At 62.3% G+C, this 48,557-nt stretch carries 52 protein-coding genes and 2 pseudogenes; 37 read left to right on the forward strand and 17 right to left on the reverse strand.

Annotation, left to right across the window (positions count from 1 at the left end; translation table 11 throughout):
- Window positions 1-23: 23 nt before the first annotated feature.
- From AKL29_RS34620 to AKL29_RS34640, 5 genes are all read right to left on the reverse strand, one after another.
- Complete coding sequence (locus AKL29_RS34620) at window positions 24-581, reverse strand: DUF924 family protein (protein WP_050387245.1); 558 nt, start codon at window positions 579-581, stop codon at window positions 24-26.
- A 22-nt stretch (window positions 582-603) separates the two neighbouring features.
- The gene (locus tag AKL29_RS34625; RefSeq protein WP_028334769.1) at window positions 604-2,286 is read right to left on the reverse strand and encodes a long-chain fatty acid--CoA ligase; all 1,683 of its coding nucleotides are present in this window, start codon (window positions 2,284-2,286) and stop codon (window positions 604-606) included.
- Between the two features lie 163 nt (window positions 2,287-2,449).
- Entirely contained in the window at window positions 2,450-3,895 is a 1,446-nt protein-coding gene (locus AKL29_RS34630; protein ID WP_430648905.1) for a D-alanyl-D-alanine carboxypeptidase family protein, read from the reverse strand.
- 203 nt (window positions 3,896-4,098) lie between these two features.
- Complete coding sequence (locus AKL29_RS34635) at window positions 4,099-5,877, reverse strand: glucan ABC transporter ATP-binding protein/ permease (RefSeq protein WP_050387297.1); 1,779 nt, start codon at window positions 5,875-5,877, stop codon at window positions 4,099-4,101.
- Window positions 5,878-6,163: 286 nt separating this feature from the next.
- A complete protein-coding gene (locus AKL29_RS34640) occupies window positions 6,164-7,219 on the reverse strand; it encodes an ABC transporter substrate-binding protein (RefSeq protein WP_050387298.1) in 1,056 nt (351 codons plus the stop codon).
- 265 nt (window positions 7,220-7,484) lie between these two features.
- Between AKL29_RS34640 and AKL29_RS34645 the strand changes: the two genes are divergently transcribed.
- The 7 genes from AKL29_RS34645 to AKL29_RS34675 all read left to right on the forward strand — a co-directional run bounded on the left by AKL29_RS34645 (window position 7,485) and on the right by AKL29_RS34675 (window position 14,204).
- Entirely contained in the window at window positions 7,485-7,919 is a 435-nt protein-coding gene (locus AKL29_RS34645) for a hypothetical protein (protein WP_028334773.1), read from the forward strand.
- Between the two features lie 118 nt (window positions 7,920-8,037).
- A complete protein-coding gene (gene hisE, locus AKL29_RS34650) occupies window positions 8,038-8,433 on the forward strand; it encodes a phosphoribosyl-ATP diphosphatase (protein WP_028334774.1) in 396 nt (131 codons plus the stop codon).
- A gap of 69 nt (window positions 8,434-8,502) precedes the next feature.
- Window positions 8,503-9,084, forward strand: coding sequence for a YqaA family protein (locus AKL29_RS34655; protein ID WP_050387247.1), 582 nt, complete (start codon window positions 8,503-8,505; stop codon window positions 9,082-9,084).
- Window positions 9,085-9,485: 401 nt separating this feature from the next.
- Complete coding sequence (locus AKL29_RS46020) at window positions 9,486-9,683, forward strand: hypothetical protein (RefSeq protein WP_244482585.1); 198 nt, start codon at window positions 9,486-9,488, stop codon at window positions 9,681-9,683.
- 181 nt (window positions 9,684-9,864) lie between these two features.
- Window positions 9,865-10,836, forward strand: a complete 972-nt coding sequence (locus tag AKL29_RS34665) for an NAD(P)H-dependent flavin oxidoreductase (protein ID WP_050387248.1) — start codon at window positions 9,865-9,867, stop codon at window positions 10,834-10,836.
- 100 nt (window positions 10,837-10,936) lie between these two features.
- Window positions 10,937-11,710 (forward strand): thioesterase family protein, encoded by a 774-nt coding sequence (locus tag AKL29_RS34670; protein WP_050387249.1) that lies wholly within the window; start codon window positions 10,937-10,939, stop codon window positions 11,708-11,710.
- Window positions 11,711-12,083: 373 nt separating this feature from the next.
- Window positions 12,084-14,204, forward strand: a complete 2,121-nt coding sequence (locus AKL29_RS34675) for an ATP-binding protein (RefSeq protein ID WP_050387250.1) — start codon at window positions 12,084-12,086, stop codon at window positions 14,202-14,204.
- Window positions 14,205-14,378: 174 nt separating this feature from the next.
- Here AKL29_RS34675 and AKL29_RS34680 read toward each other — a convergent pair whose 3' ends face one another.
- Entirely contained in the window at window positions 14,379-15,941 is a 1,563-nt protein-coding gene (locus tag AKL29_RS34680) for an AMP-binding protein (RefSeq protein ID WP_050387251.1), read from the reverse strand.
- Window positions 15,942-16,027: 86 nt separating this feature from the next.
- Between AKL29_RS34680 and AKL29_RS34685 the strand changes: the two genes are divergently transcribed.
- The 3 genes from AKL29_RS34685 to AKL29_RS34695 all read left to right on the forward strand — a co-directional run bounded on the left by AKL29_RS34685 (window position 16,028) and on the right by AKL29_RS34695 (window position 18,411).
- Window positions 16,028-16,996, forward strand: coding sequence for an NAD(P)H-dependent flavin oxidoreductase (locus AKL29_RS34685; protein WP_050387252.1), 969 nt, complete (start codon window positions 16,028-16,030; stop codon window positions 16,994-16,996).
- Between the two features lie 338 nt (window positions 16,997-17,334).
- Entirely contained in the window at window positions 17,335-17,577 is a 243-nt protein-coding gene (locus tag AKL29_RS34690; protein ID WP_028337105.1) for a hypothetical protein, read from the forward strand.
- Between the two features lie 108 nt (window positions 17,578-17,685).
- A complete protein-coding gene (locus tag AKL29_RS34695; protein ID WP_050387253.1) occupies window positions 17,686-18,411 on the forward strand; it encodes a hypothetical protein in 726 nt (241 codons plus the stop codon).
- Window positions 18,412-18,455: 44 nt separating this feature from the next.
- Here the strand turns inward: AKL29_RS34695 and AKL29_RS34700 are convergent, their stop codons facing one another.
- The gene (locus AKL29_RS34700) at window positions 18,456-19,121 is read right to left on the reverse strand and encodes an O-methyltransferase (protein ID WP_050387254.1); all 666 of its coding nucleotides are present in this window, start codon (window positions 19,119-19,121) and stop codon (window positions 18,456-18,458) included.
- A gap of 92 nt (window positions 19,122-19,213) precedes the next feature.
- Between AKL29_RS34700 and AKL29_RS34705 the strand changes: the two genes are divergently transcribed.
- Complete coding sequence (locus AKL29_RS34705) at window positions 19,214-19,846, forward strand: TetR/AcrR family transcriptional regulator (RefSeq protein ID WP_050387299.1); 633 nt, start codon at window positions 19,214-19,216, stop codon at window positions 19,844-19,846.
- Window positions 19,847-19,849: 3 nt separating this feature from the next.
- Here the strand turns inward: AKL29_RS34705 and AKL29_RS43070 are convergent, their stop codons facing one another.
- Together AKL29_RS43070 and AKL29_RS34715 are read right to left on the reverse strand one after the other, a co-directional pair.
- Window positions 19,850-19,999, reverse strand: a complete 150-nt coding sequence (locus AKL29_RS43070; RefSeq protein ID WP_157345851.1) for a hypothetical protein — start codon at window positions 19,997-19,999, stop codon at window positions 19,850-19,852.
- A 266-nt stretch (window positions 20,000-20,265) separates the two neighbouring features.
- Window positions 20,266-20,517 carry a C40 family peptidase gene (locus AKL29_RS34715; protein WP_028337101.1) on the reverse strand — a complete coding sequence of 84 codons (252 nt, stop codon included), beginning with the start codon at window positions 20,515-20,517 and terminating at the stop codon, window positions 20,266-20,268.
- A gap of 914 nt (window positions 20,518-21,431) precedes the next feature.
- On the opposite strand from AKL29_RS34715, the gene AKL29_RS42420 reads away from it, so the two are divergent.
- On the forward strand, window positions 21,432-21,770 hold the full coding sequence (locus AKL29_RS42420; protein WP_152977880.1) for a hypothetical protein: 339 nt from the start codon (window positions 21,432-21,434) through the stop codon (window positions 21,768-21,770).
- 675 nt (window positions 21,771-22,445) lie between these two features.
- On the opposite strand, the gene AKL29_RS34720 is transcribed toward AKL29_RS42420, so the two are convergent.
- A complete protein-coding gene (locus AKL29_RS34720; RefSeq protein ID WP_038377885.1) occupies window positions 22,446-22,856 on the reverse strand; it encodes a DUF2721 domain-containing protein in 411 nt (136 codons plus the stop codon).
- Window positions 22,857-23,200: 344 nt separating this feature from the next.
- Between AKL29_RS34720 and AKL29_RS41340 the strand changes: the two genes are divergently transcribed.
- The 6 genes from AKL29_RS41340 to AKL29_RS34745 all read left to right on the forward strand — a co-directional run bounded on the left by AKL29_RS41340 (window position 23,201) and on the right by AKL29_RS34745 (window position 28,068).
- The gene (locus tag AKL29_RS41340; RefSeq protein WP_050387256.1) at window positions 23,201-23,773 is read left to right on the forward strand and encodes a DUF992 domain-containing protein; all 573 of its coding nucleotides are present in this window, start codon (window positions 23,201-23,203) and stop codon (window positions 23,771-23,773) included.
- Window positions 23,774-24,247: 474 nt separating this feature from the next.
- On the forward strand, window positions 24,248-25,192 hold the full coding sequence (locus AKL29_RS34730) for a hypothetical protein (protein ID WP_244482586.1): 945 nt from the start codon (window positions 24,248-24,250) through the stop codon (window positions 25,190-25,192).
- Window positions 25,193-25,485: 293 nt separating this feature from the next.
- The gene (locus AKL29_RS34735) at window positions 25,486-26,205 is read left to right on the forward strand and encodes an outer membrane protein (RefSeq protein WP_152977881.1); all 720 of its coding nucleotides are present in this window, start codon (window positions 25,486-25,488) and stop codon (window positions 26,203-26,205) included.
- A 247-nt stretch (window positions 26,206-26,452) separates the two neighbouring features.
- Window positions 26,453-26,806: an HdeA/HdeB family chaperone gene (locus tag AKL29_RS34740; RefSeq protein WP_038377883.1), complete on the forward strand. Its 354-nt coding sequence runs from the start codon at window positions 26,453-26,455 to the stop codon at window positions 26,804-26,806.
- A 103-nt stretch (window positions 26,807-26,909) separates the two neighbouring features.
- Window positions 26,910-27,332 carry a hypothetical protein gene (locus AKL29_RS42425; RefSeq protein ID WP_152977882.1) on the forward strand — a complete coding sequence of 141 codons (423 nt, stop codon included), beginning with the start codon at window positions 26,910-26,912 and terminating at the stop codon, window positions 27,330-27,332.
- Window positions 27,319-28,068 carry an outer membrane protein gene (locus tag AKL29_RS34745; RefSeq protein WP_050387259.1) on the forward strand — a complete coding sequence of 250 codons (750 nt, stop codon included), beginning with the start codon at window positions 27,319-27,321 and terminating at the stop codon, window positions 28,066-28,068. Before AKL29_RS42425 ends, AKL29_RS34745 begins: the two co-directional genes overlap by 14 nt.
- On the opposite strand, the gene AKL29_RS43525 is transcribed toward AKL29_RS34745, so the two are convergent.
- Window positions 28,062-28,430 carry a hypothetical protein gene (locus tag AKL29_RS43525; RefSeq protein ID WP_167350452.1) on the reverse strand — a complete coding sequence of 123 codons (369 nt, stop codon included), beginning with the start codon at window positions 28,428-28,430 and terminating at the stop codon, window positions 28,062-28,064. The genes AKL29_RS34745 and AKL29_RS43525 overlap by 7 nt on opposite strands.
- On the opposite strand from AKL29_RS43525, the gene AKL29_RS34755 reads away from it, so the two are divergent.
- The 3 genes from AKL29_RS34755 to AKL29_RS42430 all read left to right on the forward strand — a co-directional run bounded on the left by AKL29_RS34755 (window position 28,394) and on the right by AKL29_RS42430 (window position 31,496).
- Window positions 28,394-29,833, forward strand: coding sequence for a DUF1254 domain-containing protein (locus AKL29_RS34755; RefSeq protein WP_028337095.1), 1,440 nt, complete (start codon window positions 28,394-28,396; stop codon window positions 29,831-29,833). The two genes, AKL29_RS43525 and AKL29_RS34755, sit on opposite strands and share 37 nt — an antisense overlap.
- A 77-nt stretch (window positions 29,834-29,910) precedes the next feature.
- The gene (locus AKL29_RS34760; RefSeq protein WP_028337094.1) at window positions 29,911-31,020 is read left to right on the forward strand and encodes an HlyD family secretion protein; all 1,110 of its coding nucleotides are present in this window, start codon (window positions 29,911-29,913) and stop codon (window positions 31,018-31,020) included.
- A 62-nt stretch (window positions 31,021-31,082) separates the two neighbouring features.
- Window positions 31,083-31,496: a phospholipase D-like domain-containing protein gene (locus AKL29_RS42430; RefSeq protein ID WP_152977883.1), complete on the forward strand. Its 414-nt coding sequence runs from the start codon at window positions 31,083-31,085 to the stop codon at window positions 31,494-31,496.
- 216 nt (window positions 31,497-31,712) lie between these two features.
- Here AKL29_RS42430 and AKL29_RS34770 read toward each other — a convergent pair whose 3' ends face one another.
- Window positions 31,713-32,729, reverse strand: a complete 1,017-nt coding sequence (locus AKL29_RS34770; protein ID WP_050387262.1) for an AraC family transcriptional regulator — start codon at window positions 32,727-32,729, stop codon at window positions 31,713-31,715.
- 275 nt (window positions 32,730-33,004) lie between these two features.
- On the opposite strand from AKL29_RS34770, the gene AKL29_RS34775 reads away from it, so the two are divergent.
- The 7 genes from AKL29_RS34775 to AKL29_RS41365 all read left to right on the forward strand — a co-directional run bounded on the left by AKL29_RS34775 (window position 33,005) and on the right by AKL29_RS41365 (window position 37,526).
- Window positions 33,005-33,397, forward strand: coding sequence for a helix-turn-helix domain-containing protein (locus tag AKL29_RS34775; protein WP_244482587.1), 393 nt, complete (start codon window positions 33,005-33,007; stop codon window positions 33,395-33,397).
- Between the two features lie 140 nt (window positions 33,398-33,537).
- On the forward strand, window positions 33,538-34,224 hold the full coding sequence (locus AKL29_RS34780) for a hypothetical protein (RefSeq protein ID WP_244482597.1): 687 nt from the start codon (window positions 33,538-33,540) through the stop codon (window positions 34,222-34,224).
- Between the two features lie 248 nt (window positions 34,225-34,472).
- On the forward strand, window positions 34,473-34,913 hold the full coding sequence (locus AKL29_RS41350; protein WP_080667247.1) for a helix-turn-helix domain-containing protein: 441 nt from the start codon (window positions 34,473-34,475) through the stop codon (window positions 34,911-34,913).
- A 514-nt stretch (window positions 34,914-35,427) separates the two neighbouring features.
- Window positions 35,428-35,943: a hypothetical protein gene (locus AKL29_RS42435; RefSeq protein WP_152977884.1), complete on the forward strand. Its 516-nt coding sequence runs from the start codon at window positions 35,428-35,430 to the stop codon at window positions 35,941-35,943.
- Between the two features lie 63 nt (window positions 35,944-36,006).
- Window positions 36,007-36,237, forward strand: coding sequence for a hypothetical protein (locus AKL29_RS34790; protein WP_050387264.1), 231 nt, complete (start codon window positions 36,007-36,009; stop codon window positions 36,235-36,237).
- A gap of 428 nt (window positions 36,238-36,665) precedes the next feature.
- Window positions 36,666-36,860: a hypothetical protein gene (locus tag AKL29_RS43075; RefSeq protein ID WP_050387265.1), complete on the forward strand. Its 195-nt coding sequence runs from the start codon at window positions 36,666-36,668 to the stop codon at window positions 36,858-36,860.
- A gap of 537 nt (window positions 36,861-37,397) precedes the next feature.
- Window positions 37,398-37,526 (forward strand): DUF2934 domain-containing protein, encoded by a 129-nt coding sequence (locus AKL29_RS41365; protein ID WP_152977891.1) that lies wholly within the window; start codon window positions 37,398-37,400, stop codon window positions 37,524-37,526.
- Between the two features lie 338 nt (window positions 37,527-37,864).
- On the opposite strand, the gene AKL29_RS43080 is transcribed toward AKL29_RS41365, so the two are convergent.
- From AKL29_RS43080 to AKL29_RS34805, 3 genes and pseudogenes are all read right to left on the reverse strand, one after another.
- Window positions 37,865-38,014 (reverse strand): hypothetical protein, encoded by a 150-nt coding sequence (locus tag AKL29_RS43080; protein WP_157345859.1) that lies wholly within the window; start codon window positions 38,012-38,014, stop codon window positions 37,865-37,867.
- A gap of 190 nt (window positions 38,015-38,204) precedes the next feature.
- A complete protein-coding gene (locus tag AKL29_RS34800; RefSeq protein ID WP_050387266.1) occupies window positions 38,205-39,191 on the reverse strand; it encodes a c-type cytochrome in 987 nt (328 codons plus the stop codon).
- A 495-nt stretch (window positions 39,192-39,686) separates the two neighbouring features.
- A pseudogene (locus AKL29_RS34805) lies at window positions 39,687-39,905 on the reverse strand (DUF6894 family protein); the annotation flags it as partial.
- Window positions 39,906-40,757: 852 nt separating this feature from the next.
- Here AKL29_RS34805 and AKL29_RS34810 point away from each other — a divergent pair.
- From AKL29_RS34810 to AKL29_RS34825, 4 genes and pseudogenes are all read left to right on the forward strand, one after another.
- Window positions 40,758-40,958, forward strand: a complete 201-nt coding sequence (locus AKL29_RS34810; protein ID WP_038377878.1) for a hypothetical protein — start codon at window positions 40,758-40,760, stop codon at window positions 40,956-40,958.
- Between the two features lie 32 nt (window positions 40,959-40,990).
- Complete coding sequence (locus AKL29_RS34815; RefSeq protein WP_028337087.1) at window positions 40,991-41,200, forward strand: hypothetical protein; 210 nt, start codon at window positions 40,991-40,993, stop codon at window positions 41,198-41,200.
- A 539-nt stretch (window positions 41,201-41,739) separates the two neighbouring features.
- The gene (locus AKL29_RS34820) at window positions 41,740-41,922 is read left to right on the forward strand and encodes a hypothetical protein (protein WP_050387268.1); all 183 of its coding nucleotides are present in this window, start codon (window positions 41,740-41,742) and stop codon (window positions 41,920-41,922) included.
- 69 nt (window positions 41,923-41,991) lie between these two features.
- Window positions 41,992-42,234, forward strand: a pseudogene (locus tag AKL29_RS34825) (Crp/Fnr family transcriptional regulator); the annotation flags it as partial.
- A 309-nt stretch (window positions 42,235-42,543) separates the two neighbouring features.
- On the opposite strand, the gene AKL29_RS34830 reads toward AKL29_RS34825, so the two are convergent.
- Window positions 42,544-42,948 (reverse strand): host attachment family protein, encoded by a 405-nt coding sequence (locus AKL29_RS34830; protein WP_050387301.1) that lies wholly within the window; start codon window positions 42,946-42,948, stop codon window positions 42,544-42,546.
- Between the two features lie 187 nt (window positions 42,949-43,135).
- Window positions 43,136-44,203, reverse strand: a complete 1,068-nt coding sequence (locus tag AKL29_RS34835; protein WP_050387270.1) for an ATP-binding protein — start codon at window positions 44,201-44,203, stop codon at window positions 43,136-43,138.
- Window positions 44,204-44,606: 403 nt separating this feature from the next.
- Here AKL29_RS34835 and AKL29_RS34840 point away from each other — a divergent pair, with 403 nt between their 5' ends.
- The 5 genes from AKL29_RS34840 to AKL29_RS34860 all read left to right on the forward strand — a co-directional run.
- Window positions 44,607-45,020 carry a cupin domain-containing protein gene (locus AKL29_RS34840; RefSeq protein ID WP_050387271.1) on the forward strand — a complete coding sequence of 138 codons (414 nt, stop codon included), beginning with the start codon at window positions 44,607-44,609 and terminating at the stop codon, window positions 45,018-45,020.
- Between the two features lie 196 nt (window positions 45,021-45,216).
- Window positions 45,217-45,822, forward strand: coding sequence for a sulfite oxidase-like oxidoreductase (locus AKL29_RS34845; RefSeq protein WP_050387272.1), 606 nt, complete (start codon window positions 45,217-45,219; stop codon window positions 45,820-45,822).
- Window positions 45,815-46,561, forward strand: coding sequence for an FAD-binding oxidoreductase (locus AKL29_RS34850; RefSeq protein WP_050387273.1), 747 nt, complete (start codon window positions 45,815-45,817; stop codon window positions 46,559-46,561). The genes AKL29_RS34845 and AKL29_RS34850 overlap by 8 nt, the downstream gene beginning before the upstream one ends.
- Before the next feature lie 156 nt (window positions 46,562-46,717).
- Window positions 46,718-47,476: an antibiotic biosynthesis monooxygenase family protein gene (locus tag AKL29_RS34855; RefSeq protein ID WP_244482590.1), complete on the forward strand. Its 759-nt coding sequence runs from the start codon at window positions 46,718-46,720 to the stop codon at window positions 47,474-47,476.
- 274 nt (window positions 47,477-47,750) lie between these two features.
- Window positions 47,751-48,557: LysR family transcriptional regulator (locus AKL29_RS34860; RefSeq protein ID WP_244482591.1), on the forward strand; the 807-nt coding region annotated here is incomplete at its 3' end.

The raw sequence follows: 48,557 nt of genomic DNA on the forward strand, positions 1-48,557 counted from the left end.
AGACTCTGGTCACCGTTCCGTCATCAGCCGGAAAAACCGCCGGCGTCGAGAAAGTCCTGCTCCTCGGCCGTGGTCTGCCGGCCCAGCACGCGATTCCGGTGCGGGAAGCGGCCGAACCGGCGGATGATGTCGGCGTGGTCCTCGGCGTATTTCAGGTTGTCGGGATGGCAGTCATATTGCCCGAACAGCGTCACGCAGCGCTGCTGGTCGTCGAGGTCCTCCGAATGCTCGAACGGCAGATAGAGGAATTCGCGCAGCACGGGGTCGGTCCGCGCATCGACGCCGCGGTCGATGGCGCGCCTTGCCACTTCACGCGCCAGCGCATCGCTTGAAAAGGTCCTGGCGTCGCCTCGAAACAGGTTTCGCGGAAACTGGTCGAGCACGATGGTCAGCGCCAGCGCGCCCTCATCGCTCGCCTCCCATGACGACAATTCGCCGGCAGCCGCCTTCTGCCAGGTGGCGAGGAAGCGGCTGCGGATTTCGGCATCGAAGGCGTCGTCGTGCTTGTACCAGCGGTCGCGGCCGGCATTCCGCCAGAAGCCAAGCACGTCAGCCGGCGTCGCGAGGCTTGCGTCAGACATCGAACGTCAGTCCACTCACGCCTTAAGCCGCGGCCTTCTTCTCGTCGCGCAGCTCGCGGCGCAGGATCTTGCCGACATTGGTCTTCGGCAGGTCGGTCCTGAACTCGATCTGCTTCGGCACCTTGTAGGCGGTGAGCTGGGTGGCGCTGAACTTGATGATGTCCTCGGCGGTGACGTTCGGGTCCTTCTTGACCACGAAGGCCTTCACCGCTTCGCCGGACTTCGCATCGGGCACGCCGATCACGGCGCATTCGAGTACGCCCGGGTGGCTTGCGATCACTTCCTCGATCTCGTTCGGATAGACGTTGAAGCCGGAGACCAGGATCATGTCCTTCTTGCGATCGACGATCTTGGTGTAGCCCTTCTCGTCCATCACGCCGATGTCGCCGGTGCGGAAATAACCGTCCGCGGTCATCACGCGCGCGGTCTCGTCCGGCCGGTTCCAGTAGCCTGCCATCACCTGCGGGCCCTTGGCGCAGATTTCGCCGGCCTCGCCGATCGGCAATTCATTGCCGTCATCGTCGCGGATCGAGAGCCAGGTCGAGGGGACCGGAAGGCCGATCGTCCCGGAGAACTCCTCGATCGTGGCAGGATTGCATGTCAAGGTCGGCGACGTCTCCGACAGGCCATAGCCTTCCGACAACGAGATGCCCGTGACCTTCAACCATTTCTCGGCGACCGGCCTTTGCGTCGCCATGCCGCCGCCGTTGGCGATCTTCAGCTTGGAGAAGTCGAGCTTGTCGAATCCGGGCGTGTTCAGCAGGCCATTGTAGAGGGTGTTGACCGCCGGGAAGAAGCTGACCTGGTACTTCGACAGCTCCTTGACGAAGCCCGCCATGTCGCGCGGATTCGGAATCAGCAGATTGGTGCCGCCGGCCCGCATGCCCAGCAGATAGCAGGCGGTGAGCGCGAAGACGTGATAGAGCGGCAGCGCGCAGACGATGACCATCTGTTCGACGATCGGCGGCTTCGCCAGCGCCGGCTGCAGCCAGGCATCGTTCTGCAACACGTTGGCCAGGATGTTGCGGTGGAGCAGGGTCGCGCCCTTGGAGACGCCGGTGGTGCCGCCGGTATATTGCAGGAAGGCGACGTCATCGAGCGTCAGCGTCGGTTTGTTGAGCTTGGCGGCGCGGCCGGCCGACAGCGCCTCGTTGAAGCCGACGGCGCCGGGGATCGACCAGGCCGGCACCATCTTCTTCACCCGGCGCACCACCAGATTGACGATCACGCCCTTGAAGCCGAGCAGGTCGCCCATGCTGCCGACGATCACGTGCTTGACCGCGGTATTGGGAAGTACCTTCTGTACGGTGGTGGCAAAGTTCTCCAGCACGATGATCGCCTCCGCGCCGGAATCCTTGAGCTGGTGCTCGAGCTCGCGCGGGGTGTAGAGCGGGTTGACGTTGACCACGGCATAGCCGGCGCGCAGCACGGCGGCGGTCGCGACCGGATATTGCAGCACGTTCGGCATCATCAGCGCGACCCGCGCGCCCTTCTGCAGGCCCTTGCTCTGCAGGTAGGCGCCGAGCGCCGTCGACATCTCGTCGAGCTCGCGATAGGTGATCGCCTTGTCCATGCAGATGAACGCCTTGCGATCGGCGAATTTCTTGAAGCTCTCTTCCAGCAATTCGACCAGCGACGAATATTGCGTGACGTCGATATCCGCGGGCACGCCGGCCGGATAATGCTTGAGCCAGATGCGCTCCATGATGGTCAATCCCCTCTCTCAAATTTGGCTGATGTCCCGGATTGCTTCCGGGTTTTCCGACCTTTGGCCGCGTTATTTCAGGCAGTATTGAGCGATGCCGCGGCCAATGGCAAGCCGCTGCGCGTTATCGACGCATTGGAGGAAATGACGGGCGGGCGCTGTGCTAGCCGGCCGGCTTGGCGTCGGCTTTCGGCTTGTCGGCAGCCTTGGGTTTGTCGGCCGCGGTCTTGGGCTTGGCAGCCGGCTTTGCCGCCGCCGGCTTGCCGGCGGGCTTTGCGGCGGCGGGCTTGTCCGCGGCGGTCTTCGCAGCTGCGGCATCCGGCTTGGCGTTGGCGTGACGGACGGGCTTGGCCGCCGGCTTGCTGTCCGACTTGGAGGCGCCCTTGGCGTCGGCCTTCGCGTCATCGGCCGCATCGGGCTTCTTGCCCGCGACGCGGCTGTGCTTGCCCTTGGCACGCTTGACCGGCTGCATCTTCTCGGTGTCGGCCTCGACCGCGGCGATCAACGCAGCACCGGTCTTGGTCGGCCCCGTATAAACCACGACCGGCTCGGAGGCCGCGGCCGGCTGCGCCAGCATGTCGGCCGGCTTGGTCGGCATCGCAGCCTGCAGGCCCGAGGCGAAGAAGCTGACGCCGCCGTCGCCATTGGTGCTGGAGCTTCCGGCGCTGGCGACGGTGTCTTCTGCGTCCTCGTCGCTGGCGGGCCGCTTGTGCTTGGGGCCGCACATCTCCTCGCGCAGGTTCGGCGGCGTGGAATCGATCGGCACCAGATTGTCGACGGTGCCGAGCGAGGGCCGCAGCCACGCCAGCCCGTTATTGGCAAAGCCGCGGTCCAGGAGCTGCGCGGCGCGGATCGCGCGCATGCGGCCCGAGGAGGCGCCGAGCACCACGGCGATCAGCCGCTTGCCGTCACGCGTCGCCGACGCCACGAGATTGTAGCCGGAGGCGCAGATGAAGCCGGTCTTGAAGCCGTCGGCGCCGGGATAGCGGCCGATCAGCTTGTTGAAGTTCTGGGTGATGCGGCGGCCGAAGCGGATCGACGGGATGTGGACGAAATACTCGTATTCCGGCAGGTCGCGGATGATGGCGCGGGCGAGGATCGCCATGTCGCGCGCCGAGGTGATCTGGCCGTCGGCGGGCAGGCCGTTCGGATTGACGTAGCTCGTTTGCGTCATGCCGAGCTTTTGCGCGGTCTGGTTCATCATCCCGGCAAAGCCGTCGATCGAACCGCCGATGCCCTCGGCCAGCACCACGGCCATGTCGTTGGCCGACTTCACCAGCATCATCTTCAGCGCGTTGTCGACGGTGACCTGGGTGCCGGGCCGGAAGCCCATCTTCGAGGGCGACTGCGAAGCTGCGGTCGGCGACACCGTGAGCAGCGTGTCGAGCGAGACGCGGCCGTCCTTGACCGCCTTCAGCGTCACATAGGCCGTCATCATCTTGCTGAGCGACGCCGGATACCACGGCATCGTCGCATTATCGGCCTGCAGCACCTTTCCGGAATCGGCTTCGACAACCAGCAGCGCCTCGGCTTGCGCCATTTGCGGCGTGGCGATGGCGAGCATCGCGACGGCCAGAATCCATTTCAATGACGGGCGAGGAAGGTGCACGAATCCGGTTCCGGTCCTTTGAGACCCGCCTTGAAATAAGGAGGTCTTGCGATTGTGACGTACGGGTTTCAAGCGTGTCCGGCGCCGCATTGCGGCGATGCAAACCCTATACCGGCTTGCCAGCAGAGAACAGAGGCCGGGGAATTATATCGTGGACGAAATCGGCTGAATTTCGGCAGCCGCCTCAATTGGAAAGGCGGGAATTATGGTGTCTCGATGCCGGCGCGCGCCTGTTCCTGGACCATGAACTGGGCCCGCGCCAGCTCGGCAAAACGCCCGCCTTTCGCCACCAGTTCATCGAAAGTTCCGCTTTCGATCACCCGCCCCTGGTCGAACAGCAGGATGCGGGTGGCGTGGCGGATGGTGGACAGGCGGTGCGCGATCACGAAGGTGGTACGGCCCTTCATCACTTCGTCGAGAGCGGCATTCACCTTGGCCTCGGTGACGGCGTCGAGGGCGCTGGTGGCCTCGTCGAGGATCAGGATCGGCGGATCCTTCAGCAGCGCACGCGCAATCGACAGCCGCTGGCGTTCGCCGCCAGACAGCATGCGGCCGCGTTCGCCGGCATGGGTATCGAACTTCTTGTCGCTGCGCTCGATGAATTCAAGCGCCTGCGCGCGCGCCGCGGCGGTGCGCAGCTCCTCGTCGGTCGCGTCGGGCTTGCCGACGCGCAGATTGTCGGCGAGCGAGCGGTTGAACAGCAGCGCCTCCTGGAATACCACGCCGATGTTTCGCCGCAGCGCCGTCAGCTTCAGCGCGCGTATGTCCATACCGTCGATCCTGATGATGCCCGATTGCGGATCGAACGCGCGATGCAGCAGCGCGATCGCGGTGGATTTGCCGGCGCCGGTCGAGCCGACCAGCGCGATGGTCTGGCCCGGCAAGGCGGTGAAGCTGAGATCCTCGATCGCCGGCCGCTTGCCGTCATAGGAGAACGAGACGTCGTCGAACTCGACGAGGCCGGACAGCCGTCCGGGATCGACCGCGCCGGGCCGGTCGCGCACCGCCGGCACCGCATCGAGCACGTCGAAGAACTCCTGCAGGCGCGGCGCTTCCATGAACACGTTGTTGATGAAGCTGACCACCTGCTCGAGCTTCTGGATCAGCATGGTGGCGAACGAGACGAACATCACGATCTCGCCGACCGTGGTGAGGTCCTGGTTATGCAGCGCGATGCCGACGGTGAAGATCGCGAGCACCGTGATCGTGGTCGAGGCGCGTGTGATCACGGTGACCAGCGCCCACCATGACAGCACCGGCATCTGCACCGCGAGCAGCTTGTCGGCGACGTAGCGCAGGCCCTGCACCTCGGAATCGATCCGCACGAAGCTCTGCACCAGCGCGACATTGCCGAGCGCGTCCGAGGCGCGCGCCGAGAGATCGCTGTAATAGGCCTCGACCTCGCTCTGCATGCCGTAGGTCTTGCGCACCACCAGCGTGGTCAGCACGGTGAACACGACGCAGAGCCCGAACAGCAGAACCGCCAGCCGCCAGTTGATGTAGAGCGAAAGCGGCAGCAGCACGATCAGCGACATGATCGCGGCGAAGTGCTCGCGAAAGAAGCCGAGCCAGAGCCGCCACAGCGCGTCGGTGCCGTTCAGCATCACCTTCATCAGCCGCCCGGAATGGGTGCCGGAATGGAAGGTCAGCGGCAGCTGCAGGATGTGCTCGAAATAATCGGTCAGCACCGCCTGGCGCTGGCGGTGCGCCAGCCGGTCGGCCTGCAGCGCCACGATCGCGCTGCAGCCGATCGTGAACAGGCCGAACGCCGCCCAGGCGACGAGCAGCGGCCATGCCGAGGAGGTCGCGAACAGCCCGGTGACCGGCCGGCCCGACAGCACGTCGACGATCTTGCCGAACAGCACGGGCTCGGCGAATTGCGCGCCGGCGAGCAGCACGTTGGCGATGGCCAGGATCCAGCCGAGCCGCGCCTCCTTGCCGAGCAGTTCGAGGACGCGGGTATAGAGGCGAAGCATGGACATGCCGGCGGCACTCGTCAGCGGTGGGCGCCCGATCAGGCGGGAATGCAATTTAATCAGGGTTCGCGATGCAGGGCCAGCGGTGACAGCGCGTCATGCTCAGGGTGACGGTGATTGTGGCGACCGGCTCCCTACGCCGTCGTCCTGGCGAAAGCCAGGACCCATAGCCAACGAATTTGATTGGGAGCGGGATAGTGGCCCCAGCGTCGCGCAACAACAAACGGCTGGGGTAATGGGTCCTGGCTTTCGCCAGGACGACGCTGAACATTTGGTGCCGCTTCGCATGCTCTCAATTCACCAGGCGGCCGTCGATCGGCGGCAGAAAAGCCTCGTCGAAGATGTCGGCGGCGTGCGGCCGCTTCTGGAATTTGAAGTCCTCCGCGAGCTGGTCGACCGAGCGCTCGAAGCGCTCCGCTTCGATGCCGCCGATGCCGTCGCGCTTCACCTCGCTGGTCAGGATGTTGTCGCGGATGATGGCGTTCAGCCGCTCCAGCTCCAGATCACGCGAGCCGCCATCCATCCGGCTCGCGACCTCGCCGGCGGCGCGGGCCGGATCCTTGACCGCGAGGTTGGTGCCGCCGATCGCCGCGCGCACGAATCCCTTCACCGCATCCGGCTTCGCGGCGGCAAGGCGCGGGCTGACGATCACGGCAAAGCCGTAGGCCTCGCAGCCATAGTCGGCGAAGCGCAGCACCGCGAGATCGTCGGCGGGCACGCCGCGATCGCGCAAATTGATCGCCGAGAGATACGAGAAGCCGGTGACGGCATCGACCTGGCCGGCGGAGAGCATCGGCTCGCGCACCGCGGCGCTGATCGTGCTCTGCTTGACGCTCGACAGCTTGATGCCGTTCTGCTTCGCGACCGCGGGCCACAGCCGGATCGAGAGGTCGCCCTCGGCGACGCCGAGGCTCTTGTCCTGCATGTCGGTCAGCGTCCTGATGCCGCGGCTCTTGCGCGCGATGATCGCATAAGGCGCCTGGTTGAACAGCACGAACACCGCCTTGACGGGCGCAGCACCAGGCTTGTCGCGAAAGCGGATCAGCGAGTTGATGTCGACGAGGGCGAAATCGCTCGAGCCGTCGGCGACGCGCGCGATGGCATCCGCCGAGCTGGTCGCGACGTTGGTGCCGACGCTGAGGCCCTCGGCGCTGAACAGGCCGCCGGTCGACGCCATCACGAATGGCGCCGCGGCGGCATCAAGCGGACGGTCGAGCGTGAACTGGATGGTGAGCGGCGGTGGCAGATCGCTGGCGCGCAGCGGCGTCAACGCCGGCCACACGCCCCCCGCGAGGCCGATCATGCCGGCCAGTATCAAGCGGAGAACGGTGGTCCGACTTACCTGCATCATGACATCCGGGAGGCGAGACAAAGTGCCGCGCCGGCGCGCCTGCTTCATGACATCGAATGCGCCAGAGCAAGCGTCAATTTCAAGCGTTATTTGCAGGCATTTTGCCCCAGGCAAGGTGAACGGTCGATGACTGCCAGGCTTCGGCTTGCCATGTTTTCACCTCAGGTCGTTCAGCTTGCATTCGGTTTGGGGAACCTAATCTGGAGGCAGTGGGTTAGCTAACCAAGGCCCGTCGGGCCGGCTTCCACAAAGGATGACCGCAATGTTTGCGCGAAAAGGTGTTTTTTCGTCCATTGGCCGCGCAGCCACATTGGCAACGGTTGCCGCGGTGGCGTTGACGGCCGTTGAGCCGACGATAGCGTTCGCAGGCTCTGCTCATACAGGTAAGGCGACTGCTGTGACGACGTCACAAGGCACGAGCGGCGCGACCGACATCAGTGCCCGCCGTCGCTACTATGGCGGCGGTGGCGCCGCGGCTGCGGCTGCGTTCGCCGGGATCGTCGGCACGGGTCTCGCGATCGCCGCAGCCCAGAGCCGCCGCGACTATTACGACTCCTACGGCTACTATGGCGGCCCGGGTTACTACGGTGGTCCCGTCTACTATGGCGGCGGCCCGGTCTATTACGGCGGCGGACCGTACTATGGTTACCGCGGCTATTACGGGCGGCGGTCGCAACTGCCGTATCAGCCGTACTGACAGCCGTCGGCGGTTCTCAGAACTGTCACAAAGCATCCAATCCACCGGCCGCGGGCCGGTGGATTTTTTCGTCGTCGCCGTTAACACGCTGGCGACCCGTTTCGACTAGGCTCGAAGCATGAGTGATTCGATCGAGCGGCTTTACCAGGCGGTGATCGCGGCCAAGGATCTTGATCCGGCTACGTCGCGCACGGCACGGCTGTTCCAGCGCGGCCCGGCCAAGATGGCCAAGAAGCTCGCCGAGGAAGCGATCGAAGTCGTGATCGACGCCGTCAGCGGCAAGTCGGATGCCGTCATTCGCGAAAGCGCCGACCTGTTCTACAATCTCGCCGTTCTCTGGGCGTCCGCCGGCGTGAAGCCGGAGGATGTCTGGCGCGAGATGGAGCGGCGCGAACGGCTGCTCGGGATCGCCGAGAAGCTGCCGAAGTCGCCGGTCAAGGTGCCCAAACCCGCGCCGGTCCCGGTGGTTCGGCGCCGAATTGTCGCGCTGGAGAACCGGCTGCGCAAACGGTAGCCGTAAATCAACCAGATTCAGCTCAATCCCGGCATGGACAAATCCGCTCCATGATGGTTCATCGCGCCCATGTTGAAACGGACTTACGAGTGGTGCGTCGAGGCGGCCGACAAGCCCTATGCGCTGTGGATTCTCGCGGCCGTCGCCTTCGCTGAGAGCTCCTTCTTCCCGATCCCTCCCGACATCATGCTGCTGCCGATGTCGCTGGCGCGGCCGAAGCGGGCATGGTGGTTCGCGGCGGTCTGCACGGTGGCGTCGGTCGCCGGCGGGGTGCTCGGCTATGCGATCGGCGCGCTGCTCTACGACTCGCTCGGGCAATGGCTGATCCATCTCTACGGCCTCTCCGACAAGGTCGACGCGTTCCGCGCCTCCTATGCCGAATGGGGCGCCGTGATCATCCTGCTGAAGGGACTGACGCCGATCCCCTACAAGCTCGTGACGATCACCTCGGGCTTTGCCGGCTACAACATCTGGCTGTTCATCCTGTGCTCGATCGTCGCGCGTGGCGGCCGCTTCTTCTTCGTCGCGGTGCTGCTCAACCGCTATGGCGATTTCATCCGCGCCGAGCTCGAGAAGCGGCTCGGCCTGTGGGTCGCGATCGGCGCGATCGTGCTGGTGCTGGGCTTTGTTGTCGCATTCAAGCTGATCTAGCGACCGACCGCTTGCGGCTTTGCCTGCGCGCGGCTTCGGGTTACGCTCAGCGCGATGGCTGATGGAATCGCGGACCTGCTCGATCCTGCCGGGCTCACGCTCGTCAGGCCCATGCGTGCAAAGGCGCGCATTGCGCTGGCGGGTCTTGTGCTGTCGGGTCTTGTGCTGTCGATGACGCTGGCGACCCTCGACCACAGCCGGGCCCGCCTTCGCAGCAGCAACAGATCGAGCTGCCGCCGGCGCCGGTCGAGCGCGAGAATCCCGGGCTGATCAATGAAATCGGAAAGCTGTTCGAGAAGTCGAGATCGACGCTGCCACCACTGAAGAGCCCAGGCGAGACCATCAACGATCTGTCGAACATCGCGCGCCCCTCGACGGTGGTGACCGGACGCGCGGCCTGCGTGGAAGCCTCGAACGGCGCGCCGGACTGCAAGATCGGCGCCGACCGCCTGTGCCAGAGCAAGGGGTTTCGGGAAGGCAAGGGCATCGATACCGACGCCTCCGAGAAATGCTCGCCGCTGGTCTATCTGCCGGGCCACAAGCGCGGCCCGAACGACTGCAGGACGGAAAATTTCGTGACACGGGCGGTCTGCCAGTAGCCACGGCGACGCTTGCTTCTGGGATGCCAGATGCTCACGGAAAACAAGGCGTCAGGATGAGGATTTGTCATCCGTTTTGCAGCGCCAAAACGCAATCCTTGACACTGGAAAGATTGCCTTGTTGGTATGACGGTCAGCATTCGAGACCAACCAACGACCAACACTTGAGGATCCGCTTCCAATGTCCATGCCTGCTCTGTTCAAGGGCCGCCTGTCTCTTCCCGTGATCGGGGCGCCGCTGTTCATCATCTCCGTGCCCGACCTCGTTATCGCGCAGTGCAAGGCCGGCGTGGTCGGCTCGTTTCCGGCGTTGAACGCGCGGCCGGCGGAGCTGCTCGACGAGTGGCTGTACCGGATCAAGGAAGAGCTCGCCGCTTATGACAAGGCGCATCCGGAGCGGCCGTCGGCGCCGTTCGCGGTGAACCAGATCGTGCACAAGTCGAACAACCGGCTCGATCACGACATGGCGCTTTGCGAGAAGCACAAGGTGCCGATGATCATCTCCTCGCTCGGCGCGCGCGAGGAGCTCAACCAGGCGGTCCACGGCTGGGGCGGCATCGTCTTCCACGACGTGATCAACCAGAAGTTCGCGCACAAGGCGATCGAGAAGGGCGCCGACGGCCTGATCCTGGTCGCGGCCGGCGCCGGCGGTCATGCCGGCACGCTGTCGCCGTTCCCGTTCGTGGCGGAGACGCGGCAATGGTTCGACGGGCCGATCGCGCTGTCGGGCACCATCTCCAACGGCCGCGCGATCCGCGCCGCCCGCATCATCGGCGCCGACTTCGCCTATATCGGCTCGGCCTTCATCGCGACCAAGGAGGCAAACGCGGTCGAGGGCTACAAGGACATGATCACCAATTCGTCCGCCGAGGACATCGTCTACTCCAACCTGTTCACCGGCGTGCACGGCAATTATCTGAAGCCGTCGATCGTTGCAGCCGGCATGGATCCGGAAAACCTGCCGACCTCCGATCCTTCCAAGATGAGCTTCGGCACCGATGCATCCGGCGAGCGCGCCAAGCCGAAGGCGTGGAAGGAGATCTGGGGCTCGGGCCAGGGCGTCGGCAGCATCTCCAAGGTGGTGCCCGCGGCCGAACTCATTGGCCGGTTCAGGAAGGAATACGACGAAGCCGTCGATCCGGCGCTTGGCTGAAGCACGATGAGATCATGATGAATCATCATCGCGCTTCAGCTCTTCATTTCAGCATGATCTCTTCGGAAAACCGCGTCCCATTTTTCCGGATCATGCTGTGATGGAACCGATCTTTCGCGTCGACGGCGACCGCGTCGTCACCAGTCCCGATGCTGCGGGTCCGTGGGACCCGCGGATGCAGCACGGCTCCGCGCCAGCGGCGCTGGTGGTGTGGGCGGCCGAAGCCCTTCCGACGCCGGTGCCGATGCGGATCGCGCGCGTCACCATCGACCTGATGCGCCCGGTGCCGGTGGCGCCGCTGACCGTGCAGAGCGAGATCCTGCGCGACGGCCGCAAGATCCAGCTCTGCGGCGTCAGGCTGCTTGCCGACGGCGTCCTCGTGGTTTCGGCCAGCGTGCTCAAGATCAAGCAACAGACGGCCGAATTGCCGCCCGACATCGCCACGCTTGCGGTCGATCTGCCGGGCCCCGACGAAAGTATGATCGAGCCGGGCAACCTTGCGAACAGTCCGTTCGTGAAATGCATCTCGATGCGGGCCGCGCGCGGCCGCTTCGGCGTGATGGGACCTGGCGCGATCTGGTTCCGCGTCGACCGCCCGCTGATTGCGGGCGCCGTCGTCTCGCAGGCGATGCGGGCAGTGGTTGCCTCGGACTTCTCCAACGGCACTTCGCCGGCGCTCGATTTCAGCCAATGGACCTTCATCAATGCCGATCTCTCGGTGAGCCTGGCGCGCGAGCCGGTCGGCGACTGGATCCTGCTCGACGGCCAGTCCTGGATCGGGCCCGACGGCGCCGGGCTTGCAATGTCGCGGCTCGCCGATCAGCGTGGCTATTTCGGCCAGGCGGTCCAGAGCCTGGTCATCGAGCGGCGCTAGGACGCGCTGCGCTTCTTCCACCTCCCCTTGAAAAGGGGAGGTCGCCTTGTTCGCCACAGCAAAGCGGGTGGGGATCAGCTGACCCCAATCCCGACCTTCCCCCGTTTCATGGGGAAGGCGAAGACCGATCACGTCTACTGTGCATGGGGTTGTTTCACCGATTCGCGGTGCGGGAGCCGCGCCAACCGGCTGCCCCTGCGGCAAAAATAACTGCGCTTCCCGGGAACGGTTGGCGGCACGTGCGAGTTTCGCTCCCGTTAGGGGGTCCCATGATGCGTATTGATCCCGCCGCCGGCATCGTGGCCATGGCCGTCCGGCGGTTGTGTGATGTGCCGGACGGTGTCGACGCCCGGCCGCCGCAGGGACAGACGCGATGAAGCCTGGTCCGTCCTCGGAACGCGCGGTCATCCTCGCCGCGAGCGAGCGGGACGCCGTCAAGACTGCCCACCTGATCAAGGAAGCCGGCTATTACGCCAACATCTGCGCTGATCTCGCCGAGCTCGAACGCCAGATCGCAAGCGGGGCGGGCCTTGCCATCATTGCCGACGAGGTGATCAGGGCCGCCGATCTCGCCGGTCTGACGCACTGGCTGAACGAGCAGCCGTCATGGTCGGACTTTCCTATCGTGCTGATCAGCGAGAAGGGGGGACCCGAGCGCAATCCCGAAGCCGCGCGGCTCGGCCGGGCGCTCGGCAATGTCACCTTCATCGAGCGGCCGTTTCATCCGACCACGCTGGTAAGCCTGGTCGCCGCGACGGTGCGCGGCCGCCGCCGCCAATACCAGACCCGTCAGATCCTCGAGGATCTGACCGAGAGCGAAGGTCTGCTGCAGACCGCGCTCAATGCGGGTCATCTCGGCGCGCTCGAGCTTCATCTGCCGGATTTCGAGCTCGAGGCGTCGCCGACCTGCAAGACCTATTTCGGGCGCAGGCCGGGCGATCCCTTCACCTATCAGGATCTCCTGGACGCGGTGCATCCCGACGACCGCGCCCGCCGGAGCGAGATCGTCGAACAAACCTTGCGCACCGGCTCGGATTATCAGATCGAATACCGCAACATCTGGCCCGACGGCACCGAGCACTGGGTTGACGTGCGCGCCCGTGCGGTGCGTCGGCCCGACGGCGGCATCCGCTCGCTGGTCGGCGTATGCTCCGACATCAGCGCGCGCAAGACCGCGGAGATCGAGCGCGAGGCATTGCTGGCGCAGCTTGCCGCCGAGCGCACCGCACTCGCCGAACTCACCGCGACGCTGGAGCAGCGGGTCGAGCAGCGCACCGCCGACCTGATGAAGGAGGTCGCCGCGCGCGAGCGGGCGCAGGAACAGCTCCGCCATGCGCAGAAGATGGAGGCGATCGGCCAGCTCACCGGCGGCGTCGCGCACGACTTCAACAATCTGCTGATGGCGGTGATGGGCAATCTCGATCTGCTGCGCAAGCGCTTGCCGGAGGACCCACGCCTGCGTCGCCTGGTCGACGGCGCATTGCAGGGCGCCGAGCGCGGCGCGTCGTTGACGCAGCGGCTGCTGGCATTCGCGCGGCAGCAGGATCTGCGCGCGGTGCCGGTCGATCTCGGCGCGCTGGTGCGCGATATGAGCAATCTGCTCGAGCGCTCGCTCGGACCGCGCATCATGCTGCGGCTCAACATTCCCGAGGGGCTGCCGCTTGCCTGCGTCGACAGCAACCAGCTTGAGCTTGCGGTGCTCAACCTTGCGATCAATGCGCGCGACGCGATGCCGGATGGCGGCGTGATCGAGATCCGCCTCGCGGCCTGGCAGGCGAAGAATGATCCGACGCTGCAGCCTGGCGATTATTTGAAGCTCTCGGTGGTCGACAGCGGCACCGGCATGTCGCCGGACGTGCTGAAGCGCGCGATCGAGCCGTTCTTCTCGTCGAAGCCGGTGGGCAAGGGCACCGGGCTCGGCCTGTCGATGGTGCATGGACTCGCCGTGCAGCTCGGCGGCGAGCTGGAGCTGTCGAGCGCGGTCGGCAAGGGCACCACGGCTGCGCTGGTGCTGCCGGTTGCAACGGCGGTGCCGGAAGTCGAGAGCCCGGCGCCTGCGGCGCAGACGGTCAAGCGCTCGGCGGTGATCCTGCTGGTCGACGATGATCCGTTGATCGCGATGTCCACCATGGAAATGCTGGAGGACCTTGGTCACCGCGTGATTGGCGTCAATTCCGGACCGCAGGCGCTCGAAATCCTCAGGAGCGACCAGGAGATCGACCTGATGATGACCGATCACGTGATGCCCGGCATGACCGGCATCGAACTCGCCGCGGCTTCGCGCAAGGTGCGGCCGCAGCTTCTGGTGCTGCTCGCCACCGGCTATGCCGAACTGCCCGACGGCACCCAGGTCGACCTGCCGCGGCTGGCCAAGCCCTACCACCAGGATCAGCTGCGCGACCGGCTCGATCGGTTGCTCGGGCAGGGCGCCGGTCAGCAAACTGCTGCCGCCACCGCCGATCGTCTCGCCACGCCTTCCACTCTGCCCCCGTGAGGAGCCGCGCTTGCGCGGCGTCTCGAAGGGCGACGGCTCGGTTGTCGCCGCGAGAGGAAAGTCGGGCGCTGGGAACTATTGGCCGTGCATCCTTCGAGACGGCCGCTGCGCGGTCTCCTCAGCGACAAAGGCAAAGTCTTTGCGCGGGCACGACGGGATTGGGCTCGGTGAACCTCACCCCACCATGCGGTCGCGGCCGGTCCAGAAGCGGGCCTTCAGCACCTTCTTGTCGACCTTGCCGACGCCGGTCATCGGCAGTTCCTTGACGAACTGGATCTGCTTCGGCGCGTGCGCCGAGCCCTTCTCCGCCTTCACAAGGCTTATCAGCTCGTCGGCGTCGGGCACAGCGCCCTCGCGCGCGACCACGACGGCGGTGACGGCCTCGCCCCATTTGTCGTCGGGCACGCCGACCACCGCGACCATCGCGACGTCGGCATGTTGCGACAAGACATCTTCGATTTCGCGCGGGAAGATGTTGAAGCCGCCGGAGACGATCATGTCCTTCTTGCGGTCGAGGATGAACATGTAGCCGCGCTCGTCCATGCGCGCGATGTCGCCGGTGTGCAGCCAGCCGCTCTTCAGCGTCTCCGCCGTGGTGTCGGGCCGCTTCCAGTATTCGGCCATCACATGCGTGGCGCGCACGCAGATCTCGCCGGGCTCGCCGGTCGCGACCTCCCGGTCGTCCTGATCGAGGATCTTGACCTGGCAGGCGGCGATCGGGAAGCCGCAGGACAGGAACAGGTCCGGCGTCTTCGGGTCATGGTCCGCCTTGCGCAGCACCGAAACCGGATAGCATTCGGTCTGGCCGTAAAGCTGGGAGAACACCGGGCCGATCCGCTCGATGCCTTCGACCAGCCGGCTCGGCGACATCGCGGACGCGCCGTAGAGCAGGAGCTCGAGCGAGGAGAGGTCGGTCTTGTCGAGCGCGGGATGATCCAGCATCACATAGATCATGGTCGGCACGAACAGCGTGAAGTTGATCTTCTCGCGCGCGATGGTCGTGAACACGGCCTCCGGATCGAACCCTTTCAGCATGTGCACGGTGCCGCCGCGCATCAGCGTCGGCAGCACTTTTGTACCCGCGACATGGCTGATCGGCGCCACCGTGAGATAGCGCGGCGTCTCCGGGATCTCGAAGTCGGCGAGGATCGCCGCGGCGAAGCCGCCATATTCGCGGTGATAGCGCAGCGCGCCCTTGGATTTGCCGGTCGTGCCGCCGGTGTAGTTCAAGGTCGAGATGTCGTCGGCGCGGGCGAAATTCTTCGCCGTTGCGCTGCCGGCGTCCTCGGCCACCTGCAACAGGTCGGCGCCGTAATCCGCCGGGCCGAGCGTGAACACGGTCTTCAGGCCCTGTGCCTTCGCCGTGAGCTCGCCGCCGCGATCGCGAAACGTGATGCCGTCGACGATCAGCATCTGCGCTTCGGAATCCTCGATCTGGAACAGCTGGTCGTCGAGCGAGCCCAGCGGATGCAGCCAGGTGATTGCGAGCCGCGACAATTGCGCGGCGACGCCGGCGCACCAGCTGTCGGCGCGGTTGGCGGTGAGCAGCGCGACGCGGGTGCCGGGCGCAAAGCCGAGCCGCATGAACACGCTCTGCATGCGTCCGATCAGGTCGGTCGCGCCCTGATAGCTGAGCGAGCCGCCCGGCCATGCGAAGGCGGTGCGCGATGGATAGCGCGCCAGTGCCCGCAAGGTCTGTTCGCACACCGCCGGAAATGCATAGAGCGGATTGCTCATCTGGTTGTCCCTCCCGCCTTTGTCTTTGGCTTTTGTCGTGCCAATGTTGCGCCAAAGCTAACACAATGATGTAGGGAAGAAGCAACTTGTCCGCCGATCCTCTCGCGCATTTTCGCGGTCGCCTGCGGCTGCCGCTGATTGCAGCACCAATGTTCTTGGTCTCCGGTGTCGAACTGGTGGTAGCCGCCTGCCGCAACGGCGTGATCGGTTCGTTTCCGACGGTGAATTGCCGTGAGACGGAACAGCTCGATGCCTGGCTCGGCGACATCGCGCGCCGCCTGCAGGCGCATGCCGATGCAAGCGGCCAAGCAGCCGCGCCGATTTGCCCGAACCTGATCGTGCATCGCTCCAACACACGGCTGGCCCAGGATCTCGCCGTGCTGCTGCGGCACAAGCCCGAGCTTGTGATCACCTCGGTCGGCTCGCCCGCGCCGGTGCTTAGCCCTCTGCACGATGCCGGCGCGCTGGTGTTCGCCGACGTCGCCTCGATCCGCCATGCCGAGCGCGCGGTCGCAGCCGGCGCCGACGGGCTCGTGCTGCTCACTGCGGGTGCGGGCGGGCAGACCGGCTGGCTCAATCCGTTCGTGTTCGTTCGCGCGGTGCGCGGCTTCTTCGATGGACCGATCGTGCTTGCCGGCGGCATCGGCGACGGCCACGCGCTCCGCGCCGCAGAGGCGCTCGGCTGCGACCTCGCCTATATGGGCACCAAGTTCATCGCGACGCGCGAGAGCATGGCGGACGGCAGGTACAAGCAGATGCTGGTCGACTCCACCGCCGACGATATCATGCTCACGACGGCGTTCACCGGCCTGCAGACCAACATGCTGCGGCCCTCGATCGAGGCCGCCGGTCTCGATCCCGACGACCTGCCGGCACGCGGCGCGATCGACATCGGCAAGGACATCGACGCCCGCGAAAGCCGCCCCAAACGCTGGCGCGATATCTGGAGCGGCGGTCATTCGACCTCAGGGGTGACCGGGGTGCTCGGCGTCGACGAACTCGTGGCGCAGACGATCGCGGAGTATGAGGCGGCAAGCGCGCGGGTGCGGCTCTAGTGTCCCGAATCCGAAGTTCGCATCATTTGCCGCACCTTCGGAGCGAACTTCGGATTCGATAAGGACACTAGCAAACTTATGATTCTAGTGTGCTTTATGAATGCGAAGTTCGTGAAAATGGCTGCCGCGAAATCGCACGAACTTCGCATTCAGCACACTAGAGTCGCTGCTTTGACGCGTTCCCGTCGCGCCAACCGTTGCTCGAAAGCGCGCTGGTTCGCGAAATAGCAGCACTCAAATCCCGCCCATCCGCTTAACGCGGCATTAACCATGCCAGTCCCAACAATAGCGTCACGGGTCGCCACGGCTGGTCGCCCGGCAGTTTGTGGGAATGCGACATGGCCTTTGAGGCGCTCTCCAAGACCCCGGCATCGCTCGACGAGCTCCGGACCCGGGTGTTTTACGCCCTGCAGCGGCATCCGCTGTGCCGTCAGGTCGAATTCGACATTGTCAGCACGCCGCGCACCCGCCGGACCAACTGGACGGTCAGCATGCACTCGGTCCAGCCCGGCGCGCTCTGGACGGCGCACGAGATCGTGGCCGACATCCAGGAAGCCTATGAGCTCGACGTCGCGGCCTGATTTTCCGGCCGTTTCGGGACAATTTCACCTATTTGGCGTCGTCACGGCACGGTACCGCCGCATTTCGCGCGCAGTTTGCGGTGACACCGGCCGGCAATGGAGTAGTTTTTGACCAGAGCCATCACCCTCGCCGCGCTGACATGCTTCCTCCTCGCGGGCGCCGCGGTAACAGCCATTTTGGGCCGTGACAGCCTGCCGGCGGCGCAGGCCGACATTGGACCGGTCGCCAACCGTGCCAGCAAGCAGGACAAGCTCGCCGTCACGACGCTTGCGGCGGCCTCGTTTGAGGCGCCCCAGCCGATTGAACCTCCCGCCAATCCGTCTCCGCTCCTGTTGCGGGCGCAAGCCGCGATTCCGGGCGCGACTGACACGGTGCGCCAGGCCTATGCCTCCGTCGAGCCGACCGATGTCGGCCTGCCGAAGATCACCGACCCCGTCGATGCGGCTCAGCCGAAGATCGTCGAGCCCGCGCCGGCCGCCCCGGCGCCGCCGAAGCCCAAGGCGACCGCCAAGCCGGCGCCGCAGAAGAGCTACGCGCTGCTGAGCGACGCCCAGATCGCCGGCATCAAGGACCGGCTGAAGCTGTCGTCGTCGCAGGAATATTACTGGCCGGCGGTCGAGACCGCGTTGCGCGCCGTCGCCCGCAAGATCCACGCCAAGCGCCAGGGCGATCCCGCATCCGGCAGCATGCCGATCGATCCGGACTCCGAGGAGGTCCAGCAGCTGAAGTCGGCGGCGATGCCGCTGCTGTTCCAGCTCCGCGAGGATCAGAAGAACGAGGTCCGTTCGCTGGCGCGCCTGATTGGTCTGGAACGCGTCGCTGCGATGATCTGAGCGGCAGGGTCCGGCCGCGTCGAACCCGCGCTTCGATATTCGCTTCAGCCGAGCCGCATCGACAGCTCGACGTCTCCGTTGAACGGCACCGAGGTGTAGCCGTTGGCCGGCGCGCGCACGCGCGCCAGATAGTCAGGGCTGTCATCGGCGTTGTCGGCGACGACGAAGGCGCCCGGCTTCAGACGGCTCTCCACAAGATCGAGGATATCGGGATAGAGCGCCTTGGCGCCGTCGAGCAGCACGAGGTCGATCGTATCGGGCAGACCCGTGCGCAGCGTCTGGAGTGCATCGCCCTCACGGATCTCGACAAGGTCATAGAGCCCGCCGGCGACGAGATTGTCCCGCGCACGCGCCACCTTGGACGATTCGAACTCGCTGGTGGTCAGGCGCCCGCCGCCATTGTCGCGCAGCGCGGCGGCAAGGTGCAGCGTCGAGATGCCGAATGACGTGCCGAACTCGACGATATTCCGCGCACGGCTGCCGCGCGCCAGCATGTAGAGGAGCGCGCCGGTCTCGCGCGAGACCGCGAGCGGCACATTGCTGAGCCGGCCGTACAGCGCGCGGTAGTCGGTCTTGCTCCGCATCAGGCGCGCCTGGTCCGCGTCGGAAAGGTCGGCCACCGCGAGCCGGGTTTCCTCCACCGCGGCCGAGGCTTGCGCGAACAGGCGCTCGAGCAGGTCCGCGAGCGCAGGTGAAATGAGGGTGGTCATGTCGATCTCCGGTGTGAAAGCGGCGCTCCTTGCGCCTCGCCACAAATACGAATAATTATTCGCATTCGCTAATCGCATTCCCCAGGATGTCCATGACCGAGCGGCGAAGCTCCTCAATTTCCTCGCGAAAACAGCCGCAACAGGCCCGCTCGACCGAGCTCGTCGCGGCGATTCTCGATGCGGCTGTTCAGGTTTTGACCAAGGAGGGCGCGCAGCGTTTCACCACGGCGCGGGTGGCCGAGAAGGCCGGCGTCAGCGTCGGTTCGCTGTACCAGTACTTCCCGAACAAGGCCTCGATCCTGTTCCGCTTGCAGAGCGACGAGTGGCGGCAGACCACCAGCCTGCTGCGTGACATCCTCGAGGATGCCAAGCGGCCGCCATTCGATCGGCTGCGTTCGCTGGTCCACGCCTTCATCCGCTCCGAATGCGAGGAGGCCGCGGTGCGCGTCGCGCTCAGCGACGCCGCGCCGCTCTATCGCGATGCGCCCGAGGCGCGCCAAGCGCGGGCATCCGGCGAGCGCATCGTCGAAGCCTTCATGCGCGAGGCGTTGCCGAAAGCGTCCGGCGCGGTGCGCGCGATGGCCGGCGATCTGATCACGACGACGCTAAGCACGGTCGGCAAGGATTTTTCGGAGAGCCCGCGAACGCCCGCTGAGATCGCGACCTATGCCGACGCCATGGCCGACTTGTTCTGCGCGTATCTGAGGAGCCTCGGAAAGCGCTGAAGTTCACAGATAGTGCCTGGCGACCAGCAGAAATCCGAGCACGCCGCCGGTCACGGCGAAAACCGTTACGCCATTGCACAGACTGACGTAAGCCGCCGACCAATAGGGAGCAGTCTGAGCCGTCGTCGCGACTTTTTTCGATTTCTGGGGCAAGCCAATTGGCTCCTGAAAAGGCGCCGCCATCTGGTCAACACAGATGACGGCGCCCGTCTGAGGGCTTCAGGGCGAAACCCTGTTCCAACGTAAGCCGCGATCATGAACGGTTCGTATACCGCCGGGTGTCGCAAGCTCGCGTGTCAGCTGACGCGTCGAGGTTCCCTAAAGCATGATCCGGAAAAGTGCGCAGCGGTTTTCCGAAAAGATCATGCTCAAACAAAAGGCCAAAGCGCGATGACGATTCGACCCAATCTCATCGCGCTTTAGAACGAAGCGTAGGCATTTCGAAATGCGATGGCGCCAGCCAGCGAGCGCGGCCGCGTGCGCACGGCATGCCCGTCGTTGCCGCTCTGCACGATCCACTGGCCGTTCTCCTGACCCACGATCTTGCCGACGTGGTGACGCCAAACCACGATGGTGCCGACCGAAGGGCCGCCGGCGTTGGTGCCGTAGCTCGCCCAGGATCGGGCCAGATTGAATTGCGGACCGGGATCGCCGCCGACCTGGGTGCGCATGAACCACCCGCACCACGCAGCTGGGCGACCGGAATGTGCATAGTGCCGATGGTGATGGTGACGGCCGCGGGCTTCGGCAGTTGAAGCGAACGCCAAAAGAACCGCCACAGCGGCCAGAAGTTTACGCATTACAAAGTCCTTCTTGCTGTTGGCAGACCATCCATGTTGTGGGGGAAGCGCAGCGATGATCTGCGATTGGCTTGCGAAGCGACCGCATCGGTCAGGCGACGCAAAACGAAGGCGGGGTATGGCCCGCGCAGGCGTTTAAGAAACGGGCTATGGCCAAAATATGGCCAGTACGTCTCGTCCGGCGGCCGCGGGTCAATCGGAATTTTGACGACGCGCTGGAGCGATCACGTCAATTCGCGTGTGCGCGTGCCTAAAGGCGCATCACGATGCTGCGCTCAAGAGACCCAAAACGACGGAGGCGCAGTGCGAGGCGACGCACGCTGGCGGAGGCCAACAAAAGCAAGGGGATTGCGGGAGTCCGTCTTCGCTCTCGCGTTGCTCAAGCTTCGCCGGACGCACTTCGCCCTTACCTTCGCGTGGCTGCGCCACCCGTAGCCCGCAAGGGCGAAGCGTGGTGCCCCTGGCCGACAATCGTCTAGCACCATAACCAATTGAATTGAAATCAAATTTTTTCTTGTGGTGCTGCCGATACCAACACAAATACCAACAGGATGACGCGTGGTTAGCCGAAAAAAACAGCAGGCTTCCGGCCGCGGGCACGCGTATGCCATGCTGGACTCCACAATTCCCCGACTGGAATCGGACCCGCCTCTGACCCGAAATCCCGGAAGGACGACCGCGAGTTTAAGGGGAGGGCTCTTGTCGGCGCGAGGCCGACGCCGAAAGCGCTGATCGCGCGACGCTGGTCCGCGATCGTCTGGACCTCCAATGACGATGGCGCGCCAATGTCCGACAACACACTGAATAAGGCGCTTCAGATTATGGGCAGTGATATTGGCGCCGGCGGCGACCAGCGCAGGCGTGGCTACCGCTTGACCGCGTCGAGCCTGCTCAATGGGGGGTTACCCCACGACACGGAGAAAAAAGCGCCGTCGGCCCGACGAGGTGGTGCGGCGCAAGGGCGACCGGAACAAGATCCGAGCATTTACGGCCGCGCGGCCTATTGGGCCGAACGCGTGCGTTTGATGCAGCATTGTTCTAACCGCCTCGACGCCCGCGAAGTGCACTTGCGAGCAGTCTCTCTCGGTTGTTCGGAGTGGAATGATCGAAAACTGTGGGATTGACTCCCACTCTCTCCGCCATCTGCACGATTTTGTGCGCGAACCTACGATTTTGAACGATTTCGCGCCCCGTAGCGTGCTGTTAAACTACGCCATGCGCGCAAGCCCTAAGCATTAATTAAGGTCCGAACCACATGACCTGAATCCCGTAATCGCGGACCGCCTTGAGCTCTATGTTCCGTTCACGATCACGGGCCTTTCCGTGAGCAGTCATTATCGCACGGAGCAACCGCGTGGCAGAGCAGACTATCATTCGACAACCCAAAGCCCCGCACTCGAACGGGGCGCAGCGCAACGCGGCTGGGCACTGTACTTGCTCTAGCGCTGTACGTGGCCGCGCTGATCGCGTCGGAACTCATGCGCAGGCACGACTTGGCGCACGCAGATCTTGACCGCAGGGCTCGAATGGCAGCGATGCGAAAGCGGCCCGAAGCGATTCGCCCGGCGACGTCGTTTGGCTTCCGCCGGGACTAGCACTGGCATGGCGCCTCTCCACGACAGCCATGACCCATATCGCCATCTAGGAATCTCTCGATGGCAAGGCCGTCGATCGGATGGAAAAGGTCAGCGCCGAGCAATACCGGAAGTGATGATGTTCGATGTCGCGCTGATCGCTGAGTGGCGCAACTTACGCACGCGGCCCAGCCTGCTTGGCGACTGTAGCTACGCCTTCGTTTGCTACGGGATTCGGCTTGGTTTGTAATGGCTGAGGTCATGCAGCGACAGGCGGACCTCGCGGACCAGATCCACCAGCGAAAGCGTAAAGAAGCTCAACGCAATAACAAAGAGCAGGGCAACCCCGTATTCATGCCGGAACTGGAAGAAGGTGCAGACGAACGGCAGGATCACCAGTAGCGACGTGACGATCGCGCTGATCGTCGAAAGAACGATTGCCTTGTTCAAAAGCACGGCCCGGCGCCTAAGGTGCGGCACGTCGGGGTGCGTTCGAGAAATGTCGACGTCGATTGTAGCGTGCAGTGCCTGTAGCTTGTCGACGATGCGGTTTGTCCGCCCGATTAGAACCGAAACGAAAGCTGCAACTGCGCCAAGGAGAAATGCTGGCGCCGTCACCTGCGAAATGACCTGCACAGGTGTGCGGTGGTCGGTGTGTCGATCAGCATCTGGATGCTTTCCTCCGCGAACCGGGTACGCGCGCGACGACTTGCAGGCGCAGTGGGGACGTAACGCTCGGATTGAAAACCGAATAGCCCGCGCTTTCGAGATCGACTATGCAATTTCGTCAGAGCAACAGCTGGCTGATCGTAAGCTCTTGCCCAGCCTCGTCGTTCCAGCCACCGCCAGGCAGACCCGCACGATATGACAAGCTGCTCCGTCAGGGGCCTCTTTACCCGTCATTCAGCCCTCGATGGCGCAATTTTTCGCTCATGGCGGGTCCGGCGTACCGATTTTGCATAGTCGCGTCGGCTTCGCACATGCTCCTCTGCGAGAAGCAGAAGGCGGTTCAGGACCAAGCGCCTGCCCGCGATCAACGAGGCTTTTTCGAGATGATCTGGAAGCAAATGCGTGTACGAATCCTGGCTATTCTCTGCGCCCTCTGCGCATGGTCCGGCTGCATGTCTTCTGCGAGCGCCCAACAGGCATCGTGGACTCAGATCGGCATGCTGGCGTGCAAGGTCGACCCCAGTGTTGGGTTTGTCATATTCGGTCATCAGTCGATGTCATGTCGCTTTACACAAAACCCGCCGTTCCCGGTTCAACTCTATGAAGGTGCCCTCAACACCGTCGGAATCGATATCGGTGTTTCGGCAGGAGGCGCACTCGGCTGGGCGGTGCTTGCCCCGACGGCAGGCCCTCCGGTCGGAGCTCTCGCCGGCGAATATGTCGGGGCGTCGGGTGATATCGGCCTCGGCTTGGGCGCCGGTGTCAACGTTCTTGTCGGTGGCTCGGGGCGGTCATTTGCGTTGCAGCCCGTTTCGGTAGAGGGATCGATTGCCATCAATGTCACCGTCGGCCTTTCCGGCCTCCAACTGCGTCCGATCTATTGAAGCTCCGCGGTCTGATCGCCTTCTGGGCTGGGACGCGGCTCCAGTTCTTTGTGCCGAAATTGCATGAAGTGCGCGAACTGGCAGAGATAGGCGAGAGCCCACAGGGAAAACGAATCGGAAGACTCGGCGCCGACTGACCTGCCGAAAACATGGTTTGTTTCGTTTGAGGTGCCGAAGGAGGTGCGCAAAGCATCGGCGCAACGACGTCCGAGATCAAGTGAGAGCTTTCCAACCGAGCTCGACGCCCAGAGGTTTGCTCGCCAGAAGTTCGAGCAGGGCTACATCGTGACAGCGGGCACCATCAATCCCTGCACACCGCGACGGGCAATACCTTCGACTGTCATTCACCATTGGTTCGCGGAATCATCCGAGCCGCCATTGGCCGAGCCGGCCTCATTCGAGAACAACAAGGAGCCGGATCTGCCGTAGGAGCGCTTGCCGCGATGCGATGCCCTTCTGTTCGAGGAAAGCTTCTTGATCTTGTTCGAGGAATGCATCTCGCAGGTCACTGCGAAAGTTGGGGCGCGGGAGGCGCGCAATTGCGTTCGTTTCCCGTGCGTGGTCCTCGCCGTATTGATTGGCTTCTCCGGCGGAATTGCCCGTGCCGACGACGATGATTCGAAGGGGGAGTCGAGCACGCCGAACGTCTACCTCGACATGAGAACTTCCTACGCCAAAGTGCCCGCCGGCGCGCTCGCAATCGGTTTCGGTAATTCGGCCTTGCAATCGGCCGCGATATCGAACGCCGGCAGCTTGCCGGCGATTGCTGGCAGAGCGACGCTTCCGGGCGCCCAGAGCGTCGTGGTCGATCTTCCGATGTCGATCGACGTGACCGACGACGTCTCGCTTTATGCCGGCGTATCAGCAAGTTCGACCGGCACTCCAATGATCGGCCGGTCGCCTGTGGCGATCACGAGTTGGAATCTTGGTTTTCAGGCTAATCTCTACAACCAGAACGGCGGCTCGATTCCGACCTTGAGCTGGCAATCGACCACTACCCAGGCGATTCCGAATGGGCCGTTTGCGGCCACGACATTTACCAATATTTTCGAATTCGACTATGCGCTCGACCAAGAAGAGACTCGTGGGTGGATCGCAGGAATGCAGGACACGCGGGTTATCGTCGGCAGTCCACTCGCGACGATTCATTCGGATATCATGGGCTATGTCGGCGGTTACTACCAATGGCCGAACAATTGGAAGTTTACGGGCCGCGCAGGCATGCAGGTTTTCGGCGGCGCTCAGCTCTCGAACCTCGTGTCGGTCTCCTCCTTCACCCAGCCGATCGTCCGGCTCGATCTTGATCGGATGGACGACAACGACAACCGCCTGTTTGGCGTAACCGCGCAAATCATGTGGGTGCCGAAGCCTGCCTACCAGCTCACGCTCAGGACGCCGCTCTATTTCGTGCGCAATTAGGCTGCCGGTCGCCCGGTCGATCTTCGTCAAAGTTGAACCAGGCGAAGAGCGTCCGGTCGCTGCCCAACATCACCGGATTGTCAGAATTTGCGTGTTCGTCAGCCCGCTCGCCTGACACCCAGATGCGACTTGCGATGGGCCTGCGCTCAACATCGACGCGTCGATGCTTCGGCTATGGCAACTTCGCCACAGGCGGGAAAATTGAGGGAAGGCGTCCGAAACTGCATAGTGGGCTCCGCGCATGAGATGCGATTTGGTGCTGCACGAATTTCTTCAATTATTCAGGTGTGGCAATGAACAAGATTGGTAAGTTTGCAGTTGCGGTCGCAGCTGCGGGGATGATGGGCGGCTATGCAGCTGCGGCGGACTTGCCGGTGGCGCCCGCCTACAAGGCGCCGGCTCCGGTTGCCGCCGTCTATAACTGGACGGGATTTTACGTCGGCGTCAACGGCGGGTATGGCTGGGGCAATCAGGACCCGCTGGTGCTGTTCGCCAACAGGTTCGATCGTGTCGGTTACGACATCAGCGGCGGCATGATCGGCGGCACGTTTGGCGCACAGATTCAGCAGGGATATGTTGTGCTCGGCCTCGAAGGCGATCTGGACTGGGCCAACATCAACGGTTCGTCCGTCGTAACACCCAGCATTCTCGGCCTCGGGCAGGGCGTCACGCTGAACACCTCGTCGAACATCAGCGCGCTGTCGACGGTGAGGGCGCGAGTCGGTATCGCCATGAATAACGTGTTGCTCTACGCGACCGGCGGCGGAGCCTTCGTCAAGTCGACCGCCAGCGCATCGACCATCGCCGGAGTACCCTGCGGCACGGTTGGCGTCCTTCCGGATTGTTCGGGTTCGTCCTGGCGGCCGGGCATCACCGCGGGTCTGGGCGTCGAGTATGGCTTCACACCGAACTGGTCCTTGAAGGCCGAGTATCTCTACACGAAAGTCGTCGGCACCGGAGTCAGCGAGGATCGATTGAATATCGTCCGCGGCGGCATCAACTACCGATTCTGAACCGAGTGAACCGATGAACACCTTCGGTCTTGTTCGGCGCACCTTCGCGTCCGGCGGTGTTCTCTGCGCGGCCATTTTTGGGCGACGATGCGCAAGCGCGGGGCGATGACGCCCCACCCATCCCGAAAAAATGCCCGCTCATCGAATTTCGCGTCGGATGCTGGCCGCCGGCGAGGGGCGCCCGCATTCCGAAGTCCGGACCGTCTTAAATCTCTCCACATGCCATTCATTCCAAATGGGGTCACTAATGCGTTCAAGACTGCTGCTTTCCGTCACTCTGCTTGTTGCCGCCATGGCTTCAGCCAAGGCTCAGGTGCCGCTGTCCGCCTATGTCGATGCGAACGGATTCATCGATGTCCAGAAGCTGACCTGCGCGCAACTCGCAGGGACCTTCCAGGAAGACGCCGACGCGCTGACGGCCTGGTACAGCGGTTGGTACAATGGCCTTGCCAAGAAGCATTTCCTCGACCTGCGCAAGGGCAAGCTCATCGAGCACGAAGTCATCGTTTACTGCAAGGCCAATCCCGAAAAACTCATCATCGATGCCATTGCTGTCGTGTTGAAAGCGGAGCGGGAACTGATGGCAATCCAGGTGAAGTAGATCGTCTGAGAACGGCGTCGGTCGCTTGCTACAGACCGATCCGCTTGTGCGGCTTTGCCGAAGCCGCAGAGTCTCTGTTTCACCTGATGGCGCGCCATGCCAGGTGTCCGACTTGGTCATTTGTTTTGGTCATGTCGAATGGGTGGCGTGGTCGCCGCCGAGCGAAGTGTCGCCGAAGCACGATCTGCCGCTACGGCAGTTAAACCTCGTTTATCATGCGACCGTTCGCGAGAACGACGTATCAGCGATATTGGCCGATATCCTGGCGGCCCATGGCGTCACCGAGTTCGGCGGGCTTGCGGGACACTACCGCTTGCTGTTTCGCGAGTTGTCATCCGAGGTATCGCCGGTTTCGTGCAGTGAAGTCTGGGAGTTCGCTGTGAGTGTTGGAATGGTGTTTTCGTGCAACACCGCGGCGAAATGGTCCGCGATGACAGTTTTTGCATACCGAGTGAGACAAGGTCGATGGCAAATCGCTTCGGTGTTTTCCAACTTGATGAGGCTTGCAGGCAATGAAAAAAATTAGCTTACTTAGCGCGGCAGCGGTGATGTCCGTTTCGTTCACGGGTATTGCAAAAGCCGCCGACCTTCCTCAGCGGCCCGCCTACAAGGCGGCGCCGATCCCGGTGCCGATGATGTACAACTGGTCCGGCTTCTATCTCGGCGCGAACGGCGGATATGGCTGGAGCAACCAGTGTATCGATCTCACCGCCATCAACGGAATTGGCGGCGTCTTCGCGGAAGGCTGCAATAGCAAAGGCGGCGGCATTATCGGTGGCCAGCTTGGTTATCGCTGGCAGGCCGGACAATTGGTGTACGGCCTGGAAGCGCAGGGCGACTGGGCCAACATCCGCAACACGCGCATCAGCGCGCAGGATCCAACCCGCACCTACAAGTCGACCCTCGCCGGCTTGGGCCTCTTCACGGCTCAACTTGGCTACGCGGCCAACGAGGCCTTGTTCTACGTCAAGGGCGGTGGTGCGGTTGGCAGCCAGGACTTTGCCGTCATCGACAGCGTGACCGGCACGGGGCTCGCCTTTGCGAGCCGGACCCGCTGGGGCGGCGTCGTGGGCGTCGGCTTCGAGTACGGCTTCTCTCCAAATTGGACGGCCGGCATCGAGTACGACTATCTGTGGCGGGTGAATGAAAGCAACACGTTCCTGACGCCTTCACTCAGGCCGATCACGTCGATCACCACCAATACCAAGACGGACGCGAGTTTGCTCGCGCTGCGCGTTAACTACAAGTTCGGTGGTTACTGATGAAGAAGGAGGCCGGCCAATTCAGCCGGCCTCCATTCTTTTCCCATCATGACCTTAGCGCAAGACCCGACGCTACTAAGGAGCATCGGGGCCACCAAACCCCAAGTCGTTCCATCGCTGATTGTTTTCAAATCGAAGGACGCGAACATGCCGCCCGGCAAGCTGCTTGCTTCGCGGTCGAAGCTGCGGATTGCCGAATCTGCATAGCGCGTCGCCGCGTTTTCGGCCAATTGGTAAGCGGACGAGAAGACGCTCAGCGTGCCATGCCCGTCCCCCACGAAAACGGAGTATTTTGATGCAAAAGCGATCGCCCCCCAGCCCGCGTATGCTGACCAAGCGCGATTTCCTGCGATCTGCGGCATTGGCGACCATCACCGCGGCTGGCGCCGAATCAAGCCAGGCTTGGGCCCAATCGTCCGAGCGTCCGGGATTCTTCAAGGCCAAGGACATTGCCGAGGCCGGCTTCATCTACGGCCTGCCGATGGTGATGGCCTATGGCATCATGAATGAGTACGCGGTCGACAAGTCGTCAGGGCAGTACAAGGCGCCGTTCAATACGCTGTTCAACGAAGCGCGCGTCTACACATACGAAGATACCGCCGTTATCTCGCCCAACAGCGACACGCCGTATTCTTTCGCATGGCTGGACCTGCGGGCCGAGCCCATGGTCTTTTCGGTGCCGGCGGTCGATCCCAAGCGCTACTATTCGCTGCAGCTGAACGACCTTAACACGTATAATTTCGGCTATGTCGGCACACGCGCCACCGGCAGCGATGCCGGAAGCTATATGGTCGTCGGCCCGCGATGGACCGGTGTAACGCCCCCCGGCATCAAGAAAGTATTCCGGTCGACCACCGATTTCTGCCTGGGACTTTTCCGCACGCAGTTGTTCGACCCGGCCGATATCGAGGCTGTCAAAAAGGTTCAGGCCGGCTACAAGACGCAGCCGCTTTCCAGCTTCCTCAACCAGCCCGCACCCGCGCCCGCACCCGCGCTTTCTTTCCCCAAATTCGCGAAGGACCTCGTCCGCACCGAGTTCTTCGAATATCTGGATTTCGCGCTTCAATTCGCACCGGCGCTGCCGGAGGATCGCTGGATCCGCGAGCAACTCGCCAGGATTGGCGTGGGGCCGGGCAAGAGCTTTGATTTCCGCAGCCTCTCGCTGGAAGACAAGGCCGAGATCCTGCTGGGCATGAAGGAGGGCGAGCGCAGGGTCACCGAGGCCGTTGCCTCCATCGGCAAGGACAACAACGGGTGGCGTGTCGGCTCGGCGTTCGGCGATGCCTCATTCTACCATGGCGACTGGCTCTTGCGCGCGGCAGCTGCGAAGGCCGGCATCTATGGCAACGACGCGGCGGAGGCGATGTACCCTCTGGGCAAAGTGGATGCCGATGGCAAGGAACTTGACTGCTCGAAGTCGAACTACACGCTGACCTTCCCGACGGGGCAGTTGCCGCCGGTCAATGCCTTCTGGTCGGTCACCATGTATGACGGCAAGACGCAGCTTTTGGTGAAGAACCCGATCAACCGCTATCTGATCAACTCGCCGATGCTGCCGCACATGAAGCTCGGCTCCGATGGCTCGCTGACGATCTACGTCCAGAGCAAATCTCCGGGAGCGGACAAGGAAGCCAACTGGCTGCCGGCGCCGGATGGTCCGATCTATGTGGCGATGCGACTGTACTGGCCGAAAACCACACCGCCATCGATTCTGCCAGCTGGCGAGGGGACGTGGAAACCGCCTGGCTTCAAGCGCGTGTCGTAGAGATCGGATTTATATCGGCCGGATGCGCGGCGACAGTGTCGCGATGCAGGCATTTTGGCCGATAAAGGAACCCAGTCGTGCTCATCATTCTGACGCTCTACCTCGTTCTGGTCTGGCTCGTCTTCTTCAGGCTCAAGCTGGTGCGATGGGGCTGGGCGTCCGGCACTGTCGCGGGGCTGCTCGGTGCCTTCATCCTCGCGGTGTTCCTCGCGATGTTCAATTACCTGACCCCATCTGGAAGCTTTGTCGTGATTTCCCGTGTCATGGAGGTCGCGCCCAATGTTTCCGGCGAGGTGATCGAAATACGGATCAAGCCGAACGAGCCGGTGAAGGCCGGCGCGGTGCTGTTCCGGATCGATCCGGCGCCGTTCCAGTACAAGGTCAGCCAGCTCGATGCATCGCTCGCCCGGGCACGCCAGCAGGTCAAGCAGCTGAAGGCCACTTACGAACAGGCGACGGCGAATGTCGATGGGCTAACCAAGCAGCTCGCCTTTCACGCCCAGCGGCTTGCCGATTACCGCAAGCTCGTCAGCGAGGACGCGCAGACCGAGTTTAAACTGCAAGACATCCAGGTGCAGCACGACACGGTCGAGTTTCAGCTCCAGGCGGCCAAGGCCGCGCAGCTGAGCGCGCAATTGGCGATGGAGTCGGAAATCGGCGGCGTCAACACAACCGTCGCGCAGATCCAGGCTCAGCTCGACCATGCGAGGTGGGAGCTCGAGCAAACGACGATCCGTGCCATCGGTGACGGTGTCGTTACGATCATGGCGCTGTCCGTCGGCGACCGTGCGATGCCGGCGCGACCGGTGATGTCTTTCATCGCGGCAAATGATATCGTCGTCGCCGGCATGTTCCCACCGAACGGATTCAGGACCATCAAGCCTGGCGCGCGGGTCAAGCTCGTGTTCGATGACGACCCTGGCCATATCCACGAAGCGACAGTCACCGCTATCCCGCAAGGCGTGGGGCAAGGGCAGATCGCGGTCTCTGGCACGCTGGCGCGGGTCGGCTCGATCGGCGGCGCCAAGGTCTATCCGGCGGCGATTTCCATCCCCAAAACCATCGACCGCAGCCAGCTTCGGCTCGGGATGCCCGGCACCGCCACTGTGTTCGCAGAAAACGCCGGCGTCATCGGCTTGCTCATGTCGATCCTGGTATGGATCGGCTCCTACACTGCATATTTATAGACGCCTGCCGTTTCACTCCCGGCTGCCAATCGGTAGTCCGCCTATGTGCCCAGGAAGGAAAAATGAGTCTTCGATCTACAGGCGCTACTTCAGGCATCGCCTTGGTTGTGCTGCTCGCCCAGTTGTGCCCGGGCGCCCGCGGCTACGCCCAGCAGTCAACGGGCCAGTTGTTGATCTCATCGGGGTTTAACCCCATCGCCGCTACCACGCCGGAAATGTTGAATCGGCTGATGTCGTTTCCACCCAATCAATTTCAGCTGCGCCAAAAGGGCGGACGTTCCTACTACGTCTACGCCGATCCTTCCGGATGCACCTGTGCATATGTCGGCAGTGTGTCTGCAATGAACAAATATCGCGTCAGTTATGGCGCATTGTCAGGTGGCTTTACGAATCCCGAGCAGAACCTGATCGACAGCATGGACAACGACGAAGCCTCGGCCCAGTTCAATAACGACGTATTCGGCCCGGATTTTTAGGCACGCTGGACGGCAGTCTCCCTAGAAGAAGCGCCCGAAACGGCAGCCAGCAAGGCGGGACCGTCGGTCCAAGTTCTATCTTTTGATCCCCACATTCCGCTTGATGAGCTTTCAGAGATAATGCCGGAAAATTCGTGGTCCGCCACGCAACGCGATGTCGGGTTATCTGATTTCGGGCGGCTGAATGGCCGAGGAGCGGTCACCGAGCGGGACAGTTCAAGCGAGCTCGCTTGCACCATTTCTCCGCCTCTCTCGAAACTCTCGTGGCGTGCATCCGGATATCCGGCGGAAAGCGCGGGTGAAGTGAGCAGGATCCGCATAGCCCGATGCGAATGCCACATCGATGATCTTGCTCTGGGGATTGCTCAGGAGCTTCATCGCGCTGTTGAAGCGAACCCGCTCCAACAGGTCCGAATATGTCAGCCCCGCGAGCGAGAGTTTCCGCTGCAGACTCCTGACGCTCAATGCAACCATCTCGGCCGCCTGAATTATGGTCGGGCCGCCTTCGTCAAGATACGAGGGTAAAGTCAGCTTGAGGATGCTGACGATGTCGTTGCTGAAAGGCTGCCGCTCCGTCTCGGGTAAATTCGACGGGACGACATCGACGGGATTAGGAAGACTCAAGAACTGCAACGGCACTTCAATCCACGAGGCCTTCTGACCTGACATGAAGCGTGTATTCGGCCAATGCGATTGAACCTCAATGCTAGGCGCATAGTTTGCTTCAAACGCGAGCACTCTCGGAGTCCAGGTCGCTCCGGCGAACTGACGGACGATGTGCATGACGAAAATGTTTTGTAGCCAGTGGGACATCTCAAGATGGGAAATGCCCTCCGTGCCAACGAGCCTGCTGCAAATTTTCACGCTCTGGCCGCACGGCTCCAGCCATAGATGGAGATTAGTGTCCTCGATCGGCGACCATTTGCAAGCCTGCTGAAGAGCAACCAGGAGGGTTGGCGAGTGCCGGATTCGAACTCGCATGGCTTCGCTCAAATGGTCGAATGCGAGCCGCTGGGCTACCCGAAAGGCAATTTCCGACAAGCCCTGCTTTTCCTGGGCGGCCGTCGCGAAGCGAATGACTGGCAGCAGCGGCACGTAATGATCCGCTTTTTCTTCCAAAGACGTCGGCAACTGAAACTTGGCGAGAAGCGATGCGGTGGGGCCGCCTATTTCTGAATGAAGCTCGGCGAAGGGCATAAGAAACTGACAACGGGTCAATGGAATGATGGTCATTACTACCTGCCAAAAAAATAGCTGCGTTCGCAGACTAGCAGGCCGCTGATTTCCTTGCCTTGTCTTTGTCGCGTAATGCAAGGCATTGCGGGGAAGTCCCCGACTTGCTTCCCTTCGACGCAAGCTTTGGCGGCTAATGGCCAGATTCGTGCCGAAAATGCTTCTAGCTTTGAAGCATTGTTTTCTTGAGGGGGGCGCATCGCCTTCACGCCTCACATCAACCGATGAGAGCTATCCGGCTGCCTTCATACCGGACGGTCCGCGCGGCAATTGTCGTGTCGCTGCGACAAGGTGACGCAACTCTCGATAGTACTGCCCGCGCATTGAAGGTTAGCTCGCGGACGTTGCAGCGGCATCTCGGCCGCATGGGCACAAGTCACAGCAAAATGCTCGCCGAGGTTCGCCTGAACGTGGCTTGCCGGTTGCTTGCGGACTCAAGCAAGCGCCTGTCGGATATCGCAAAATTCCTTGGATATGCCAACGCAAGCAGCTTCAGCCGCATCTTCGCGCGTTTGATGAAAGTTCAACCCGTTGTTTACAGGCGGCAGCAACTTGCCCGTAAGCATGGGCAGGCGCGTCATTGCACAGGACGGTCGACCGCTGAAGTATTCCAGATGATTGGCACGAAAGGGCAAGACGCGCGACCTGAATTGGCGCGAAAGGTTTAGTGAGATCACCACGCTCCTGAAGGAGCTATCTGCTTTGATACGCAATTGCGCGGGGCGATTTGGAAAGCCGTCTGAGCCGACCGAAGAAATCTGAGCCGACCGAAGAAAAAAGAGTCCGACTTCAAAAGGAAAGAACAACCATGCCGCTTCGTTCAGTTCTGATCGCAGTTTGCGCCGCCGCATCACTGGTCTGGTCCCAGAACCTTTTTGCTCAATCGGCTCCCGAACCTAAGCCGCATGTGCCGCTTGAGAAATCCATCGGCCAGGCCAAGTCGGAAGTCGTGCCGTCTCTCTTCGTGATCAATTCGCGCGGCGCGAGCTTGAAGGACGGCAAGCTGGTGCTGATCGGGGTTTCGCCGAATGCGATCGTATTTGCCGATCGTCCGGTCCGGGCGGCCGGTCACGATCTGACAACGCGGATCGTCGAGGATTGGGGCAACGGCAGCGACAATTTCGCGAAGGATCCTCCGAACGCCACCGTTTCCGGATTCAGGAAAGACGGATCATCGGTGGCCGACGTTGTCGTCGTGCTGAAATCGCCCAAGCTCGAAGGCGACAAACTGATCTTCGACGTCGATGTGCTCGAAGGCGACCTTGCGGGAGCTGATGGACCGGCATCGGTCTTTATCGATATCATTGGGCGACCGCTTACGCCGCTGTCCTTTGCCGGCGTCGCCCGCCGGACGGCTTACCGCGGTGCTTTCTACCGGGGCGCCGCCTATGCGGGAGCGGCTGCCCTGGCTGGAGCTGCCGTAGCGGGAGCTGCGGCCTATCCGTACTACTACGCGCCACGCTGCGGATACTACCCCTATCCGCCCTGCTACTGAGCGGGGCAGGCTGGGGGCAGCGTAGCGTCATGCAGTCACTTCGCCGAACACGGGCGGCCGAACGCAAAACGAACTCCATCCGTTTCGGGCAAACAGGAGGAGCCAGGACCATGCGACGGACGACCGTCGTTGAGCTTGTGATCATCCAACCGGCGCACGCACATACCGATCTGAGCGCTTGCGACAGTCCCGACCAGCGCCTCGTCGAGGCGATCGCGGTGGCGTGCCTTGCACATGGAATAGGTTGAATGTCCAAGGGTCATCGGCTTCCGACCGTTCGGGAAATGAAATCAGCGCAACAGCGAGAGATCTGTTGCGATCTGGTAGGGCAAGCAGAGAAATTGGCTTTGAGCCGTCCCGATCAACCGCCGTCTATTTCGGATATCTGTCGTGCTCTTACCGTGAGTGAGCGTACCCTGCGCAAGGCGTTCAACGAGATCCATGGCGTCCCGCCCTGCCGGCGCCTCCGCATGTTGCGGTTGCTGCACGCCAGGAAAATGCTTCTGGCGGCCGACCGCGAGCTGACCACAGTTACCAAAGTTGCAATAGCTTTTGGCTTTAGCGAGCTAGGGCGCTTTTCTGTCGAGTATAGAAGTGCATTCGGCGAGCGTCCGTCTCAAACGCTTAACCTAAGCTGTATGGGCGCCGACCGTGATGTCAGCGCAACATCGCGGGCCGAATTTGCATAGCGAAGCTTCCGGAGTTGACATCAACTACATGGAGTATCGGACCGCAGTCGGAGGAAGATCGACGGGTCGAGGTGTATTCAGACGCGCGTCGCGCCGTCGATCTATGTGATGGGCCACCACGTATTGGCGACCGCGAGAGAATAGCCTTTCGATACCGCCGCGATCAGCTCTTCACGGTATTGCGAGCGTCGCCGCCGGAGATGGCCTGGTCGGCCGCCCGGCGCAGATCGACGGAAGATGGTGCAGAGGCTTGGGCGCAACTCGCGTGCGGGTTGGCCAATTGTTGGTAACGAGGACCGTGGGTTGCCACGCGCTGGATTGAAAAACAGCTTATCTTTCAATGGGGATTGACTGACACTCTCTCCGCCATTTTTCGATTTCTTGGCTCCGGATTGATCCCCGGTAACTGTTGGCCAGCTCATCCCTCGGGTAGCCCCGCTTTGCGCAAGCCCTCGGCTATCCGCATACGCTGTGGGAGACAGGTCGCATTGTCCGTTGGCGAACTAGCGTGGGAGTGAGCCAGAGTGAACTTGGGGTCGACGGTGAGTCCCGCCTCTATCGCGGCCCGTGCGTTCTCGACCCGCCCAAGGTGAGCCAAAGCGGCGGCAAGAAAGAAGTGAACGAAGGCGGCGACATTCCGGTTCGTTTCGATCGCTCGCGTGAATCAGCGCGCAGCGGCCTCGTCGGCTGCAAGATAGGATTGTGCAACACCAGCTGTCGCCAACCAGCTGAATGCCCTGTTGTCACGGGGGGAAAGCCGAAATGCCTCCATGACACAGGCTTCCGTTTCCTCAGCTCGGCCGAGATAACACTTCCCAAGTCCAATCCACACATAAGCGGAGGCGAGATTTCGATCGAGCACCAATGCATGCTCACATTCGGCGATACCCTGGGCGGCGCGCTTGGTAAAGATCCGCACGACACCGAGGAGGCAGTGGGCGCCGGCGTGGTCTGGCATGGACGCAATTACCTTGGTCAGAGTCCCTTCGGCTGCCATGAGGCGCGCGGCCCGGGTCGCCGGTCAACATGAGGCAACGATGGACGAAGCCCTCTATGATCAAGGCCACCGCTGCTTCCCCGAGCCGGAGCCGGCATGTTCACCAGTCGTGGACGCGCTGCGCTACCAAATCGCCACGTAGCGGAGACCAAGCGGCATATTGCACTCGGTGGCCGGCACATTGCCCGTCAGATCGAGATCATCGACATGCTGGGACGCAGCGGTCATCCCACCGACCTGGCAACACAGGTCTTGGGCACCTACCGCGAGTTACAGGAAACTCACCTCTTGCACCGCAACCAGATCCGCAAAGAGCTAGAGCGGTAAAGCGCCTCAATTGGGCAGCCTTCCTGCCACGACGCCTCGAACGGCCGCAACCGTCCGGGCCTTAAAGCGTTTAATGTCTACGCCATGGGCCGTCATCGGTGACGAGAACGTAAATTGCGCTCCACCGCAATTGGAAGGAGACCCGTCATGAGAAGACGCCGTTTCGATCAGGCGCCTCTACCAGATGAACACTTAGAAGAACCGGCCAAGCGACTGCGGAAGGAAGCGCGGGGTATCCCGCCTGGTGTTGAGCGCGAAAAGCTAATCCGCCAGGCGCGTAAGGCCGAAGCTGCCGCTTGCGTACAGGAATGGCTTTCGTCTCCCGGCCTGCAGGCACCGAAATAGACTGCCATGCCGCCAATTCCGTATCTGCCCCTGCGAAAGCAAGGGGTAAATTGCCCCAGGTCACAATCCGAGGAGCACACAACATGACCCTACAAATCCCCGAGGTAGTTTCCACCAGGATCGACCGGCGTGTCTTCGCGATCATGGACAACACAATGCCGCCCCGAGATCATCCTGATGACGAAGACGAAGACGAAGATGAAGAAGACGAAGATGAAGAAGACGAAGAGAACCGAACCGACGAACCGCCGGTCGTGCGCGAGCCGGACGGAGACTAATCAGGATGCTTATACCTAGCCTGAGCTTCGAAGAGCGTGATCTCCAGCCTACGTGCAGCGCGCTGGCGCGTCTGGTGGCTTTCAGGTCGTTCAATTCCGAGAGCAGCGGGCAGACGTTGAATGGACCGCGGTTCTCGGCGGAGCAACCTCTCGGCGTTCGCTCGTGCAGGGGGCGCGCATGATCCTCATATGGCTTGGTGTGCTCCTTGTTTTCGGCGGCGTGCTACAGATGGCGTTTCAACCAATCTGGCGAGGCCGATTGAGCGGTGGAAGGCGGCTTCGCTCTGGGCAAAACACGCTCGAACCTGAAAGACCGGCTAGCGGTTTCGGCATCAAATCGAATTGGCCCGGACTTGTGATGGTCGCGCTTGGCGGCGCTTTCTTGCTGGCCGGAGCCGCGCAGTGATCGCCAAGCCTCGGAGCGCCAGCCCGAACGAACCAAGCGGCTTGCTACCGGCATAGCGACTAAACGGCCCATCGGCGGCTCAAGGCATTTGTCGACGAGCTGATCGAGGCCCGGCGACGGCTTATAGCCACCTGGCGGTCCAAGCAGAAGTCCGGGCGCGCGCCCACGCACTTTGGGAACAGCCCGGCCGGCCCAGTAGCCGTGATCTTGAGTTTCGGTTGCAGGTAGAGCGAGAACTTAGCGAGAGTGAAAACGAGTGAGTTAACGGCGGCGCGTCCGTAAGCGCTCGCGGGCAAAATGAGGAGCAGCTACTTGTCCGAGAGAAGAGAACTGTATCGCAGTCCGAATGGAGATGCATGGTTCCTCGGGCGCGAGCCGGCAAGCGGAAATGCCTTCGCGGCGATGGCCGATCTCGACCTCTGAGCCGGAGCTGACCTAGGGCGTGTACGCACAAAATCCAGTACACGCGTACGGGAATAGCGAGGTCCGGATCGCCCTCAAAAGCAGACATCGAAGATGCTTAAGCGAATGTCCGCCAAGGGCCAAACCCGGACCTTCGCTCAGGAAAATAGGATCGCGCTCCGGCCCGAACCAAATGCTATTCCAGACGGCTGTCGGGCGTTGAGGGGACGCCCAGCAGGCTGGTGATCGCGTCCGGGATTTCAATTTCGCAATGGTCGATGCCGTCGTGATAGGCATGTGCCTCTTGCGATATCCGTAACACAATATTCGCATCGCGGTGGTTCATCGGACCACCGGACCAGAGCCGCAATGCTGTCCGGCATAGCGAACCCCTGGAACGTTCTGATCTCATCAATGAGCAATCTGGCTTGCAGCGTCGGGTACGGAATGGACTCAGGAAGGCTCCCGATGAAAAGTCGCCTGTATCCACGTAAGCTATGACGGATGAAGGCTTCCGCGGCTTCGCGCTGAAATGCTCAACGCGCTTTCTTTGCCTTTGCAATCGCGGCCCGGATCGGTGCGAACGGTCCATACTTGTGCTGTCGCTCGCTAAATCCGTCGGCATAAGGGCCGTAGGGCGTATCGACCGGCTTTCGCAAAAGATCAGGGAAGTCCTTGTCCAACCCAGCCATTTTCGGTCGCGACTGCGAAATGACGAAGGCCGCCACGTCCCACGCCTGCTCGACGGAAAGCTGCGGGTTCAGGTAATCTGCGCCATGCGGCATGTTGAAATGCAGGAAGTTCGCCGCGGTAATCAATCGCGCCATTCCTGCGCCGTCGTTGAAGCTGTCCGGTCCCCACAACGGCGGCATCACATACCCGAGATCCGTTGTCGGCAGGCTACGGCGGATTCCAGAACCATCTGTGTTGTGACAAGTCTGACAGGAGTTTGCGTAGATCGCCTTGCCGCGAACAGGATCGGCCGCTCGCTTAAGTTCGGGCATCGTTCCGGCACCGAGCCCAGGCAAAATCTGTCCCGCTGCAACGCCTGACGACAGAAACTTGATATAGGCGACGATCGCCTGCATCTCGACGCTATCATTCGGCAGTTCACGGCCATTCATACTGCGCACCATGCAGGAGTTGACCCGATCCTCGATGGTAATTTCAGCACCGAGCCTTGCACTGTATTGAGGAAACAATTCAAACAGGCCGAAGATCGGCAATCCAAACTTCTTCGTTCCGGCTGCGAGATGGCAGTTGCTACAGGCGAGATTGTTGCCCGCAAACCGCCTTGCGGTATCCGCGACTTCCGGGCCGATATGCGCATATGTCGCGGTGATGAGGTCGCGTCCCCTCCGCACCTGAACACCGAAGGCATCATTCGGCAACGCACCGACCTCTGGCACCGTCCAGACTGCCGGCGCCTGCGCGCGGGCCGCGCTGGACGCAGAGATTCCGGCAGCAGCGGCAAGAATGCAGGCAACCCGTAAGAGAGAAAAACATCGGCTTTGAAACAGCATGTCTGATCCTCGTGCCCGAATGCGCAACTGGATCATTCAACGACGGTTTCTGTCAACGGTAGGTAGCCTCCGTGAGCGAGCGGTCCATTCTCTCGATCCGGATCAGCCTGCGCACAAGCTACGGACTATCGGAAAATGAATGATTCACGGCGCGATGCAACTTTCTGAGCGAACGTCAGCAGCGGGTCACACTTGGAAGTTTAGCAGGCGTTCCTCCGAAGTCGCTAAGCCCCAGTCATCCGCAGACCGTGCCATGAGGTCCGAAAGAGGCCAACAGGTGACGCTCGCAGTGAAAGAGGCCACCAACTGAGGCGGCCTTACTCCGTCGGCTCACCAGGCAACTCGCGCTTCTGCGCTTCGTACTGCTTGATCAACAGCAATGCCCTCCAGGGTCAGTTGATCCGTGGTCCGCATGGATAGTGCCCTGTGGTGCGCGATCCTCTTGTCAAACTCGGCGCATTTTTCACACATGACGGCTTCTCCGTCCTGCTGCCCTCAACGCAGCCTGACGACATCGAACGCGAATCTAATCTGCATCACGGGCCCGTCGTCGTCGCGGATCTCAATCGCCATCTGAATTAGGCCGGCGGATTTTTTGCCAGCACCGTGGACCATGTCGGCCAAGGCCTTCACGGCCTCTTCCTGAACCGATCCGATGTCAGGCAACACCATTCCCTCTTCATCCGGGATTAGCGCTTCGTCGTCGCGAAGGTCAAAATAGTATCTTCACATCTGCTGAAATGCGGAGGAGGAAGCCAATGTCCGCGCGCGACGATATTGAGCGCCTCGTCCGGCAAGGAATGCTCTAACGCCTTTGGCCTCACATCCCATAGCGCTCGCACTCATACGCCGCGTTACTCGTCTGCCGGGTTGAACACGAGAATAGTTCCGCTGCTTCTTGTCTATGCCGCAACGAACGGGCCCGATGCCCATGACTTTAGGCAGCGCCGCCAAATGCATTCTGAGTTGTCACCCACCAGACCGTGTCAAATACGGATCCAAGGATCCAGCTAATCGGTCAGCCACTTGTCTGGCGGACAGCGTGGACTGCTCTTCGGGATGAAGCGAGCCGACGGAATTCACGACCAGCCCGCTACAGGCGGCAAGAACAACTATCGCAATCGCAGCGATATATTTGGTGCTCATGACGATGGTCCCTTCATCGCCCCATGAACTAACTGGGCACTCTCAGAAATGGTTCCCGCGCGCAACGATGGCATCGAGCGCGAACTCAGTAAGCCTTGGGATGCGTCGACCTCCCACTCCGGGCTCCTACGAATGGAATATCGCGTCGGATCAAAGATCAAAGGAACGAAAGCGCACGCCAGGCTTTAGAGAGATGCGAGACTGCCGCTCGCTGGTAGAAAACCGGCGCATGTCGCGGATAGCCAAAGGTCGCTACCAAAGACCCGCTGTAGTGAAAACGAGCGCTCGCGCAGATAGCCAAAAGCGGCGGTCTCCGGTTCCATTCAAAAGTCGCTGGCCGTGCCTCCATTGAGTTTGCGGAGGGCTAGGTACGATGTTGGACATAGCTGGCGTTGCCTTTACCGGAACGAGAGCAATTGCATGGACCATCGCGTTGACCTTGACCACACACACAGCCGCGCCATCGTTCGAGAGATCGGCGAGAGATTGGGCGCGTCGCTGAAGCCAGAGCCGGAACTACCCGAAGGACTTAAACAGCAAATCGACCGGCTCCGCGAATTGGAGGAGCAGTCACCATCCATCATTCCGGCGGCTGAGCGCTGGGACAAGGTTCGCCGCTGAGCGAAAGACGGCTCGACCGAATTGGATGAGCAATGCCATCGGTGAACCGCCGTGCGCCAAAAATTCTGAAGGAGTACGGCGAGGCGCAAGCCGAATTGATCGGCAAAGCCGTCGTCCTTACCGATGGAAAGGCGGGCACGATCGAGTACGTTTGGCTGGACGAATTGCACGGGCTTCGGATTTCGATCAAAGGTCACGACGGAAGATGGCCGGTCTCAACCATCAAGATCACAGAGAATTAGACCTTGCTCGGCCGCGCGCAGCACAGCGCGTCCTTTCAGATCAGTCCAATCAAGATGAAAAGAGCGATTTCGGCCAGGAAAGCGATGCTCATGATCGCGACTGTAAGGAACACGTCGCTCGCCGAGACAAGGTTCATGAATGCCTCGCATCTTGCGAAGCCCCAAGAGTAAATCATCTGGCCAGAAAATGTTTCGGTTCCAAACGCAGACGGCGCTAGATGCGAGCGGTGCTGACATCCGAGGCGGCCTGATAAAAGGTAAAGCCGCTTAGGGGCAAAAGCGCCAGTTTGAGCCTTAGCGGGCGACTTCCGGTCTTACGCCATGTTCGGACATGTCCCAGTGCCGCGCGAACTGACGCGAACAGCCAACAGACAGGATGCCCAACGAGGGCTGCTGCGCATTTGGCGATGCATGTTGGTCTCTTGGTAACGCACGATCAGTTGCTCAAGAAGATCTGGATCGGACAACCGCGATCTTCGGTCTGTGGCCGACCCTGTTGCTCGCCGGCATCGTGGTCGCGGCGATCGGCAAAGGATTCATTGGCAGACGATGCGCTGGATGCAGCCGTTGCCCAAGCGCTGGTGGGTGGCGCTGTCCTCGCGCTGGTGGCGCACGCGATGATTCCGGTGGCGCTGGAGGGAGGCCCGCTGGTGGTGCTGTCGATGGTCGCCAGATTCCTGTTTGCACCATCTCGCACTCGCCGAGTCTTTCGTTTCAGTTGACGAACGCAATAGTTTCATCCGGAATAGCCGCTGCCGGTATTGGCTTACACAACACTTTGGCGAAACCAAATGATGCTTAGCGCAGACGTATCCAGCATGCTGGATCGCATTCTAGATGCAGCAACCGACAACCTCAGATTCGCGAAGATTCTTGTCCAGATGGGTCTCGATCCCAGTAGCGTAACCTGGAACGACATCTTCAGCCGCCTGCTGGAAATCTTTCTGCACAACATCACCCTGGCAAACATGTTCGCCCTGATCGGCGCGATCTTCTTTGTCGCCACCCTGCTGACGCACACCATGGTGCCGCTTTGACCAGGCAGCGCCTATTGGAAAATCTCGCGCGGGCCGAAGCCATCATCGCGCAGAACAAGATCGCGGTGCCGACGGCCTCCGCGAGCTGACGGTGGTGCGGCTCGATAGATCCCGGCGCCTTCCGCAAAAGCTGGACCAAGCGAACCGCTCTTCCGAGCAATGGCAATCTTTGCCTTCCTCCGCTCGGCAAGCTTCGTACCTCAGGCCTTGCGGTGGAACAATTTCTTGGTCCGATAGAGCGGAACTGCCTCAAAGAGGTAAGTTCGTAGAATCCTGCCCTCGCTTGAGATCGCTTCCCGGGGTGTGTCAGGCGTCGGCGATCAGTGAGGCGATGTCCTCGAGCGGACGCCGGCTGAAGTCCTTCGCGAGTTCGCCTATGATCTTGCCTATCAGGTCGCGGTGGTAGTGCTTGCGCATCTCTCCCAGGGTCCTGGGATCTGACACAACGACCAAGTGTTCTATGGTCCCGTCGAGGCTGAGCTTGTTCAGGAACGTGGCCGTCGCTGCCGCGAAGTCGTCCTCGACGAGCCGCCTGCCATCGGGGTTGGCGGAGCTGCTGCGATGTCGCGCGCCCGAACCTGAGCGGGCGGGCGCAGGCGGAGCCGCCGTGATCTCGACCAGGTGAACCCCAGGCTTCACGCCCGTATTGTGGAACAGTCGCATTGTCTCGCCGTCAGCGACGGCTACTGTCGTACCGGTAGGTAAAATCATCGAAAGCCCTCCGTTCAGGATCTGCATAAAGGCCGGCGGGCTATGATACTTGCATGCCAGCGCTCTACGGCGCCTCTTCGATCAGTTCCTGGCCCGAAGCTCCCCAGAGCAGGGCAGTCCCGACGGCGACCGAAAGAATCGAGGCGGCCGGGCGGGATCATGAACCGGTCTCCAGGTATTTGCGCCGCTACAACATCGGCGCCGCCGTCGCTGGGCTTACGATGTGGAATACGCCGCCGTCGTGTGACCGCGTGTACGCGATCTCCGTGTCGACGATACTGCTGGAGAGCCTCGCCGCGTGCACGCGCGGGAGGAAGAGGCGCACTAGCGTGCCGGCACCCCGCTCACTCTCTATAAAGACCGCGCCGCCTCGTCCCTCAGCAAAGCGCTGGACCTGGGGGAGCCCGAGGCCGGTGCCACTGCCCGCGGCCTTTGTTGTGAAGTATGCGGTGAAGGCCTGCGAGAGGAACTCCTCGGTCATGCCCTCTCCGTCGTCGGCGACGATGATCTCGACGAACTCCCGGGCCGCGCCAGCGCGAGACTCGACGTTTCGCGCCGCGACGGTGATCGCGCCGCCGTTCGGCATAGCATCGGCCGAATTTCGGCAGAGGTTCAACAAGGCGAAGTACAACTCTTCTGGGTCGGCATTGAAGGCCCATAAGTCAGAGGCGATCTCGGTGTTGATCGTGATGTCCGGACGCAACGCCCGGTCAAGCGAGGCCGCCATTGCTGCGAGGCGATTGCCTTCGACAGGTCCGTCAATCGAGTTGGGGCCCGGTCGCGCAGCGTCGAGGAGCTGCCGGTTGAGTAACGCGCCTCGCGCGATCGCCTCCTGCATTCTGCCGATGATGGCCTTTCGCCGCGCGGCATCGTTCTGGCGCTCGAGCAGCCATAGGCTGCCGTCGATTACGGCGAGAAGGTTGTTAATGTCGTGGGTGACCAGCTGCGCCATGTCCGCTAACGCTTTCACCGTCTCCCGCCTGCGCGGGGCGACCGAGCCACGCGTGTCGGACCGCGCGTCGGTGCGGCACAAAATCCCCGAGACCTCGCCGTTGGGCCCGACAAGCGGGATCTCCACGCACCTGGGCGCAATGAGGCCGTTGCCGCGATCGCAGGCGCCCCGCACCCTTGCGCTGAACGCATGCCGCACGCCAAGCGCGACGCCGGCGCTGTCCACGAGCACGACGACATCCTCCGGCGGTGGATCTTCGACAGAGCCGGGTAATGAAACGCCGATTGTCTTTTTGATCTGCATATCGGGCCTCCTCACCTGCGATCGTTCAACGGAACGCCGACTTCGGCCTGGACACGAGAGCGGGCGACACAGGTCGAAGATTGAGTCCATGACGGTCGAAAGGAAAATCACCTCTCGCCATGGAGTCGATAGCCGGTCGTTATCGGGAATGGCCGAGAGACGCTTGGCACCGCTGCGGAGGCCGTGCGGTGCTTCCGCCTGCAAGCACTCGCCCGAGCGGAACTCTCGGCGATCGAGAAGAGATGTTCACGTGCCTACGGCTATCATAACGCGTGGCTATCGACTTCATGGCGTGACGTCATTTCCCATTCGCCGCGCGCAATCCCATTCTGACGAGCGTGAGTGGCAACCTTTCGCCGCCGCTCCGACACCCGAACAAGGGTCCACGATCAGGAGGCTACCAATGTCAGTGAAGCAACCGGTTCTTACGCCGCCCCAAGGCGGCGAGACGGTGACCTCGAGCGGAGGTTCGAACGTCGAGATGAAAGTGGAGAGCAGCCAGACCGGAGGCGAGTATGGCGCTGTGCTGTGGACGGTGCGGGCCGGCGAGGAGCCGCCGCTGCACACCCACTCGCGCGAGGACGAGCTGCTCTACGTGGTGCAGGGGCAGCTCATCGCGCGGGTCGGCGATGCCCGCGTCGAGGTGGGGCCGGGCGCCTACGCGGCTCTTCCCCGCGGGGTACCGCATACGATCGAGGTGGTCGGCGACCAGGCGACCCTGCTGCTCAGCTTCGTGCCGGGTGGGCTGGAGCGCTTCTTGGTCCCCCGGAAAGGCGAGGAGCCCGATCCGGCCGCTTTCGGCCTGACGTTCCCTTAGGGCCGGGCAGCGTGCGTGAACGTGCGCCCGCTCGGGCCTGAGTGCCGGCCGCGCGCGACCGGGCCAGATGATTGGCTCCACGCGCCGGGCGGGCGCGCCTAACTGCCTCCCGGCTTGACGCCAACTAGCGCACCGCTGCGGTCGTGGTGGGTGCGCCAACCTAAGCTCCTTTCACCGCCGACGGAGGAAATCCGCTATGGTCACTCGCGGTTTCACAGGCCGCCAATCCGGATCAGAACCATCGCACCGGATTCCCCCGGGACAGCACCTCGTCGACAATTTTCCGGTGCTTACAGCCGGTCCCACGCCGCGAATCGAGCCCGCGGACTGGACTTTCACGCTCAAGGTCGGACCTCGTCCGGTCAAAGAGTGGAGTTGGTCGGAGTTCAACTCGCTCCCGCGAACCAAGATGACGCGAGACATCCACTGCGTGACCTCGTGGTCAAAGTTTAACACCGCCTGGGAAGGCGTGGCCGTCGACGACATCCTCGCCGACGCTGGCCTTAGCGCACCCACTCCATTTGCGCTCGCACATTGCTACGACGGATATTCCACCAACGTGCCACTCGCCGACCTCGCGATGGGGAAGGCGATGGTCGCGCTCAAGTACGAGGGCCAGCCGCTGCCGCGCGACCACGGGGGGCCGGCGCGCCTGCTCGTGCCGCATCTCTACTTCTGGAAGTCGGCGAAGTGGGTGAACGGGCTTCAGTTCACGGAGCGCGACGAGGCCGGTTTCTGGGAGCTGCGCGGGTACCATATGTACGGTGATCCGTGGAATGAGCAGCGATACACGAATGACTGAAGCGATTGTCGCAACCGCGCGATGGCAGAGCTGTGCGATTGTCGAGGTCGCAACGAGAACGCCGGCTATCAAGAGCTTCTTTCTCCGCCTCTCCGAACCGTTCGACTACACGGCGGGACAGCACGTTGACGTGCGGCTGACCGCGCCCAACGGCTACAATGTCATGCGCAGCTACTCGATCGCCTCGGCCCCGAGTGATTCCAAGGTGATTGAGCTGGCGATCGAGCGCCTTTCGGACGGTGAGGTGTCCCCGTTCTTCCACGACGTCGCCCAAGCAGGCGACACGATCGAGCTTCGCGGCCCGCTTGGCGGACACTTTCTCTGGCCGAGGCCTGCCAACAAACCAGTGCTCTTGATCGGCGCCGGCTCCGGAGTCGCGCCGCTTATGGCGATGATCCGGCATCGGAAGGCCAGCGGAGAGCCAGTGCCTGTCGCGCTGTTGCTCTCCTCCAGGACCTGGGGTGACGTTCTGTTCAGGGATGAACTCCTCGGGCTCGAGAGGTCGCTTCCCGATTTCGCACTCGCCTTGGCTCTGACACGCGAGCCGGCGATGCGCCGCACCGACTTCAGCAGGCGGATCGACTGCAGGATGGTCGCCGACGTCGCGGGGCGGCTGCCTTCGTTTCCCGGCTGCGCCTTGGTGTGCGGGTCGAACGCCTTCGCCGACATCGCGGCGGACGCCGCGCTCGCTTTGGGACTGGAAGCCGGGGCGATCAAGACCGAACGCTACGGCGCTTGAGAGACGAGAGGATAGTTTCCGCAAACGCCAGATTCTCCAGCGCGGCCTGCGGCGATCGCGGTCGTGCCGGATAAGGATACGCAGCAGTGAACGAAACGGGAGCCATCCGAATGCTGTCTAAGACGATCGATGTCGACGGCTCGAGGATCTCCTGCTGTGAAGGCGGCGCGCATGGCGGGGGCACTCCGACATCGAGATCGTCGCAGCACTCCAGACGAGGGATACAGCCTGTTTTCAGTGATTTTCGAAGTCTTCCCCCATAAAGAGAACTGGGATGACTACCTCGACAACGCCAAAATGTTGCGACCTGAGCTGGAACAGGTCGAAGGCTTCGTCGATAACATCCGCTACAAGAGCCTGACCCGCGAGGGCTGGATCCTTTCGCTTTCGAACTGGCGGGACGAGAAGTCGCTCGTCCGCTGGCGCACCCGCATGCGCCACCACGAGGTCCAGCAGAAGGGCCGCGACGAAATCCTCGCGGACTACCACCTCCGTGTAGGCCAGATCACTGCCGACAATCAGGTGCCTGCGGGGTACGCCCTTGCGGAGCAGCGGCTCGACGAGACCGAAGTGGGCGAGGGAACGACGGTCACGTTGATCAACGCGACGCGCCCCGCGGAGTGGAAGCAGACTGACAACCCGTACGACTGCGCCGAGTGGCTCGGACTGAACCCTTGGGCCGCCGACTGCACGTCTTGGGACATCTTCGACGCAGTGCTCACGCCCGGTGACCTGATTCTGCTCATATCCTGGAAGGACGCCGCTGCGGCGCAGGCCTACGAGGACGCTTCCGCGCCGAATGACAAGGCGAGGGTCCGGAAAGTGCGGATCGTGCGCGACTACGGGAAATACGACCGTCGCGAGGCGCCTCAATACTACGCAGATGCGAAGGGCGGCGAGACCCTCCACGCCTGACGCCGATCCCGATTATTCGCCCAGACATACTGATGGTTGACGAATTGTCGTTGGCGCTTCCTCCGCTTGTTGCCGAATGATTGATCTCTGCGCTGACGATCATGCCTTGGGATCGCATACACGCGGCGCGGTGGCCGGTCCGGTTATCGCCTACCGCGCAGCGCGCTGGCCCGGCTCTCAGAAGTTCCTGAAAGCGTGTCCGTGCGTCCAAATCAATAGGCCGAACCGTTCCAACGTGCGCACGCAAGTTGCATCTACGCCACATGATTGCGACGTGCCCGTCACGTCGTCGAGTGCGAAGGCTCGTCAGTCTCGACGGCCGCACTTTGACGGAGAACAACCCATGGAGCTTCATCAAGTTCGCTACTTCCTCGCCGTGGCGTCCACGCTCAACTTCACCCGCGCGGCCGAGCAGTGCAATGTCACGCAGCCCGCCCTGACCAAGGGGGTGCAGAAGCTCGAGCAGGAGCTCGGCGGCCAGTTGATCTACCGCGAACGCCAGCTGACGCAACTTACCGACCTTGGAAAGGAAGTCCTTCCGATGCTGGAGCGCACACTGGCCTCAGCAGAGGCCGTGCGTCGCCGAGCTCAGGAGTTCCAACGCAAGGAGGTCGCGCCACTGAAGATCGGTCTCGCCCCTTCCATCTCGGCGTCGCTCGTCCTCGATCCGATCGCGGAGATCGCAAAGTTCGTCCCTGGACTTCACGTCGAGCTGCGCGAGGGCGCGGCGGGGGAGCTCGTCGACCTCTTGCTTGAGGGCGAGATCAACGCCGCAATGGTTGGCGACGTGCAGGACGTGCCCGCCCGCATCGACGACTGGTCGCTGTTCGAGGAGCACTACGTCGCAGTTCTCGCGCCGACACACCGCCTCGCAAACCGTCCCTCGATCGGCATCGACGACCTCCGTGAGACCATCTTGCTGGAACGCGCCGAATGCGACGTTGCCCCAAAGATCCAGAAGTCGTATTTCCCCGAGAAACCGCCCCAACTCGGCCACTGCAGCGGCCACGACTTGCACCTGCAGCACATGGCCGCCGCCGGCTTCGGCGTAATACTCGCGCCCGAGCACATGCCGCGCCTT

This window comes from Bradyrhizobium pachyrhizi, from assembly GCF_001189245.1.
Classification (GTDB): Bacteria; Pseudomonadota; Alphaproteobacteria; order Rhizobiales; family Xanthobacteraceae; genus Bradyrhizobium; species Bradyrhizobium pachyrhizi.

Bases quoted from the DNA above. Each gene is read 5' to 3' on its own strand.
- AKL29_RS34620 (WP_050387245.1), bottom strand. From the start codon at position 581: ATGTCTGACGCAAGCCTCGCGACGCCGGCTGACGTGCTTGGCTTCTGG.
- AKL29_RS34625 (WP_028334769.1), bottom strand. From the start codon at position 2,286: ATGGAGCGCATCTGGCTCAAGCATTATCCGGCCGGCGTGCCCGCGGAT.
- AKL29_RS34635 (WP_050387297.1), bottom strand. From the start codon at position 5,877: ATGTCCATGCTTCGCCTCTATACCCGCGTCCTCGAACTGCTCGGCAAG.
- AKL29_RS34640 (WP_050387298.1), bottom strand. From the start codon at position 7,219: ATGCAGGTAAGTCGGACCACCGTTCTCCGCTTGATACTGGCCGGCATG.
- AKL29_RS34645 (WP_028334773.1), top strand. From the start codon at position 7,485: ATGTTTGCGCGAAAAGGTGTTTTTTCGTCCATTGGCCGCGCAGCCACA.
- hisE (WP_028334774.1), top strand. From the start codon at position 8,038: ATGAGTGATTCGATCGAGCGGCTTTACCAGGCGGTGATCGCGGCCAAG.
- AKL29_RS34655 (WP_050387247.1), top strand. From the start codon at position 8,503: ATGTTGAAACGGACTTACGAGTGGTGCGTCGAGGCGGCCGACAAGCCC.
- AKL29_RS34665 (WP_050387248.1), top strand. From the start codon at position 9,865: ATGTCCATGCCTGCTCTGTTCAAGGGCCGCCTGTCTCTTCCCGTGATC.
- AKL29_RS34670 (WP_050387249.1), top strand. From the start codon at position 10,937: ATGGAACCGATCTTTCGCGTCGACGGCGACCGCGTCGTCACCAGTCCC.
- AKL29_RS34675 (WP_050387250.1), top strand. From the start codon at position 12,084: ATGAAGCCTGGTCCGTCCTCGGAACGCGCGGTCATCCTCGCCGCGAGC.
- AKL29_RS34680 (WP_050387251.1), bottom strand. From the start codon at position 15,941: ATGAGCAATCCGCTCTATGCATTTCCGGCGGTGTGCGAACAGACCTTG.
- AKL29_RS34690 (WP_028337105.1), top strand. From the start codon at position 17,335: ATGGCCTTTGAGGCGCTCTCCAAGACCCCGGCATCGCTCGACGAGCTC.
- AKL29_RS34700 (WP_050387254.1), bottom strand. From the start codon at position 19,121: ATGACCACCCTCATTTCACCTGCGCTCGCGGACCTGCTCGAGCGCCTG.
- AKL29_RS34705 (WP_050387299.1), top strand. From the start codon at position 19,214: ATGACCGAGCGGCGAAGCTCCTCAATTTCCTCGCGAAAACAGCCGCAA.
- AKL29_RS34715 (WP_028337101.1), bottom strand. From the start codon at position 20,517: ATGCGCACCCAGGTCGGCGGCGATCCCGGTCCGCAATTCAATCTGGCC.
- AKL29_RS42420 (WP_152977880.1), top strand. From the start codon at position 21,432: ATGTCCGACAACACACTGAATAAGGCGCTTCAGATTATGGGCAGTGAT.
- AKL29_RS41340 (WP_050387256.1), top strand. From the start codon at position 23,201: ATGCTCCTCTGCGAGAAGCAGAAGGCGGTTCAGGACCAAGCGCCTGCC.
- AKL29_RS34735 (WP_152977881.1), top strand. From the start codon at position 25,486: ATGAACAAGATTGGTAAGTTTGCAGTTGCGGTCGCAGCTGCGGGGATG.
- AKL29_RS34740 (WP_038377883.1), top strand. From the start codon at position 26,453: ATGCGTTCAAGACTGCTGCTTTCCGTCACTCTGCTTGTTGCCGCCATG.
- AKL29_RS34745 (WP_050387259.1), top strand. From the start codon at position 27,319: ATGAAAAAAATTAGCTTACTTAGCGCGGCAGCGGTGATGTCCGTTTCG.
- AKL29_RS34755 (WP_028337095.1), top strand. From the start codon at position 28,394: ATGCTGACCAAGCGCGATTTCCTGCGATCTGCGGCATTGGCGACCATC.
- AKL29_RS43525 (WP_167350452.1), bottom strand. From the start codon at position 28,430: ATGCCGCAGATCGCAGGAAATCGCGCTTGGTCAGCATACGCGGGCTGG.
- AKL29_RS42430 (WP_152977883.1), top strand. From the start codon at position 31,083: ATGAGTCTTCGATCTACAGGCGCTACTTCAGGCATCGCCTTGGTTGTG.
- AKL29_RS34770 (WP_050387262.1), bottom strand. From the start codon at position 32,729: ATGACCATCATTCCATTGACCCGTTGTCAGTTTCTTATGCCCTTCGCC.
- AKL29_RS34780 (WP_244482597.1), top strand. From the start codon at position 33,538: ATGCCGCTTCGTTCAGTTCTGATCGCAGTTTGCGCCGCCGCATCACTG.
- AKL29_RS41350 (WP_080667247.1), top strand. From the start codon at position 34,473: ATGTCCAAGGGTCATCGGCTTCCGACCGTTCGGGAAATGAAATCAGCG.
- AKL29_RS34790 (WP_050387264.1), top strand. From the start codon at position 36,007: ATGTTCACCAGTCGTGGACGCGCTGCGCTACCAAATCGCCACGTAGCG.
- AKL29_RS43075 (WP_050387265.1), top strand. From the start codon at position 36,666: ATGACCCTACAAATCCCCGAGGTAGTTTCCACCAGGATCGACCGGCGT.
- AKL29_RS43080 (WP_157345859.1), bottom strand. From the start codon at position 38,014: ATGAACCACCGCGATGCGAATATTGTGTTACGGATATCGCAAGAGGCA.
- AKL29_RS34800 (WP_050387266.1), bottom strand. From the start codon at position 39,191: ATGCTGTTTCAAAGCCGATGTTTTTCTCTCTTACGGGTTGCCTGCATT.
- AKL29_RS34810 (WP_038377878.1), top strand. From the start codon at position 40,758: ATGGACCATCGCGTTGACCTTGACCACACACACAGCCGCGCCATCGTT.
- AKL29_RS34815 (WP_028337087.1), top strand. From the start codon at position 40,991: ATGCCATCGGTGAACCGCCGTGCGCCAAAAATTCTGAAGGAGTACGGC.
- AKL29_RS34830 (WP_050387301.1), bottom strand. From the start codon at position 42,948: ATGATTTTACCTACCGGTACGACAGTAGCCGTCGCTGACGGCGAGACA.
- AKL29_RS34835 (WP_050387270.1), bottom strand. From the start codon at position 44,203: ATGCAGATCAAAAAGACAATCGGCGTTTCATTACCCGGCTCTGTCGAA.
- AKL29_RS34840 (WP_050387271.1), top strand. From the start codon at position 44,607: ATGTCAGTGAAGCAACCGGTTCTTACGCCGCCCCAAGGCGGCGAGACG.
- AKL29_RS34845 (WP_050387272.1), top strand. From the start codon at position 45,217: ATGGTCACTCGCGGTTTCACAGGCCGCCAATCCGGATCAGAACCATCG.
- AKL29_RS34850 (WP_050387273.1), top strand. From the start codon at position 45,815: ATGACTGAAGCGATTGTCGCAACCGCGCGATGGCAGAGCTGTGCGATT.